The 57671-nt window shown below is 35.8% G+C and carries 51 protein-coding genes, 1 other RNA gene and 9 pseudogenes (2 of these 61 only partly in view); 35 read left to right on the forward strand and 26 right to left on the reverse strand.

The features are described from left to right. Both AC01GB_RS12445 and ppdD read right to left on the reverse strand, forming a co-directional pair. Window positions 1-462 (reverse strand): annotated as a pseudogene (locus tag AC01GB_RS12445) (ATPase, T2SS/T4P/T4SS family) (it extends 977 nt beyond the left edge of the window). 23 nt (window positions 463-485) lie between these two features. Beyond that, the gene (ppdD, locus tag AC01GB_RS12450; protein WP_474452060.1) at window positions 486-902 is read right to left on the reverse strand and encodes a prepilin peptidase-dependent pilin; all 417 of its coding nucleotides are present in this window, start codon (window positions 900-902) and stop codon (window positions 486-488) included. A gap of 488 nt (window positions 903-1390) precedes the next feature. Here ppdD and nadC point away from each other — a divergent pair, with 488 nt between their 5' ends. The 9 genes and pseudogenes from nadC to AC01GB_RS12495 all read left to right on the forward strand — a co-directional run bounded on the left by nadC (window position 1391) and on the right by AC01GB_RS12495 (window position 15815). Next, on the forward strand, window positions 1391-2284 hold the full coding sequence (nadC, locus tag AC01GB_RS12455) for a carboxylating nicotinate-nucleotide diphosphorylase (RefSeq protein WP_474452061.1): 894 nt from the start codon (window positions 1391-1393) through the stop codon (window positions 2282-2284). 508 nt (window positions 2285-2792) lie between these two features. Next, window positions 2793-3563, forward strand: a complete 771-nt coding sequence (pdhR, locus tag AC01GB_RS12460; RefSeq protein WP_290606867.1) for a pyruvate dehydrogenase complex transcriptional repressor PdhR — start codon at window positions 2793-2795, stop codon at window positions 3561-3563. A gap of 166 nt (window positions 3564-3729) precedes the next feature. Continuing rightward, window positions 3730-6393 carry a pyruvate dehydrogenase (acetyl-transferring), homodimeric type gene (gene aceE, locus AC01GB_RS12465; protein WP_474452062.1) on the forward strand — a complete coding sequence of 888 codons (2664 nt, stop codon included), beginning with the start codon at window positions 3730-3732 and terminating at the stop codon, window positions 6391-6393. 12 nt (window positions 6394-6405) lie between these two features. Beyond that, window positions 6406-8025 carry a pyruvate dehydrogenase complex dihydrolipoyllysine-residue acetyltransferase gene (gene aceF / locus AC01GB_RS12470; protein WP_474452063.1) on the forward strand — a complete coding sequence of 540 codons (1620 nt, stop codon included), beginning with the start codon at window positions 6406-6408 and terminating at the stop codon, window positions 8023-8025. Window positions 8026-8228: 203 nt separating this feature from the next. Continuing rightward, window positions 8229-9653: a dihydrolipoyl dehydrogenase gene (lpdA, locus tag AC01GB_RS12475; RefSeq protein WP_474452064.1), complete on the forward strand. Its 1425-nt coding sequence runs from the start codon at window positions 8229-8231 to the stop codon at window positions 9651-9653. A 455-nt stretch (window positions 9654-10108) separates the two neighbouring features. Further along, window positions 10109-12618 (forward strand): annotated as a pseudogene (locus AC01GB_RS12480) (bifunctional aconitate hydratase 2/2-methylisocitrate dehydratase). Between the two features lie 877 nt (window positions 12619-13495). After that, a pseudogene (locus AC01GB_RS12485) lies at window positions 13496-13869 on the forward strand (YacL family protein). Between the two features lie 103 nt (window positions 13870-13972). Next, window positions 13973-14824, forward strand: a complete 852-nt coding sequence (mscS, locus tag AC01GB_RS12490; RefSeq protein ID WP_474452065.1) for a small-conductance mechanosensitive channel MscS — start codon at window positions 13973-13975, stop codon at window positions 14822-14824. Between the two features lie 217 nt (window positions 14825-15041). Further along, window positions 15042-15815, forward strand: a pseudogene (locus AC01GB_RS12495) (SIMPL domain-containing protein). Here AC01GB_RS12495 and AC01GB_RS12500 read toward each other — a convergent pair. Then, window positions 15812-16732, reverse strand: coding sequence for a LysR family transcriptional regulator ArgP (locus tag AC01GB_RS12500; protein WP_474452401.1), 921 nt, complete (start codon window positions 16730-16732; stop codon window positions 15812-15814). The pseudogene AC01GB_RS12495 and the gene AC01GB_RS12500 overlap by 4 nt on opposite strands. Before the next feature lie 143 nt (window positions 16733-16875). Between AC01GB_RS12500 and rpiA the strand changes: the two genes are divergently transcribed. From rpiA to AC01GB_RS12520, 4 genes are all read left to right on the forward strand, one after another. Continuing rightward, window positions 16876-17541, forward strand: a complete 666-nt coding sequence (gene rpiA / locus AC01GB_RS12505; protein ID WP_474452066.1) for a ribose-5-phosphate isomerase RpiA — start codon at window positions 16876-16878, stop codon at window positions 17539-17541. A 290-nt stretch (window positions 17542-17831) separates the two neighbouring features. After that, complete coding sequence (gene serA, locus AC01GB_RS12510; protein WP_474452067.1) at window positions 17832-19073, forward strand: phosphoglycerate dehydrogenase; 1242 nt, start codon at window positions 17832-17834, stop codon at window positions 19071-19073. A gap of 457 nt (window positions 19074-19530) precedes the next feature. Further along, a complete protein-coding gene (locus tag AC01GB_RS12515) occupies window positions 19531-20226 on the forward strand; it encodes a hypothetical protein (RefSeq protein WP_474452068.1) in 696 nt (231 codons plus the stop codon). Window positions 20227-20248: 22 nt separating this feature from the next. Further along, window positions 20249-20470: a hypothetical protein gene (locus AC01GB_RS12520; RefSeq protein ID WP_474452069.1), complete on the forward strand. Its 222-nt coding sequence runs from the start codon at window positions 20249-20251 to the stop codon at window positions 20468-20470. Between the two features lie 325 nt (window positions 20471-20795). On the opposite strand, the gene AC01GB_RS12525 is transcribed toward AC01GB_RS12520, so the two are convergent. The 3 genes from AC01GB_RS12525 to zapA form a co-directional block, all read right to left on the reverse strand. Continuing rightward, window positions 20796-21386, reverse strand: a complete 591-nt coding sequence (locus tag AC01GB_RS12525; protein WP_474452070.1) for a 5-formyltetrahydrofolate cyclo-ligase — start codon at window positions 21384-21386, stop codon at window positions 20796-20798. Window positions 21387-21517: 131 nt separating this feature from the next. Beyond that, window positions 21518-21719, reverse strand: a non-coding RNA gene (gene ssrS / locus AC01GB_RS12530) — 6S RNA. Between the two features lie 96 nt (window positions 21720-21815). Then, the gene (zapA, locus tag AC01GB_RS12535) at window positions 21816-22145 is read right to left on the reverse strand and encodes a cell division protein ZapA (RefSeq protein ID WP_474452071.1); all 330 of its coding nucleotides are present in this window, start codon (window positions 22143-22145) and stop codon (window positions 21816-21818) included. A 183-nt stretch (window positions 22146-22328) separates the two neighbouring features. Between zapA and AC01GB_RS12540 the strand changes: the two are divergent. The 10 genes and pseudogenes from AC01GB_RS12540 to AC01GB_RS12585 all read left to right on the forward strand — a co-directional run bounded on the left by AC01GB_RS12540 (window position 22329) and on the right by AC01GB_RS12585 (window position 30500). Beyond that, window positions 22329-22903 (forward strand): annotated as a pseudogene (locus AC01GB_RS12540) (YecA/YgfB family protein). A 51-nt stretch (window positions 22904-22954) separates the two neighbouring features. Beyond that, a complete protein-coding gene (gene pepP / locus AC01GB_RS12545; protein WP_474452072.1) occupies window positions 22955-24265 on the forward strand; it encodes a Xaa-Pro aminopeptidase in 1311 nt (436 codons plus the stop codon). 17 nt (window positions 24266-24282) lie between these two features. Then, on the forward strand, window positions 24283-25461 hold the full coding sequence (gene ubiH, locus AC01GB_RS12550) for a 2-octaprenyl-6-methoxyphenyl hydroxylase (RefSeq protein ID WP_474452073.1): 1179 nt from the start codon (window positions 24283-24285) through the stop codon (window positions 25459-25461). Window positions 25462-25486: 25 nt separating this feature from the next. Then, complete coding sequence (gene ubiI, locus AC01GB_RS12555; protein ID WP_474452074.1) at window positions 25487-26722, forward strand: FAD-dependent 2-octaprenylphenol hydroxylase; 1236 nt, start codon at window positions 25487-25489, stop codon at window positions 26720-26722. Between the two features lie 241 nt (window positions 26723-26963). Next, a pseudogene (gcvT, locus tag AC01GB_RS12560) lies at window positions 26964-28012 on the forward strand (glycine cleavage system aminomethyltransferase GcvT). 270 nt (window positions 28013-28282) lie between these two features. Beyond that, the gene (locus AC01GB_RS12565; RefSeq protein ID WP_474452075.1) at window positions 28283-28495 is read left to right on the forward strand and encodes a hypothetical protein; all 213 of its coding nucleotides are present in this window, start codon (window positions 28283-28285) and stop codon (window positions 28493-28495) included. After that, a complete protein-coding gene (locus tag AC01GB_RS12570) occupies window positions 28489-28857 on the forward strand; it encodes a hypothetical protein (protein WP_474452076.1) in 369 nt (122 codons plus the stop codon). Before AC01GB_RS12565 ends, AC01GB_RS12570 begins: the two co-directional genes overlap by 7 nt. A 549-nt stretch (window positions 28858-29406) precedes the next feature. Next, complete coding sequence (locus AC01GB_RS12575; protein WP_474452077.1) at window positions 29407-29787, forward strand: hypothetical protein; 381 nt, start codon at window positions 29407-29409, stop codon at window positions 29785-29787. Between the two features lie 247 nt (window positions 29788-30034). Next, window positions 30035-30352 carry a hypothetical protein gene (locus AC01GB_RS12580; RefSeq protein ID WP_474452078.1) on the forward strand — a complete coding sequence of 106 codons (318 nt, stop codon included), beginning with the start codon at window positions 30035-30037 and terminating at the stop codon, window positions 30350-30352. Next, window positions 30339-30500, forward strand: coding sequence for a hypothetical protein (locus tag AC01GB_RS12585; protein ID WP_474452079.1), 162 nt, complete (start codon window positions 30339-30341; stop codon window positions 30498-30500). Before AC01GB_RS12580 ends, AC01GB_RS12585 begins: the two co-directional genes overlap by 14 nt. Before the next feature lie 218 nt (window positions 30501-30718). Here AC01GB_RS12585 and ygfZ read toward each other — a convergent pair whose 3' ends face one another. Then, window positions 30719-31705, reverse strand: coding sequence for a tRNA-modifying protein YgfZ (gene ygfZ, locus AC01GB_RS12590; protein ID WP_474452080.1), 987 nt, complete (start codon window positions 31703-31705; stop codon window positions 30719-30721). 258 nt (window positions 31706-31963) lie between these two features. Here ygfZ and sdhE point away from each other — a divergent pair, with 258 nt between their 5' ends. Further along, entirely contained in the window at window positions 31964-32230 is a 267-nt protein-coding gene (gene sdhE / locus AC01GB_RS12595; RefSeq protein ID WP_032115279.1) for an FAD assembly factor SdhE, read from the forward strand. Window positions 32231-32276: 46 nt separating this feature from the next. Next, entirely contained in the window at window positions 32277-32390 is a 114-nt protein-coding gene (locus AC01GB_RS12600; protein ID WP_474452402.1) for a hypothetical protein, read from the forward strand. 196 nt (window positions 32391-32586) lie between these two features. Here AC01GB_RS12600 and fldB read toward each other — a convergent pair whose 3' ends face one another. The 6 genes from fldB to AC01GB_RS12630 all read right to left on the reverse strand — a co-directional run bounded on the left by fldB (window position 32587) and on the right by AC01GB_RS12630 (window position 37162). Further along, window positions 32587-33114 carry a flavodoxin FldB gene (gene fldB, locus AC01GB_RS12605; protein WP_474452081.1) on the reverse strand — a complete coding sequence of 176 codons (528 nt, stop codon included), beginning with the start codon at window positions 33112-33114 and terminating at the stop codon, window positions 32587-32589. A 562-nt stretch (window positions 33115-33676) separates the two neighbouring features. Further along, window positions 33677-33982 carry a S8 family serine peptidase gene (locus AC01GB_RS12610; protein ID WP_474452082.1) on the reverse strand — a complete coding sequence of 102 codons (306 nt, stop codon included), beginning with the start codon at window positions 33980-33982 and terminating at the stop codon, window positions 33677-33679. Then, the gene (locus tag AC01GB_RS12615) at window positions 33975-34775 is read right to left on the reverse strand and encodes a S8 family serine peptidase (protein ID WP_474452083.1); all 801 of its coding nucleotides are present in this window, start codon (window positions 34773-34775) and stop codon (window positions 33975-33977) included. The genes AC01GB_RS12610 and AC01GB_RS12615 overlap by 8 nt, the downstream gene beginning before the upstream one ends. Before the next feature lie 689 nt (window positions 34776-35464). Continuing rightward, window positions 35465-35698, reverse strand: a complete 234-nt coding sequence (locus tag AC01GB_RS12620; protein ID WP_474452084.1) for a hypothetical protein — start codon at window positions 35696-35698, stop codon at window positions 35465-35467. Window positions 35699-35758: 60 nt separating this feature from the next. Continuing rightward, entirely contained in the window at window positions 35759-36685 is a 927-nt protein-coding gene (locus AC01GB_RS12625) for a GH39 family glycosyl hydrolase (protein WP_474452085.1), read from the reverse strand. Window positions 36686-37018: 333 nt separating this feature from the next. After that, window positions 37019-37162, reverse strand: coding sequence for a hypothetical protein (locus AC01GB_RS12630; RefSeq protein WP_474452086.1), 144 nt, complete (start codon window positions 37160-37162; stop codon window positions 37019-37021). 543 nt (window positions 37163-37705) lie between these two features. On the opposite strand from AC01GB_RS12630, the gene xerD reads away from it, so the two are divergent. The 5 genes from xerD (at window position 37706) to lysS (ending at window position 43992) form a co-directional block, all read left to right on the forward strand. Beyond that, a complete protein-coding gene (gene xerD / locus AC01GB_RS12635) occupies window positions 37706-38617 on the forward strand; it encodes a site-specific tyrosine recombinase XerD (protein WP_474452087.1) in 912 nt (303 codons plus the stop codon). A gap of 22 nt (window positions 38618-38639) precedes the next feature. Beyond that, the gene (gene dsbC / locus AC01GB_RS12640; protein ID WP_474452088.1) at window positions 38640-39350 is read left to right on the forward strand and encodes a bifunctional protein-disulfide isomerase/oxidoreductase DsbC; all 711 of its coding nucleotides are present in this window, start codon (window positions 38640-38642) and stop codon (window positions 39348-39350) included. Between the two features lie 10 nt (window positions 39351-39360). Continuing rightward, the gene (gene recJ, locus AC01GB_RS12645; RefSeq protein ID WP_474452403.1) at window positions 39361-41097 is read left to right on the forward strand and encodes a single-stranded-DNA-specific exonuclease RecJ; all 1737 of its coding nucleotides are present in this window, start codon (window positions 39361-39363) and stop codon (window positions 41095-41097) included. A 275-nt stretch (window positions 41098-41372) separates the two neighbouring features. Beyond that, a protein-coding gene (prfB, locus tag AC01GB_RS12650) for a peptide chain release factor 2 (RefSeq protein WP_474452089.1) occupies window positions 41373-42471 on the forward strand; the annotation gives its coding sequence in 2 pieces (ribosomal slippage) (window positions 41373-41447 and window positions 41449-42471; 1098 coding nt in all). A gap of 9 nt (window positions 42472-42480) precedes the next feature. After that, window positions 42481-43992, forward strand: a complete 1512-nt coding sequence (lysS, locus tag AC01GB_RS12655) for a lysine--tRNA ligase (protein ID WP_474452090.1) — start codon at window positions 42481-42483, stop codon at window positions 43990-43992. Between the two features lie 100 nt (window positions 43993-44092). Here lysS and AC01GB_RS12660 read toward each other — a convergent pair whose 3' ends face one another. Further along, window positions 44093-44752, reverse strand: coding sequence for an epoxyqueuosine reductase QueH (locus AC01GB_RS12660; protein WP_474452091.1), 660 nt, complete (start codon window positions 44750-44752; stop codon window positions 44093-44095). A 1116-nt stretch (window positions 44753-45868) separates the two neighbouring features. Between AC01GB_RS12660 and AC01GB_RS12665 the strand changes: the two genes are divergently transcribed. Both AC01GB_RS12665 and AC01GB_RS12670 read left to right on the forward strand, forming a co-directional pair. Beyond that, window positions 45869-46837: a hypothetical protein gene (locus AC01GB_RS12665; protein WP_474452092.1), complete on the forward strand. Its 969-nt coding sequence runs from the start codon at window positions 45869-45871 to the stop codon at window positions 46835-46837. Window positions 46838-47076: 239 nt separating this feature from the next. Next, on the forward strand, window positions 47077-47265 hold the full coding sequence (locus tag AC01GB_RS12670; protein WP_474452093.1) for a hypothetical protein: 189 nt from the start codon (window positions 47077-47079) through the stop codon (window positions 47263-47265). A gap of 149 nt (window positions 47266-47414) precedes the next feature. On the opposite strand, the gene AC01GB_RS12675 is transcribed toward AC01GB_RS12670, so the two are convergent. Continuing rightward, complete coding sequence (locus AC01GB_RS12675; RefSeq protein WP_474452094.1) at window positions 47415-47645, reverse strand: hypothetical protein; 231 nt, start codon at window positions 47643-47645, stop codon at window positions 47415-47417. Window positions 47646-48285: 640 nt separating this feature from the next. Here AC01GB_RS12675 and AC01GB_RS12680 point away from each other — a divergent pair. Further along, window positions 48286-49719, forward strand: coding sequence for an SH3 domain-containing protein (locus AC01GB_RS12680; protein ID WP_474452404.1), 1434 nt, complete (start codon window positions 48286-48288; stop codon window positions 49717-49719). A 742-nt stretch (window positions 49720-50461) separates the two neighbouring features. Here the strand turns inward: AC01GB_RS12680 and AC01GB_RS12685 are convergent. The 5 genes and pseudogenes from AC01GB_RS12685 to AC01GB_RS12705 form a co-directional block, all read right to left on the reverse strand. Beyond that, window positions 50462-51120 (reverse strand): annotated as a pseudogene (locus AC01GB_RS12685) (ketose-bisphosphate aldolase); the annotation flags it as partial. A 9-nt stretch (window positions 51121-51129) separates the two neighbouring features. Beyond that, entirely contained in the window at window positions 51130-51255 is a 126-nt protein-coding gene (locus AC01GB_RS12690; RefSeq protein ID WP_474452095.1) for a hypothetical protein, read from the reverse strand. Then, window positions 51225-51596 carry a PTS galactosamine/N-acetylgalactosamine transporter subunit IIA gene (gene agaF / locus AC01GB_RS12695; protein ID WP_474452096.1) on the reverse strand — a complete coding sequence of 124 codons (372 nt, stop codon included), beginning with the start codon at window positions 51594-51596 and terminating at the stop codon, window positions 51225-51227. The genes AC01GB_RS12690 and agaF overlap by 31 nt, the downstream gene beginning before the upstream one ends. Before the next feature lie 9 nt (window positions 51597-51605). Then, window positions 51606-52463, reverse strand: a pseudogene (locus AC01GB_RS12700) (PTS system mannose/fructose/sorbose family transporter subunit IID). Continuing rightward, window positions 52452-52636 (reverse strand): annotated as a pseudogene (locus AC01GB_RS12705) (DeoR family transcriptional regulator); the annotation flags it as partial. The pseudogenes AC01GB_RS12700 and AC01GB_RS12705, both read right to left, overlap by 12 nt. 980 nt (window positions 52637-53616) lie before the next feature. On the opposite strand from AC01GB_RS12705, the gene AC01GB_RS12710 reads away from it, so the two are divergent. Further along, window positions 53617-53781 (forward strand): SDR family NAD(P)-dependent oxidoreductase, encoded by a 165-nt coding sequence (locus AC01GB_RS12710; RefSeq protein ID WP_474452097.1) that lies wholly within the window; start codon window positions 53617-53619, stop codon window positions 53779-53781. Then, entirely contained in the window at window positions 53750-54361 is a 612-nt protein-coding gene (locus AC01GB_RS12715) for an SDR family oxidoreductase (RefSeq protein WP_474452098.1), read from the forward strand. Before AC01GB_RS12710 ends, AC01GB_RS12715 begins: the two co-directional genes overlap by 32 nt. A 95-nt stretch (window positions 54362-54456) precedes the next feature. Here AC01GB_RS12715 and AC01GB_RS12720 read toward each other — a convergent pair whose 3' ends face one another. The 6 genes from AC01GB_RS12720 to sctI all read right to left on the reverse strand — a co-directional run. Then, window positions 54457-55209 carry a DUF481 domain-containing protein gene (locus tag AC01GB_RS12720; RefSeq protein ID WP_474452099.1) on the reverse strand — a complete coding sequence of 251 codons (753 nt, stop codon included), beginning with the start codon at window positions 55207-55209 and terminating at the stop codon, window positions 54457-54459. Between the two features lie 399 nt (window positions 55210-55608). After that, a complete protein-coding gene (locus AC01GB_RS12725; RefSeq protein WP_474452405.1) occupies window positions 55609-55743 on the reverse strand; it encodes a FliH/SctL family protein in 135 nt (44 codons plus the stop codon). Between the two features lie 87 nt (window positions 55744-55830). After that, window positions 55831-56214 carry a hypothetical protein gene (locus AC01GB_RS12730; protein WP_474452100.1) on the reverse strand — a complete coding sequence of 128 codons (384 nt, stop codon included), beginning with the start codon at window positions 56212-56214 and terminating at the stop codon, window positions 55831-55833. Next, window positions 56214-56810, reverse strand: a complete 597-nt coding sequence (locus AC01GB_RS12735; RefSeq protein ID WP_474452101.1) for a SctK family type III secretion system sorting platform protein — start codon at window positions 56808-56810, stop codon at window positions 56214-56216. Before AC01GB_RS12735 ends, AC01GB_RS12730 begins: the two co-directional genes overlap by 1 nt. Before the next feature lie 6 nt (window positions 56811-56816). Then, complete coding sequence (sctJ, locus tag AC01GB_RS12740) at window positions 56817-57539, reverse strand: type III secretion system inner membrane ring lipoprotein SctJ (protein WP_474452102.1); 723 nt, start codon at window positions 57537-57539, stop codon at window positions 56817-56819. Continuing rightward, window positions 57536-57671: the final stretch of a type III secretion system inner rod subunit SctI gene (gene sctI / locus AC01GB_RS12745; RefSeq protein ID WP_474452103.1), read on the reverse strand. 284 nt of this gene lie beyond the right edge of the window; only the last 136 of its 420 coding nucleotides appear in the window; the start codon falls outside the window, past its right edge; the stop codon is at window positions 57536-57538. Before sctI ends, sctJ begins: the two co-directional genes overlap by 4 nt.

Here is a 57671-nt window from a genome sequence, read left to right on the forward strand (position 1 = left end):
ACAATTTTCGACTGGCGGCGAAGGAACATAAAATAATTTACCATCAACTCTGATTCGAATTTTGGTACCGGTCTTAAATGCCTCAATATGAATGTCTGATGCCCGTTTTTCAATAGCAGATCCAATAAGATAATCGACATAATTTACTGCTGGTGAATTAGGTTTTTCTTCATTGTTAATTGAAGGATCATAACGTATAGGTTCTTCTTGTATTTCAACTTCATGATTACAGCGATTAAAATAATGCTCAATTTTTTCTTTTGGCCAGATATCATAACAAACAGGAACACTAGAAATAAAACGTAATGCTTTTAACAATTCGTCATTAGGTTTTCTATAATTCGCAATGGAAAGTTTTTTTGAATTGAACTCGATCATTACAATATCATGACGATAACAAAGTTCTTTTAATTCATCTTCGATAACATTAAAGTCTTTGGGAATAGCTGTTATGAAAGTCATAATAGAATCCTATTATTTAGAATTTAAAGGTGTCTGCACAATGTTTTTTTAATCCGGAATCTGTACTCATAAGAAACTTTCCAGCTCACTGGATTATCTGTTGTAGATAATGTCGGTTCTAATGTTATTGTTAAATCTTTCAGTGATTTTGTACCAACAACTTTAATTATTCCATCTTTCACATCGATATTACTGACATATTTTCCTGTCTTACTTGTCGGAATTGAAGATATGCCATTGTGGCAACCTGTAAAATACCCATTTTCAAATCCACACAGCTCGGTATGCATTTTATAAGGAACAATAAATTGCAACATGTCAGTCAGAGATGCTTTTTGCATATAACTTTTGTAGCTTGGAATACTAATTGCACTAAGAACAGCAATAATTGCAATTGCAACCATTATTTCCATTAGAGATAATCCTTGTTGTTTCATCATATTTTCCATTATCGATTGAAGATAAAATGATGATGCACAATGGTAAAAAAATAACAATGAGAAAATAAAATATTAGAATATTGTTCTAAATATTATTTTTTATATTGAAAATAAAAAAATAAATTCGAGCAATTTCACAAATAATTAATTTGGCTGTTTTTTATTGAAATAAATTTTTTAATATTAGTCATCATTTGTAAGTTTGCTGACAGTAAAAATAAATAACTATTTATAATAGCTCATTGGAAATGTATACATTTGTCATATCTTTCATGAAATGTATTATTTATTCGGTTTTAAGATAAAGAATTTTTATTATAGTAAGTCTCCACATTAATTATGCAGAAAAAATCTCTATTTAGATTTTATAGGTTGTAGTAACGTGTTGGATTGATGTAAGTTAATGAAAGAATTACTAGAGATATTTATGCAATACAGTGGAGTAAAAGTTTAAAATAATTTATTACTGTAAATATTAAGGAGTTGTAATGGTGTGTATCACTCATGATGTTGAGCGACGTAAGGAACAATTATTAGAACGTTTACATCAAGATATTCCAGCTAATGTTACTTTCGCATTACAGGAGGATTTAGGTGGAAATATAAATATAGACAGTGATATTAGTGGACAATTGCTGACAAAAAATCAGTTGGCTATTGCTAAAATAATTACCCGGGAAGATGGTATATTTTGTGGAATGCGTTGGGTAGAGCAGATATTTCAGCAACTTGATCAATCTGTTCAGCTTAAATGGCAGGTCCGTGATGGCGACAAAATTAAATCTGGCCAGATTCTTTCTACTATCGAAGGTGATGCTCATATACTGTTGCTTGCTGAAAGGGTTGCACTTAATTTTCTACAAACTTTATCTGGTGTTGCTACCAAAACAGCTCATTATGTTGACATATTACAAGGCACAGAAGTAAAGTTATTAGATACGCGTAAGACCATTCCTGGTTTAAGGAGCGCGCTAAAATATGCAGTACTTTGTGGAGGTGGTTTTAATCACAGGCTAGGGTTATTTGATGCTTATTTAATTAAAGAAAACCATATCATTGCAGCAGGGAATATTACTTCAGCAATTAAGAAAGCGCGTTTAGCGCATACAAATGTTCCTATCGAGGTTGAAGTTGAAAATATAAATGAATTGATTGAAGCAATTGAAGCAAAAGCAGATATTGTTATGTTAGATAATTTTACTATCTCTATGATGCAAGAAGCCGTAATGATTGCTCAGGGAAAAGTAGCTCTCGAAGTATCGGGCAATATTACACTTAAAACATTAAAAGAGTATGCAAAGACAGGGGTAGATTATATTTCTGTTGGTCCATTAACTAAAAATATTACAGCAATAGATCTTTCTATGAGATTTCATGAATAGTTGAATAATATTACTAAATATTCTAACTGTTTATGAAATCAATATATTGATATAAAAGAAACTTTATTAATTAAATTTTTTTAATTATTTTAGCTATTTTAAAAAATTAAGGATATTTTTAATATCAATTCTATCAATCGTTTTCACTGAAAACCATTAATGTTATTTATAACAAAATTGTTATGTTCCTAACTGCTGGATTGAATATTAATTCGTTTATATTGATTAATAATTTAATTAAAGGCAAATAGTAACGTGTCAGTTGATTAATTATATGTATACAAAAATTAACATCGTTGCTAAAAAAAAAATTAAAATTATCATTTTTTTTAATTTTTAAAAATCCTTATCAAAAAACGCGACTTTCTTAAGGTTAAATATAAGCTCTTATGGACAGTTGGTGAATACTTTGTTACTTTATGTACATCTAGGATAAATTGGTATTACCAATTGACTTTGGTAGTGTTAAATAAGTATTTACGCAGAATATAAGTGGCCTATTGTAAATATGGTTTATAGCAAAATTCGCCAACCTAAATTATCTGATGTTATTGAACAGCGCCTTGAGCATTTAATCCTTGAAGGAATATTGCGCCCCGGAGAAAAATTGCTACCTGAACGTGAGTTGGCTAAGCAATTTGATGTTTCTCGTCCCTCTTTGCGTGAGGCGATTCAGAGGCTTGAAGCAAAAGGTTTTCTTCTTCGCCGACAAGGAGGGGGGACGTTCGTCCAAACAAATCTATGGCAAAGCTTTAGTGATCCGCTTACCCAGTTATTATCTGGGCATATGGAATCACAATTTGATCTTTTAGAAACACGTCACGCACTTGAAGGTATTGCTGCTTATTATGCTGCTTTAAGAGGAACCGATGAGGATCTGGCTCGAATTAAGATCAGTCATTTACAAATTCAGGATATTGAAGAGCGTGGGGATGTTAATGCTGAAGTTGAGGCTGTTTTGCAATATCAGCTGGTTGTTACCGAAGCGGCTCATAATGTGGTATTACTTCATATACTTCGTTGTATGGTTCCATTGTTAGAGCAGAATATTAGACAAAATTTTGAGTGCTTATATACCCGTAAAGAAATGCACGCAGCAGTAAGTAAACATAGAACTCAAATTTTTGAAGCTATTATCGCACGTGAACCTGAAAAAGCACAGGAAGCTTCACATCGTCATTTAGCATTTATTGAGGAGATTTTGCTGGACATCAGTCGTGAGCATACACGTCGCGAGCGTTCTTTACGTCGAATACAACAATATCAAAATTTAATTTAGTAGTGCAGATTTTTTTGTTGCTGCGTCTGCATTACCGCTCTGATTTATTAGAGACAAAGTTGCGGCAATAGTGACTATCTTTTGTTCTTCTTTCTGGTTTAATAAATATGTTCAAAAGATGGCTCAGTAACTACATTAGAAACAGATAATAGATAAGGAATAGACCATGTCAGATATGTCGAAGAATGACGTGGATCCGATCGAAACTCGCGACTGGTTACAGGCGATCGAATCGGTCATCCGTGAAGAAGGTGTTGATCGTGCTCAGTATCTTATTGATCAAGTATTACAACAAGCACGCAAGGGCGGCGTTAATATCGCAACTGGTTCTGGAAACTGTGATTATATCAACACTATTTCCGTAGAGGATGAGCCTGATTATCCAGGCAACATGGATTTAGAGCGTCGTATTCGCTCTGCGATTCGTTGGAATGCTGTAATGGCAGTTTTACGAGCTTCTAAAAAAGATCTGGAGTTAGGTGGTCATATGGCATCTTTCCAGTCTTCTGCAGCTTTATATGAAGTCTGTTTTAATCACTTCTTCCAGGCAAAAAACAATAAAAATGGTGGAGATTTAGTTTATTTCCAAGGACATATTTCGCCTGGTATTTATGCACGCGCATTTTTGGAAGGTCGTCTCACTGAAGAGCAAATGGACAATTTCCGGCAAGAAATTGGTGGCAAAGGTCTTTCCTCTTATCCTCATCCTAAATTGATGCCTGAATTTTGGCAATTTCCTACGGTGTCGATGGGATTAGGTCCAATAGGTGCTATTTATCAAGCAAAATTCTTAAAATACTTACAACACCGAGGTTTAAAGGATACCGCAGATCAGACAGTTTATGCTTTCCTTGGTGACGGTGAAATGGATGAACCTGAATCTAAAGGTTCTATCACGATTGCGACTCGTGAAAAGTTAGATAACCTGGTTTTTGTGATCAACTGTAACTTACAACGCCTTGATGGGCCAGTTACTGGTAATGGTAAGATTGTTAATGAATTAGAAGGTATCTTTAGCGGTGCTGGATGGCAGGTCATTAAAGTCCTGTGGGGTGGCCTATGGGATGAATTATTGCGTAAGGATACTTCAGGTAAACTAATTCAGTTGATGAATGAAACTTTGGATGGTGATTATCAAACATTTAAGTCTAAAGATGGCGCTTATGTTCGTGAACACTTCTTCAATCGTTACCCTGAGACAAGTGCACTAGTCAAGGATATGACCGATGATGAAATCTGGTCGTTAAACCGTGGTGGTCATGATCCGAAAAAAGTTTATGCCGCTTTTAAAAAAGCGCAAGACACTAAAGGCAAGCCAACAGTCATTTTAGCCCAAACAGTTAAAGGCTACGGCATGGGCGATACTGCTGAAGGTAAAAATATTGCCCACCAGGTGAAAAAAATGAACCTGGAAGGGGTTCGTTATTTCCGTGATCGCTTTAATGTGCCGGTAGCGGATGCTCAAGTAGAAAAATTACCTTTTATTACTTTTAAAGAAGATTCAGCTGAATATCAATATCTGCATGAGCGTCGTCAGGCATTAGGTGGATATTTACCTGCACGAAATCCTACATTTGATGAAAAATTGGATATTCCTAGCCTAGAAGATTTTGGCCAATTATTAGCAGAGCAAAATAAAGAGATCTCTACTACGATCGCATTTGTACGTGCTTTGAATGTAATGTTAAAAAATAACTCAATTAAAGATCGTCTAGTGCCAATTATTGCTGATGAAGCGCGTACTTTTGGTATGGAAGGTTTATTCCGTCAAATTGGGATCTATAGTCCAAATGGACAACAGTACACCCCTCAAGATCGTGAACAAGTTGCTTACTACAAAGAAGACGAAAAAGGTCAAATTCTTCAAGAAGGTATCAATGAATTGGGTGCCGGCGCTTCTTGGTTAGCTGCTGCTACATCGTATAGCACAAATAATCTGCCGATGATCCCATTTTATATTTATTACTCCATGTTCGGCTTTCAGCGTATTGGTGATCTGTTATGGGCAGCTGGAGACCAGCAAGCGTGTGGCTTCCTAATTGGTGGAACCTCAGGACGTACCACATTGAATGGTGAAGGCTTGCAACATGAAGATGGCCATAGCCATATCCAGTCACTAACCATACCTAACTGTATCTCTTATGATCCAGCTTATGCTTATGAAGTTGCTGTTATTATGCATGATGGTTTAGTTCGTATGTATGGTGAGAAACAAGAAAAAGTTTACTACTATATTACTACCTTGAACGAAAATTATCATATGCCAGCGATGCCTACTGGTGTTGAGGAAGGTATTCGTAAAGGTATCTATAAACTGGAGTCACTAAAAGGCGAAAAAGGAAAAATTCAATTGTTGGGATCGGGTTCAATGATGCGTCATGTTCGCGAAGCTGCAAAAATTTTGTCTAGTGAGTATGGTATTGCTTCCGATGTTTATAGTGTAACGTCATTTACCGAATTAGCTCGTGAAGGACAGGATTGTGAGCGTTGGAATATGTTACATCCATCTGATAAACCTCGTGTTCCTTATGTTGCTCAAAGCATGAATGATGCTCCTGCAGTTGCATCAACAGATTATATGAAATTATTTGCAGAACAAATTCGTTCCTACATTCCTGCAAGTGATTATCGTGTTTTGGGTACTGATGGTTTTGGTCGTTCAGATAGCCGTGAAAACCTCCGTCATCATTTTGAGGTTGATACTTCCTATGTGGTAGTAGCAGCGTTGGGTGAATTAGCGAAACGTGGTGAAATGGATGTAAAATTGGTGAATGAAGCCATCAAAAAATACAACATCAACTCAGAAAAAATTAACCCGCGTTTGGCATAAGAGGTAAAATCAATGTCTATTGAAATTAACGTTCCTAATATTGGTGCAGATGAAGTTGAAGTTACCGAAATTATGGTAAAAGTGGGCGACAAAATTGATGTTGAGCAGTCGTTAATTACCGTAGAAGGTGAAAAGGCGTCAATGCAAGTTCCGTCACCACAGGCTGGAGTTGTGAAAGAAATTAAAGTCGCAGTTGGTGACAAAGTCGCAACCGGTAAGTTGATTATGGTTTTTGATACAGCGGAGAAAGTAACAGAAGCTAGCGCTAAAACAACCTCTGATGCAAAAACGGATAAAGCAGATAGCAAAGATGTGGGTCAAGCAAAAAGTGAATTAACGGAAGTTATTGTACCGGATATTGGTAATGATGAAGTTGAAGTTACGGATATAATGGTTAACGTTGGTGATAAAATCTCCGTTGAGCAATCGCTAATTACTGTAGAAGGTGAAAAGGCATCGATGGAAGTGCCAGCGCCTTTTGCCGGCGAAGTTAAAGAGATCAAAATTGCTAAAGGCGATAAAGTTAAAACCGGTTCACTAATTATGATTTTTGCGGTTGATGCCACCGCAGCTTCGCCAGCTGCCAGTGCGGAAACTAGCAGCGCTGAAATAGCGAAAAAATCAGAGGCCTCGCCTTCTGAACCCCATCAAGTCTCATCTACAGCACAGGCAAGTAATGTTTCTGAGACTAAAAATGAATTTATTGAAAATGATGCGTATGTGCATGCAACACCGCTTATTCGCCGTTTAGCGCGTGAATTTGGTGTTAATTTGGATAAGGTAAACGGAACAGGGCGTAAAGGTCGCATTCTGCGTGAGGACGTTCAGACTTATGTCAAAGAGGCGGTAAAACGTTCTGAAGCTGGAGCGACTACTGCGGGTGGTTTGCCAGGCATGCTACCATGGCCAAAAGTTGATTTTAGTAAATTTGGTGAAGTTGAAGAAGTTGAACTTGGCCGCATTCAAAAGATATCTAGCGCTAATTTGAGTCGTAACTGGGTAATGATCCCGCATGTGACTGTCATGGAAGATGCTGATATTACCGAAGTAGAAGCTTTTCGTAAGCAGCAAAATAAAGAGATGGAAAAGTTGCAAACGGGAGTAAAAATTACACCATTAGTTTTTGTCATGAAAGCGGTTGCTCGAGCATTAGAAGAAATGCCTCGTTTCAATAGTTCAATTTCTGCCGATGCTCAGCGATTAATATTGAAAAAATATGTTCATATTGGTATCGCCGTTGATACCCCAAATGGTTTGGTTGTGCCTGTTATTCGCGATGTTAATAAGAAAGGTATTATCGAGCTTTCCAAAGAATTGATGGAAGTATCGAAGAAAGCACATGCCGGCAAGTTGACCGCGTCTGATATGCAAGGTGGCAGCTTTACTATTTCTAGCTTAGGCGGTATCGGTACAACGAGTTTTACACCAATTATTAATGCGCCAGAAGTGGCTATTATGGGGCTATCTCGCTCATCAATGAAGCCAGTATGGAATGGCAGTGAATTTATTTCACGTCTGGTATTACCTATGTCACTCTCCTTTGATCATCGTGTCATCGATGGTGCAGACGGCGCTCGTTTTGTCACTCGTATTGAACAGTTAATGAGTGATATTCGCCGTTTGGTTATGTAATTTATAGACCGACTGAATGTCGGTCTGTTTTATTATTAGTAATTACAGAATTTTTTCTAATTCGTCCTATAGGTTGAGAGTTATGTCACGTTAGAGCACTTTCAAGGATGTTAACAATTCTGTAAACTGCCTATAGTACACACGTCTCGGTGGTTATAAATTTTTTCGTCTGACCCGCCGGACAATAAAAGTAAGAGGTCATGATGAGTACTGCAATTAAAACCCAAGTAGTGGTTCTAGGAGCGGGACCTGCGGGCTATTCAGCAGCTTTTCGCTGTGCAAATCTTGGTTTAGAAACGGTTTTAGTCGAGCGTTATGAGACATTAGGCGGCGTTTGCCTTAATGTCGGTTGTATTCCTTCCAAAGCATTATTGCATGTTGCAAAAGTTATTGAAGAAGCAAAGGCATTGGCGGCACATGGGATCGTATTTGGCGAACCGAAAACAGATATTGATAAAGTTCGGCTGTGGAAAGAAAAGGTTATTGGCCAATTAACAACTGGTTTGGCCGGGATGGCAAAAGGTCGTAAAGTTAAAGTTGTTAATGGATTAGGTAAATTTACCGGTGCTAATACATTGGTTGTTGAAGGTAAAAAAGAAACAACAACCATAAACTTTGACAATGCTATTATTGCTGCAGGTTCACGTCCGATCCAGCTTCCATTTGTTCCTCATGGCGACCTGCGAGTATGGGATTCTACTGATGCTTTGCAACTAACAAAAGTACCCAAGCGTATGTTAGTGATGGGCGGCGGTATAATCGGTTTAGAAATGGGTACTGTTTATCATGCATTAGGATCGGAAATTGATGTGGTTGAAATGTTCGATCAGGTTATTCCTGCAGCAGATAAGGACATTGTTAAGCTTTTTACTAAACAGATAAGTAAGAAGTTTAATTTAATGCTCGAGACGAAAGTGACTGCGGTGGAAGCCAAAAAAGATGGTATCTATGTAACGATGGAAGGCAAGAAGGCACCGGCCAAACCACAATGTTATGATGCTGTTTTAGTGGCAATTGGTCGTGTACCGAATGGCAAATTAATTGATGCGGGTAAAGCTGGAGTAGAAGTGGATGAGCGAGGTTTTATCCACACAGATAAACAAATGCGTACCAATGTGCCCCATATTTATGCGATTGGTGACATTGTCGGTCAGCCAATGCTGGCTCATAAAGGTGTTCATGAAGGCCATGTGGCGGCTGAAGTGATTTCTGGTTTGAAACACTATTTTGATCCAAAAGTCATTCCTTCAATTGCTTATACTGAGCCTGAAGTTGCTTGGGTTGGTTTGACGGAAAAAGAAGCTAAAGAAAAAGGTATCAGTTATGAAGTAGCCACTTTCCCATGGGCTGCTTCTGGTCGTGCTATTGCATCTGATTGTTCAGAGGGTATGACTAAGCTTATTTTTGATAAGGAAACCCACCACGTTATTGGCGGGGCGGTTGTCGGTGTTAATGGTGGAGAATTACTAGGTGAAATTGGCTTAGCAATTGAAATGGGGTGTGATGCAGAAGACATTGTATTGACTATTCATGCTCACCCGACATTATACGAGTCAATCGGTATGGCAGCTGAAGTATTTGAAGGAAGTATTACTGATTTGCCTAATCCAAAAGCAAAGAAAAAGTAATTTATTTTATTTTCGTAAAATAAATTTGTTTTAAGCATTATTCGACTTGTTACTAGCTCCTTTATTTGATTTAAATAAAGGAGCTATTTTTTGCTTGAAGAGTAAGAAAAATATTTTATTCAATCGAAATGTTTATTATTCAATAAAATTAAATAGTTATTGCAATTTTTTATAAAAAACAAACCATTTTTGCTACCAATGGGTAAAATTTTTACCTACAATAGGAATACATGAGATCAAAAAACCGCAGCAATATTTATTGACTCTGATGAATGTAGGAGGTATGTAAATAAATTAACAGTATAATTAAATTCTGTTATTCTGGATGTTCCATACTGGGCATAATTAATAGAAGTAAAATTATGTTAAGCCAATTCCTCTGACCAGGCCCTTCATTTTCTATTTGAGATGTAGACAGCCAGGTATATAAATTAAAATCAATTGAGGGGAACGTCGTGCTAAAAGAGTACCGTGAGCATGTAGCTGAACGTTCAGCACAAGGAATAATACCCGAGCCACTAAATGCTACCCAAGTTGCTAAATTAGTTGAACTAATAAAAACCCCACCTGAAACTGAAAAAAATTTCCTATTAGATCTGTTAAGTAATCGTATTCCTCCTGGTGTTGATGAAGCTGCTTACATGAAAGCTGATTTCTTAGCTGCTATTACTAAAGGAAAAACATATTCCCCCTTACTTACACCAGAGAAAGCGACAGAGTTATTAGGAACTATGCAGGGTGGCTATAATATCTCTTGATGCGCTGGATGATGAACAATTGGTACCAATAGCAGCCAAAGCATTGTCCCATACTTTGTTAATGTTTGATAACTTCTATGACGTAGAAGAAAAAGCAAATATGGGTAACCAATATGCGCGCCAATTTATAGATTCATGGGCAAATGCCGAATGGTTTTTTGATAAACCCGCATTAGCAGAGAAACTGACTGTAACGGTCTTTAAGGTAACGGGGGAAACTAATACTGATGATTTATCACCGGCACCTGATGCCTGGTCACGACCAGATATTCCGTTACATGCACAGGCAATGCTTAAAAATACCCGTGATGGAATTGTACCCGATGAGCTTGGTTCATTGGGTCTATCAAACAGATTGAAACATTGTGTAAAAAGGGGTTTCCATTAGCTTATGTTGGTGATGTTGTCGGTACAGGCTCTTCGCGAAAATCAGCAGCCAACTCAGTAATATGGTTTATGGGCAAAGATATTCCTTTTGTACCAAATAAACGTAATGGCGGCGTTGTTTTGGGTGGAAAAATTGCACCAATATTTTTTATACGATGCAAGATGCGGGCGCCCTGCCGATTGAAGTTGATGTGACTTTACTGAATATGGGAGATGTGATTGATATTTATCCCTATAAAGGAGAAATCCGCTGTCATGCCACTAATGCCTTATTAACAACCTTTGCATTAAAAACCGACGTTTTACTTGATGAAGTTCGAGCCGGCCGGCGGATTGCGCTGATTATAGGCCGTGGACTGACAGCATGAGCGCGGGAGTCTTTGGGCTTGCCTACGATTGAAGTATTTCGCCAGGTAAAATCAGTTATACAAAGTGACCGAGGTTTTACCCTGGCACAAAAAATGGTTGATCGTGCTTGTAATAAGTTTGGAATTCGTCCTGGTGAATATTGTGAGCCGAAGATGACGTCGGTTGGTTCGCAGGACACTACAGGACCAATGACCCGAGATGAGCTTAAGGATTTAGCTTGTTTAGGTTTTTCAGCCGATTTGGTTATGGATCGTGGTGGTGTTTCTTTGCGTCCCGGTGATGGTATTATTCATTCTTGGTTAAACAGGATGTTGTTGCCGGATACAGTTGGAACGGGTGATGATTCACACACACGTTTTCCTATCGGTATTTCATTTCCTGCTGGTTCCGGATTATTTGCTTTTGCTGCGGCGACCGGTGTTATGCCTTTAGATATGCCTGAATCGGTGTTAGTCCGCTTTAAAGGTCAAATGCAGCCAGGTATTACTTTATGTGATTTAGTTCATGCTATTCCTTACTATGCGATTCAACAGGGTTTATTGACGGTCGAAAAGCGAGGTAAGAAAAATATTTTCTCAGGTCGAATATTAGAAATTGAAGGCTTACCTAAATTAAAAGTTGAACAAGCGTTTGAATTAGCGGATGCCTTAGCAGAACGCTCAGCTGCGGGTTGTACTATCAAGTTAGATAAAGAACACATGATCGAATATCTACAATCTAACATTGTATTATTGAAATGGATGATTGCGAATGGATATGGTGATCGCCGTACTCTCGAACGTCGCATTAGTTCAATGAATAAATGGTTGGTTGATCCGCAACTATTAACGGCAGATGCTGATGCAGATTATGCAGCAGTTATTGAAATTAATTTAAATGAAATAATCGAGCCCATTTTATGTGCACCAAATGATCCAGATGATGCACGTTTATTATCTTCCGTGGTGAATGAAAAAATTGATGAAGTTTTCATTGGCTCATGTATGACTAATATTGGTCATTTCCGTGCGGCAGGTGAGCTTCTAGAGCAATATAAAGGACAAATCCCCACTCGTTTATTGGTTGCTCCGCCGACTAAAATGGATGCTGCCAAATTAATCGAAGAAGGTTATTATAATATTTTTGGTAAAAGTGGGGCACGGATTGAAATTCCTGGCTGCTCACTATGTATGGGTAATCAGGCTCGTGTTATGGATGGAACAACCGTGGTTTCGACCTCTACCCGCAATTTCCCTAATCGACTAGGAACTGGCGCAAGGGTTTTTCTTGCTTCAGCAGAGTTGGCAGCAGTTGCTTCATTATTGGGATACTTACCAACGGTAAAAGAGTATCTGCAATTGATTAATGGCATGGGAAGTAAGAGTCAAAATATTTACCAATACTTAAATTTTGACTTACTAGTTCAATATACAAAAAAAGCAGAAACAATAATTTTCCAGTCAGCTGTTTAAAACAATAATTTTTCATATACCCTATTTCTTGCTGTAATTAATCAGAGATAGGGTATCGCGCTTAGATTCACCTATCTGCTATCTGAAAAATTTATGCTTCTTTAAGATTTGTATTTATTATTTAGAAAATTTATTATTTACCAGACAACTTCAGATTAGATCTGTTAAAGGGAATTAAAAAAGCGATCAAAATTTGCTTTTATATAAGTAAGTTGTGCATTAAATGCTGTTTTAACTAGATTTTTTTGACTGCTATTAAGGTTTTCTTTTTTCAATTTTAAAAAAGAAGCTTGCATTAATTGAACCGTTAAATCGCATGATTTCTGCAATGCTGTTATAGAATTATTTTTATCAGTATTAGCCGCTTCTATTACCAGTTTTTCAAAAACAAGATCGGCTATGCCACGAATATTCTGGATTTCTTCATTATTAATTTTTCCATCCTTATAGGCTTGGTTTATATATATTTCATTTATAACTTTATATAATTTATCATTAATTTCTTTTGTATTTATAAATTAAATCCTTTATTAAAAAAATATAATCCATATTTAAAGAATAACAATTATTCAGCTATATCAAGAAAAAAATAGTTTTTGAACAGACTTAACTAAAGCTTACACATTTAGAAGTATAGCTACAACAGTGTAAGGCTATAAACCCTCTTAAAAATGGCATTGTTACATAAAACTAGCTAAGTCGGGCCTCTCTAGTGGCTGAAACGATATTGCTTATTAATCGCCAATTTTTAAATAGCCACTTCTATATGTAATAGGGTATTTATATTATTGCTGAAATAAAGTATTTTTATGGTAATGATAATATTTGGGCTGATATAAATAAAAAATACATTCGAGGAACAGGACGGAGATCAGGTATGGATTATGAATTTCAACAGGATGTCACTGGCCATATCATTGCTCGATTTTCAATGGATCATGAAGCAATTGGTTATTGGTTGAATGAGGAAATTAAAGGTGATTTATGTCAGTTAGAGCAGATTCAGACAGGTTATCACTCTATTAAAGGCAGCGGGCGTCAATGGAAAAAAAAATCGGACGTGAATTTACATTGTTCATGGATGATAAAGAGATCATGATACGAGCTAACCAGTTACATTTTCAAACAGAAGATTTAGAAGAAGGGATGTGTTATTACGATAACGAAAGTATTGCATTTTGTGGTTTAGATGATTTTATTAAAATGCTGGAAAACTGTCGTAACTTTATTTTATTAAACATTATCGATTAAAAGATAACAAAATCGCTGTTTTATTTTGTCAATGTTATATCTAAGATTATACAGTTTCGGATATATGATTAGTAATTGATGTATTTTCTCGAGGGGGATTGAGATGGATGAAAATGGTGTGGTAGAAACAATTAATCAGGCAAAGAGTTGGCTTATTAATCATCAGGATCTGTTAATTCAGTATGCGGTAAATATCGTTTTTGCATTAGTTATTTTATTTACTGGTTTGATTGTTGCTAAATGGATCAGTCACATCACTAATCGATTAATGTCATTACGCGGTATAGATAAGACGGTCAGAGATTTTTTATCAGCAATTGTTCGTTATGGCATTATTGCATTTACCTTAATAGCAGTATTAAGTAAGTTAGGTGTGCAAACTGCCTCTGTTATTGCTGTTTTAGGTGCTGCCGGTTTGGCGATTGGTTTAGCTTTACAGGGTTCTTTATCTAATTTTGCTGCTGGTGTGTTATTGGTTATTTTTAGGCCATTGCGGGCTGGAGAATATGTGATTTTAGGTGCAGTGGAAGGAACCGTTGAGCATGTCCAGATTTTTTCAACTTCATTACGTACGGCTGATGATCGCATTGTTGTTATACCCAATAGCAAAGTGATTAACGACAATATTATAAACACTTCTCGTGAACCTAATCGGCGTACTCAAATTATGGTGGGTGTCGCTTATAATGCGGATATTGATAAGGTTAAAAAAGTGTTAGGTGATGTTATTGCGGCAGATGAGCGTATTCAGCATGATAAAGGTGTTACTATTCGTTTACATGAAATGGCGCCTTCTTCTCTTAATTTTGTCGTACGTGTTTGGACGACTAATGCTGATGGATGGAATGTCTATTGGGACTTGATGGAAAATTTTAAAAAACAGTTAGATGCACATAATATTGGCATCCCTTTTCCACAAATGGATGTTCATTTATATCAAACCAAAAATAGCTAACCAATTATTTTGGTGTGGATTAGCTTTCACACCAATATTTTTTTATCGGTTAGTAAAATCTTGCTATTTACACTTGCATTAGTTAGCGTTGATTAAAATTATTCATTATGATTAATCTTCCCATTATGCTTTTTAATATTCTATTATGTTAAGAATAAACGATTATTGGCTAGCAAATAGTCTATCTAGAGTTGATTAATTATGTGCAGGAGGTCTCGTGAAGCTTAGTTCGATTATATTTTTAGCGATGATGTCAGTCAGTTCTTACCATTACTTGCTCAATCTAACTCCTTACCTAATGGGCCACATATCGTGACATCAGGTAATGCAACGATTAAAGCCACACCAGATATGGTCACTTTACTAATTAATGTTGCTGTAACTGAAAAAAAATGCTGCCTCAGCTAAAACGGCGGTTGATGCACGTGTTAAGCAATATTTTGACTTTCTCAAGGATAAAGGGATAGAACGTAGCGATATCAATGCGGCAAATATCACGACTCAACCGAAATATGAATATGATAAAAGCGCCAAAAAATCTAAAATAGTTGGTTATACTGTAGAACGTTCAGTAGAAGTTAAACTATATAAACTATATAAACTATATAAACTATATAAACTATATAAACTATATAAACTAGATCAATTGAATACTTTATTGGATGGTGCGCTAGCAGCTGGTTTAAATGAAATTAATTCGGTGCAATTTGGTGTTAAGGATCCTAAACACTATCGTGATGAAGCTCGTAATAAAGCAATTGACAATGCTAAAGCGCAAGCAGAAGCGTTAGCAGCAGGATTTAATGTTAAATTAGGCAAAGTTTATAGTATTAATTATCGAGCACCTGATGCAACCCCTTATCCAATGCCAAGAATGAAGGCTATGAACAAAATGGTGGCTGCTGCTGCCAGTGATAGCAATCAAACTTATGAACAACAGAGCATTGATTTTACCGATCAAGTTGATGTTGTTTTTGAATTGAAACGTTAATTGTTATTTGCCACATTATCATTATCTGCTTGTTTTAATATCTGACGTCCAGTTTTTACCAGGGCGTCAGTTACCTTTCTCATTGTCCTACTTTCAGGCGAAAAGCGGTGCCAGTATAGCATTATACGCTGACATAGTCCGGGCGTGAGGTCGACTAGTTCACCTGAATTTAATTCATTAATAATTTGTAAATGTGGGATCATACAACAGGTTGAGCCTTGCTTAGCAAGTTGAACAAATGCCTCTGATGAATTCACAATATGGCAAGGAACACTACCCGGAGATAGGTTAAAATTCTGTTGCACAAAAGCTTGATGCATATCATCTAGATGATCAAAAGCGACAGCAGGTGCTCTTAACAATGAGGCTTTTGTTACCCCGGTAGGGAAATAACGCTCAGCAAAAGTCGGTGAGGATACGAATAAATAATCCAGTGCACCCAGTTTATCTACCAGGCAGCCAGGTAAAGGCTTTGGTTGAATACTAATCGCGCCAGCGACCTCTCCTCTACGTAGCAGCTCTTGAGTCCGGGTTTCATCTTCGACTTGAATATTAAGGCGAATAGGGCTGTCATGTAGTACTGGATTAAGAGCTGGCAGGAACCAGGTTGCTAAACTATCAGCATTGACTGCCACTGATAGTAACAACGGGGTTGTGCCATTACTTTCGTCACCAAGCCATTGCTCTTCTAGTAATTCCACTTGATGTAATAGCGCGAGTAGTTTTTGTCCTTGCTCAGTCGGTTGAGGAGGGATAGTCCTCACTAATAATGGTTGACCAAATAGGTTCTCAAGCTGCTTAATTCGTTGGGAAACGGCAGATTGAGTGATACATAACTTTTGCGCAGCGCGCTCAAAGCCGCGTTCACGGATCACAGTATCCAATGCTTGTAGTGTTCGATAGTCAGGGCGTTTAATCACGAAAAAATCTCTTTAAAATTCAATTCAGATGTTATTCTATATCTTACTATGCAATATTTTTCCAATCGATAGCCGGGGAAATTTCGTTATACTAATTAATTAGTAGGTTTTAGCAATAAAAAATAATAAGGCAACTAATTATGACACAGGATGAATTAAAAAAAATGGTCGGTTGGGCTGCTTTGGAATATATCAAACCAGATATGGTGGTTGGTGTTGGAACAGGCTCTACCGTTGCGCATTTTATTGATGGCTTAGCGACACAAAAGCATTTAATTAAAGGTGCAGTCTCAAGTTCGGTTGCTTCTACAGACAGATTAACCGCGTTAGCCATTCCTATTCTTGATAGTAATGATGTGGATGGTGTTGATATTTATATTGATGGTGCTGATGAATTTAATCCAGATCTAATGATGATCAAAGGGGGTGGCGCTGCCTTGGCGCGTGAAAAAGTCATCGCTGCGATGGCTAAGCAATTTATCGCTATAGCTGATAAATCTAAGCAAGTTGATATTTTAGGTAAATTTCCATTACCTGTTGAAGTGATTCCGATGGCGCGCGCTTATGTCGCTCGTCGATTGGTAAGGTTAGGAGGCATGCCAGAATATCGGCAAAATGTGGTTACTGATAATGGCAATGTCATTCTTGATGTTCACAATTTAGAGATCCTCGATCCGATAGAGCTTGAAAATAAAATTAATGCGATTGCCGGCGTAGTAACGGTAGGGTTATTTGCCAATCGCCCAGCAGATATTATTTTGCTGGCAACACCAGTTGGAGTAAAAAAATTAACGGCTAAAAGCTAATTATTTGGTGGTTTTAAAGTGCTGATCGGCTATTAAGGTAGTACTTATTGCCTAGATTAAATTTATATTTTTTTTACTCTCAAATTTAGTGATTTATATCATAATAATTGATTTAGTATGATATAAATCTTATTTTTTCCTCTTTAATTTCCTTTTTGTTCGTTATAGCGTTTTAGTTGAGATTTATTTCGTTGCTTGGGTAAATGATAGTATTGCTACTGGGAAAATTTTTGTTATGTTTGTATGACAAAATAGGTGATAGCCGTAATCTTAATGATAGGATGGGGTAAATGGTTAATGTATCTTTACAAAAACAGAAAATTAAATTTTTGCTTTTAGAGGGTGTGCATCAAAGTGCAATTAATAATCTGCGGGCAGCAGGCTATGACAATATTGAATATCATGAAGGTGCATTATCAACAGAAGAATTAATCGCAGTGATCCCTGATGTCCACTTTATCGGTATTCGTTCCCGTACCTATCTTAGCGAACAGGTTTTAGCCGTGGCTGAAAAATTGATTGCAGTCGGTTGCTTTTGCATTGGCACCAATCAAGCTGATATTCAAGCTGCGGCTAAGCGGGCCATTCCAGTTTTTAATGCGCCATTTTCGAATACACGCTCTGTGGCAGAAATGGTACTTGGCGAATTACTATTGCTTTTACGTCGTATTCCAGAAGCGAGCATGAAAGCCCATCGTGGAATATGGAATAAACAAGCCAAAGGAAGCTATGAAGCACGAGGTAAGAAATTAGGTATCATTGGTTATGGTCATATTGGTACTCAATTAGGTATCTTAGCTGAAAATATTGGAATGAATGTTTATTTCTATGATATTGAAAATAAGTTACCGCTAGGTAATGCTTGCCAAGTTCCTACTATGACCGAATTACTCAATATGAGTGATGTTGTTAGCTTACATGTTCCTGAAACAGCGAGTACTAGGAATATGTTTGGCAAAGAACAACTAACCTTGATGAAACCCGGCGCGATTTTGATCAATGCCTCACGTGGTAGAATAGTTGATATCTCGGCCTTAGCTGAGGCTTTGAAAAGTCAGCATATCTCAGGTGCTGCAATTGATGTATTTCCTAAAGAACCAGCCAGTAATGGTGATCCTTTCAGCTCACTGTTAATAGGTTTTGATAATGTTATTTTAACCCCTCATATTGGAGGCTCAACGCAAGAAGCACAGGAAAATATTGGTTCTGAAGTGGCTAATAAGTTAGCAAAATATTCTGATAATGGTTCTACTTTATCGGCGGTCAATTTCCCTGAAGTTTCATTACCTATTCATACTGACGATACTAATCGTTTATTGCATATTCATGAAAATCGCCCGGGGATGTTAAATCGTATTAATCAGATCTTTATGGAAGACGAGATTAATATAGCGGCACAATATTTGCAAACCACCGGCAATATTGGTTATGTTGTGATTGATATTACATCGCAAACGGCAACGACGGCAAAAAGTTTATTACAAAAATTAAAATCTTTACCTGGTACGATCCGGACACGCCTTCTTTATTAAATTAATAAATTTTACTAATTTACTTTTTTCAATAGATTGCCCGTTAAGGCGGGCTGATTTTATTTATTGTGTATTAACATGTCTATTTTATAAAAAAAAGCACTTATTATTGATTTTATTGTAATTTAAATTCATTTAAGGTTTTATTTAGTTAACTAGGCAACCGATACCGTAAGGAAGTTATTATGTCAATTAATGGAATGAAAAGGGCAGATATTATTTTTTGTCAAACTAAACATATTTTTGAGGATTTTAATCAAAATATAGCACTCTTAAAAAAAAGTATTTTAAATTAGATTTAACCGATAAGCGCTTTCAAATTGATGAAGGAATATGTTACGGCTTGTCTTTAATGTACATGTGCCAGTTTGCTTAGGGTGGCTACGCGCAAGGTGATAAATTCTTAGAATCAATTAAAGAATTAAATCAATTCAGCAATTTAGAAATAACTAGTAATATGGATGATTACGAAAAAATCATTATTGAAGCTAAAAAACGGCATGCTAATGCCAAAATTAATGATTTACTGAATGAAGCAATTTATTTACATAATTTTATTAATAAATATGCTCTACTTTATGCAACAAATTTAGTTAAGTTAAGGCAAGTTATTAATGAAAATAATAAAGATATTATGCAGGTATGCAGAGGTAATAAGCATTTTGTTGAGAGAAAAGATGTTAATTATTTTATTGATAAATTTTATGCGGAAAGTATTAATCAAAATATTGAGTTGATTCAATTGAAATGGCATAGAGATATTTATGTAGAATGGAAACTTATTTGTACAGAAGAAAATATTTTTTCTATACAAGATATTTTGATCAAATTTAATCAGGCAAAAGCAAATATCATCAATTCATATTCAAAGGATATTGAATTTTTTCTTTCTAATTATAATATTGGCTATGAAAGTATAATTGGAATAGAACGTTATTGTTTGCTAGAGACTTCTTCTCAATCTTTTGTTGATATATTGAATAGATTCCGACCTAATTGTGATAGTATTTATTTAAATATTGGCTTAAATACTCATTCAGTGATGCTAACAATTGAGAATGATAAGGATCATAAGCCAGTTTTTACTGTATTCGATTCAAATGTAGGAGTTTATCATTTTACCGATAAACAAAAATTAATGGAGTTTTTTTAATCAACTTGCTGCTATCTATGCGGTGGAAAAACAAGCAGATGGAAACTTCACTTTTGCCATGGGAAGTTTTATTAAAAAGAGCCGGATTACTCATCATCAAAATGAGCAGAAAGAAAAACAGTTAAATCGTTTTTTGGTTAATGATAATGAAATTTCGATTATTGCATTAGCTAAGCTGACTAATAGTCAACAAAAAATAAAAATTGATGAGAAAATATTCATTAAAATTTATTACCATGGATGAAAAAACACAAACAACTCAGTTAGAAATTATTAACCATAAAAAAACTTTAATAAAAAAATTAAATTAACTATCGATAGCCTATCTGCGGATGAAATAAAGCATTTTATTCAACAACATAAACAGGATTTAGATAAATATCAGGGTAAACGAATATATTTAAATAAACGCAACGGCCATTATGATGTTTATCGTAATTCTTATCAGCATAATATTGCTATGCTGCAACAAAATATTGTTAAGGGAAAGAAACAATTAATAACAACTATTTGACCATAAGATCAATTGCTGATTTTAATATAACTCTGGTTAATCCCGGTTAAATTGTTTACCAACGCCATCTTTTTGATGGTGTAATTATTTCTGGTAATGGGATATCCCATGGTTCGGTAGGAATTTTATTAACCAATTGGCAGTCATGCGCCAATCCAATCGGATAAAAGTGTTTTTTAGGCCAATTGGCAAGCAACCTATCATAAAATCCGCCGCCCATACCTAATCGTTGTCCTTGTTTATCAAATGTGACTAGTGGTACGAACAGAATATCTAACTGTGCTATTGGCATAACATCCATAACATTAAGTGCTGGTTCAGCGATATGAAAGCGATTTTTTATCAGTTGAGTATCAGGGCGGTAGTGTAAAAACAGCAGTTGATGGCGATTGAAGGGATGCAAAACAGGTAGATAAACTTTTTTGTTTTGTGTCCAAAGTTTTTTAATTAATGGATGAGTATTGATTTCACCATCAAATGAAAGAAATAACGCCAAATGGGGGGCAGATCGGATAAGCTCGTGTTCTAACACCAGGTGAGTTATTTTATCTGCTGCGCTATTTTGTTGTTCGCATGTTAATTGTCGACGATATTGGCGAACTATTTGCCGGATAATTTTTTGTCGTTTGACTAGATTATTAGACATAAAATTGGGAATTATTAATTTTGCAGCAATAAAATAATACGGTTCTTTATAATTGTATCATTAAGTTTTTATTGACTGAAGCATAGTATATTTGAATGGTAACATTGTGAGTATAACAGTATAGCTCATTGAGGACCTCCAAGATGCCATTGCGGGCTGTAACCCTTGAACCCGGGGTTCAAGGTGAACATAGCATCGTTAACTTTAGGCTTCCTGGTGGCTAGGCTTTCCCTAGCTGACCAGGTATGCACACCATAAACAGATAGCCACATTCTAAGTGATTTGAAATATCGGCTCAGGGGAATGACCCGCTGACGAGCATCTCAGAGAATTTTAAACTATATCTTAGTATCTATTGTATGAAAGTAAATACAGAAAGCAACCTATTCTTACTCTATTTTGGTACCAATGTTGTTTTATTCATCGGTTTTATTCTAACGGAGTAATTGTTCGTCCAGTAATGCGCGCTTGCTCTTGCAATGCCTGTTCGATCGTATGTTGCAATACACGGATTTTTTGTTCCATATTATCAGTGTAGTCCTGAGTTTTGATTTTTTCTTGCGCAAGTTCATGACAAATGTTTAAAGCGGCGATAAAAATAAGTTGTTCGGTATTTGTGACACCAGTTCGATTTTTTAGATCTTTTAGCCGTTGCTCAAGCTCAGCCGCAGATGATTTTAAGGCATTTTGTTGTTCTTTGGGGCAATTAACCCTTAATGTTCGTCCTAAAATTTGAATATCAACAGGTTGTGTAGACATTATACCTTCCTGATTATGTGGGGAGACGAAATAGACTAGTAATATTTCGCTGCCCATAATTCTATTGATGCTATCAGAATAATTATGAGTAATATATGTGCAATTTGTGCATTTATCTAGTATAGCGACCGTCCTTGATGGTAGCATATTACATATCAATATTATTAATGTAACTGAGCAGACATGCCAATACAGAAATCTTTACCTAATTATCAAACTCTTGAGCTACTATTGCAACAACAGAATGTTGCTTTAACAGCCGCAGAAATGCACGGCTTAATTACGGGCCTAATTTGTGGCGGTAATCACGATTATAACTGGAAAAAGTCAATTTATGAACTAACTAATGACGGATTAGCTTTTTCACAGATATTAACTAATCCACTCCGTGAGCTTTATGACTTTACATTTGCATCTTTAGATAATAATGATTTCATTTTTAATTTGTTGTTACCTGAAAATGATAAGGTGTCTGAGCGAGCTGATGCCTTAGCCGGTTGGGTAAACCATTTTTTATTAGGCTTGGGTGTTACGCAATCTAAGTTGATGGAAAAAAAGAATTAAAAGAAATTGTTATGGATTTACGCAATATTGGTATGTTGGGTTATGACAAAAATGACGATCAAAATGAGTTAGAACAGGCTTTGGAAGAGATCATTGAGTATGTTAAGGTCGCAGGTCAGCTCTGTTTTATTGCCTTTATGGAGGTAAAAGATCGGCGAATGAAAGCAAAAAACGATAAACCAACATTACATTGATAGGCATAATATTCTAACCTATTTTGTTGTTAATCGCTTGCGGGAGAAGGCATGACTCAACAACCATTTATATCTCGTCGCCATAAGTTATTAAAAAAAATGGCACCTGCCAGCGCGGCTATTTTTTTTGCCGCTCCATCTGCTTTGCGAAATGCAGATTGTGAATATCCCTATCGGCAACACAGTGATTTTCTCTATTTAACTGGTTTTAGTGAACCTGAAGCAGCGTTAGTTATCATTAAATATAATGAAACCTCTAGTGAGAGCATACTATTTAATCGTGAGCGTGATCAAGTGATGGAAACCTGGTTTGGTCGTCGTTTAGGCCAGCAAGCCGCGATTGCAAAACTGGGTGTGGATCGGGCATTACCGTTTGCTGAAATTGATCAACAACTTTATCAATTATTAAATGGTTTAGCCGTTATTTATCATGCGCAAGGTGAATTTGCTTATGCGGATCAGATTGTTGGTGCATCACTTAATCGGTTAAGGCAAGGTAGTCGGCAAAAATTAAAAGCTCCATCTACTCAAATTGATTGGCGGCCAATGCTGCACGAAATGCGATTATTTAAATCACCTGAAGAACTTACTCTAATGCGTGAAGCTAGCAAGATTTCTGCTGATGCACACCTTAGAACAATGCAAACCTGCCAGCCTGATATGTATGAATATCAGCTGGCTGCAGAAATTGAACATCAGTTTGCCAGTCAAGGCGCAAAATCGGCTGCTTATACTACCATTGTAGGCAGTGGGCAAAATGCCTGTATTTTGCATTACACCGAAAATGATGCCGTGATGAAGGCAGGGGATTTAGTTTTGGTTGATGCCGGTGCAGAATATCAAGGTTATGCCAGTGATATTACGCGTACCTTTCCAGTCAATGGTAAATTCAGCCCACCGCAGCGTGAAATTTATGACATTGTATTGACGGCACTAAATAGCGCTTTAAACTTATATCGACCTGGGGTCACTATTCATCAAGTGATGGCGGCGGTGATAAAGATTAAGATCGAAGGTTTAATTAAGTTGGGTCTTTTGCAAAGTGAGCTAGATAAACTGATCGAAAGTAAAGCTCACTTGCCTTTTTTTATGCATGGTTTAAGTCACTGGTTAGGGCTTGATGTCCATGATGTTGGTGACTATGGAAACAATCGCGATCGTCCGTTAGAGCCGGGTATGGTATTGACCGTTGAACCGGGGCTTTATATTGCACCGGATGCTAATGTGCCTGAAGCTTATCGAGGAATTGGTATCCGTATTGAAGATGATATTGTGATCACTGAAGAGGGTAATGAAAACCTGACAGCGGCTGTTATTAAAGATCCTGATGAGATAGAAGCACTGATGGCAGCAGCAAAGTAGGCAGGAGATTAGAAACTATGAAAGTAATTATTGTTGGCGGTGGTATGACAGGTGCGTCATTAGCGCTTGCTATTTCGGCCTTCAGTCAGGGAAAGGTTCAAGTTTCATTAATTGAAGCAAGGTTACCTAATAAGGCACATCCTGGTTTTGATGTCAGAACAATTGCATTGTCTTATGGCACTTGCCAACAGTTTAATCAAATTGGTGTCTGGCACGGATTAAAAAAGTATGTGACGCCAATTATTAATATTCATGTTTCTGACTATGGCCATACTGGCGCGGTAAATATGTATGCCAAAGATTATTCCCTTCCTGCACTTGGTTATGTTGTTGAATTGCAGGATGCAGGAAATTACTTATTTGAGCAGCTTAAAAAAGCGCCGGGTGTTGAATTATATTGTCCTGATGAAGTTATTGTTGTTGAGCGCACAATTGAGCATGTATCAGTCAAATTAACGAGTGGTAAAGTATTAACCGGGCAATTATTAGTTGCTGCTGATGGCAGCGATTCCATGATAGGTAAAATCAGTCAAATTGAATGGAAACGCGCGTCATACCAACAATGTGCAATTATTGCTAATATTTTAACTAGCCAAGTACCACAGGGTCAAGCCTTCGAGCGTTTTACCCAATATGGTCCGTTGGCAATGTTACCTATGTCTAAAGGGCGTAGTTCATTAGTTTGGTGTCACCCATTGGAAAACCAGCAGTCTATTATGCAGTGGAGTGATGACCAATTTATGACAGAATTACAAAAATGGTTTGGCTGGCGGTTAGGTGAAATTAAGGCCGTTAGTGAGCGTTACTGTTTTCCATTGTTACTTTCGCAAGCGAAAAGATTGATTAGCCATCGATTGGTTTTAGTTGGCAATGCAGCACAAACTTTACATCCTATTGCTGGTCAGGGGTTTAATCTCGGTATGCGTGATGTCATGATCCTTGCCAATATAATTAGTGAAGTTGCCAATCATGGTGGTGATATGGGAGCTTACTCGGTTCTTATGCAGTATCAAATGCAGCGTCATGATGATCGTCAAAGCACCATAAAGTTAACCAATCACTTGGTTTATTTATTTTCCAATAATCATCTAATTTTTGCTATCGGCCGTAATGTTGGATTAATGGCAATGGAAACACTACCACTTATGCGTGACATTTTAGCCCACCAAGCAATGGGACGATCGTTTCATCTCTAGCTATTTAAGAAGGAATATTTTCACTATGCAATCGTTTGATGTGGTTATTGTGGGTGGTGGTATGGTTGGCCTCGCTATGGCCTGTGGATTACGGGGGTGCGGGATGAGGATTGCTGTTATTGAAAATTCTCCTGTGCAACATCAATTTGATCCGCAACAAGCGCCTTCACTCAGAGTGTCTGCTATCAATGCAGCAAGTCAAAAATTACTCGATTATTTAGGTGTTTGGCAAACCATCGTGCAGAAACGAGTTGGTAGTTATCAGCAAATGGAGGTTTGGCAGCAGGATAGTTTTGGTCATATTCACTTTGATGCCAAGCAGCATTATTTACCTGGTCTCGGATATATCATTGAAAATTCGATTATTCGTGGATCATTATGGCAACAGGCTCAATCAAGCAAAGATATTACTTTATTAACAGGCAATAGATTGCAAAAAGTTATTTGGGGCGAGAATGAAGTATTTATGACTTTTGATAATGAGCAAATGTTGACGGCAAGGTTGGTGGTTGGTGCCGATGGTGCTAAATCATGGTTAAGGGAAAAAGCGGATATTCCGCTTAGCTTTTGGGATTATGAACATACGGCATTGGTAGCCACCATTCGAGCTGAGATGCCCCATATGTTAACTGCTCGTCAATCTTTTCATAATGATAGCATTTTAGCTTTTTTACCGCTACAGGATCCTCATCTTTGCTCAATTGTTTGGTCATTGCCGGCAATGCAAGCGAATAGACGCTTGAGTTTAGAGGTTTCTGCATTTGAAAAAGAATTAAGTGTAGCTTTAGATATGCGCCTCGGTTTTTGTCAGTTAATTAGTGAACTTCAGATTTTTCCACTTATTGGTCAGTATGCGCGAAATTTTGCCGGTCAACGTATTGCTTTATTAGGTGATGCTGCTCACACGATACATCCTTTAGCAGGTCAAGGGGTAAATTTAGGCTTTATGGATGTCGCAGAGTTGATTGGACAATTATGGCGTTTGAATAGCGCAGGTAAAGATATTGGGCAGTATTTTTACTTACAAAGTTATGAACGTAAACGTAAACATAGTGCTGTACTGATGTTGGCTAGTATGCAGGGGCTCCGGCAATTATTTGATGGCAATAATCCAGTCAAAAAAATGGTTCGTGGTGTTGGATTACTGTTGGCTAATACACTACCAGGGATAAAACCAAAATTGTTAAGCTATGCGTTAGGAGCACATGATATGCCTGAATGGTTAGCAAAAGTCACGACAAATTCCTCAGAAATAGCGTAACTTATCGGTGCATTACTTTTAATCTATCGTTTTACAGGGAATAACACTGCTGGTTTGAAATAGTTGTTTCAATTAATTTAATTTAGCAATTTGGTTTATTATTTTTACTACTGTAGTTACTCTACTAATAGGTACTTTGATTTAACAATTTAATTTGTCTATACCTATTAATGAGGAAAATAGAACAATGACGATAAAATAGACTTCATTATATCAGGAGCATTTAGCATGTAATGCAACCATGATCGATTTTCATGGCTGGCTGATGCCATTGCATTACGGTTCTCAAATTGATGAACACCATGCTGTTCGCACAGCATCTGGCGTGTTTGATATTTCTTATTTAACAATTATTTATCTGCATGGTGAACTGTGCCGAGATTTTTTACGTTATTTATTAGCCAATGATGTAGCAAAACTGAAGGAGCCTGGTGAAGCGCTCTATACGGGTATGTTAAATGCATCGGGAGGCGTGATCGATGATTTAGTTGTCTACTATTTTGATGATGATTACTATCGCTTAATTGCTAATTTTGCCACTCGACAGAAAGATTTAGCTTGCATCAATCAACATATAGAAAATTACCTAATTGATGTGCAGGTACGTGATGATCTAGCATTCATTGCTATACAGGGCCCAGATGCACAACTCAAAGTACAATCTCTGCTTAATGAACAGCAGAAAACTGCGGTTATGGATATGCCACTCTTCTATGGTAAACAAATTGATGACTGGTTTATTACTACTGTAGGTTATACCGGCGAATTAGGTTATGAGATAGCACTGCCGAAAGAGCAGGCTGTCAAACTTTGGCAAAAATTAATTGATTTAGATATTAAGCCGGCGGGATTGGCGGCACACGTGATACCCTTCGTCTGGAAGCAGGAATGAATTTTTATGGACAAGAAATGAGTGAGCTGGTGTCACCATTAGCGGCTAATATGGAATGGACAATAGCCTGGCAGCCGGAAGAGCGCTATTTTATCGGACGAGATGCGCTAGAGAGACAACGGCAGGTAGGCACAGAAAAATTAGTTGGTTTAGTGATGCGTGATAGGGGAATATTGCAAACTGATTTGCCGGTTCGTTTTACTGATACAGCAGGTAAGTTATGTGAAGGGATCATTACCAGTGGCACATTTTCGCCTACGTTGGGGTTAAGTATAGCTTTAGCACGAGTACCATTGAATATTGGCATGCAGGCGGTTGTACAAATAAAAAAACATGAAATGCCAGTTCAGGTTGTAAAACCCAGCTTTGTGCGTTATGGCAAAACATTAATTAACTAAAGTTATTTTATTGTATTTTTACGTTTGTTTTATTAAAAATAATAAAATAGCAACCAACGTAATTGACTAAATATTATTGATATTAAGTTTTTCATTATTAAATATGGAGTGTTTATGAATGAAATAAATATGGAAGAGCAATATAAAAAACTAATTGATTGGATTAAATCATTAAGACCAGCACCGGTATTATTAAATCAAGTTTATGATAGTGTCTGAAAACTTACACTATCCACAGGAGATATCATTGGCGCTTATAAAGATAAAGATTTGGTGGTTGCTCAACAACTTAATGAAATGAATAGAGTCGGAAAGTCAACGGATATTACGGCTGAAAAATTAGCAGAATCGCCAGCCAATGGTCTTGCTATTATAAGTACCATAGCGATGGGTGGCATTGGCTATGATCCGCAAAAACCTAGCATGTCAGGTAATGCTGAGGCATATATGGCTTATGCGGAGGAAATGAAAAAAATGTGCTAATGATGGTGGAGGAAGATAAGTTAATTGATCTTAGTTATCGAGAAGAGAACTATAATGATCTCATTGATAAGATTGTAAATATATATGATAGTATCACTGGTGTTGATAAGAATAAAATTAAAAATTCTGTTACTCAGTTAGCTAAAGCCGCATTATCGGATTCTGAACAAAAAAATACCAGTATATTATTTTCCCAAGGTGTTATCGCATCAGCAAGTAAAGATGATGTGAAATTTTATATAAACTCTTCGCATATTTTATTTGAAAGACAAACTGGTAATACTAAAAGTCAGCCTACCGATAAATATGTTTCCCGCATACAAATAAAAAATAAAAAAATAAAGTATGAACTATTGTTTTGACGAGAAATGATAACTATTACCTATTATTATTTTATTTATTGTTTAAGAATAAAAATTAATTATTATTGAGTATCTACATTAAAATATAAAAGGATATTTTATGGGAATATTTAAAGATAAAAATTTATATTCAATTTTGAATGGATCATATAATTCTATTGTTAATAAATATATAGTTAAAGATGAAAATTTAAAATAAGATTTAGTTACTAGTGGAGCAACAGTCATTGGTAATAATGTTGAAAATTATTAGAACAAGAGTCTTTATTAAAAGAGATGCATAGTAATAATGAAATAGAAAAATTATTACCAATGCTTTTTGACTATCCGCAGAATTTTGTAACATCTTTCCTATCTTTTATTAAAGAAATTTGTGATTGGAGTCCCCTTGATCCAAAGAAAGAGAATAATGATGAAAATTATCGTAAATATCTTTCAATACTTTTATCTAGCCCCCTGTTTCTGTCGAAACTTCGTCTACCCATAAAATTTATTATGATAATAATAATTATAAAGATTTATTAGCAAAAATATTACAGCAATATCAAAATGTATCAGAGCAAGAAAAAATATATCAATTTATCATTGAAGACACTGATTAGACATTCTGTTGCCAATATTACTAATAAAAATAGCGGTATATTATTTACTCATACTGTATTAAATTCAGAATCTGATGTTGTTAGATTATATTTATATTCAGCCGAAATAAAAATATCTTATGATGAAGAGAACAAAAAATATAAGCCTACTGAGGAATCAGCAGAGAAAATTGAGATATCTAGAACAGGGCTTAAATTTTTAAATTCATCAGGATCTGCTGACGATATGAAACTTATTATTGGTCTTAGATTTATTGTTCTTTCCGATTGGGTAGCACAAAATAATATGTTGCCGCAAAAAATGAATCGTAAATTATGTATTGATTAAGCATAGTTATTAAAAAAGAGTAATTAATAAAGTTATGATTAGAAAATAATCATTAATAAATTACTGTAAGTTAATTAATAGAAATAACATTGGATTTCAGTTTAAAATTATCTATGAAAGCGATTTATTATTTTTTATTGTTATGAAATATATTATTAGAATGATATTCATTGTTATGTTTTTTTATTGTAATACTACTTTTATGTATAAGAGCTATGTTGTTATTTAACCAAGGAAAGGATAAAAAATGGAAAATACAACCACTTCTAAAATTAATAATGACAAAACATTAGAAACATCGCTAGATGAATTGTATCAATCATATTCACAAATTGAAGCATCAATAACAGATTGTGGTTTTGGTGGTCAATTTGATAAATTTTCATTAAAGGAGATAAATGAGTTAGAACTACAAATGGCAGATAGTATAGTTAAAATAGCTAATATTCTGACTGATGCTATAGTTACTTTTCCTGTTGCAAAAGGAACTGTGGTAACAATAATGGATAATATTAATCAGCTAGATCCTATTAGTTCCCTGGCAGCTGCTATTGCTCAACATTAATGATCAATTAACAGTAATAACCGATATTTTTATTGATAAAAGATTTGCTCAAGTTGAGCAAATTGAAATTAATGTTGCTACCAATGATACGGGTGAGGGCGCTATACCTTCTATAATAGAGGTAGGTAACAGCATTGCATCTGATTGAAGCATGGCCTATCAGCGCGTTATTGACAGCCAGACTGATGGATTACGCCATAACTCTAAACTTGCTGACTGGGATCCAACAGTATTTTTTACCAATAAAATGAATAAGGTTACATTAATTAGGTATTAATTTTATAACAGGGATATTTTCAGGATCCCTGTTTTGCTATATGAAAACGGCTTATCTGAATACCTTTTTATTAGCAATCGACGGATATGTTATTCCTCTTCCGACAATGAGTAAGGCAAAGGCTGAATGGTGAGCTGACTATTGGTTTCGCCAATCAGCCGAAAAATACTCTCTTTAAGCATATCATTATTCATGACAACTTGCAAACTAATAAAACCTTTTGTCATGGTAACAGCAGCTAATACTGTTCCAGTGCGCCGCCAGTTATCACCTATTTTCCACTCGATAGCATCTCCAGTTTTTGGCAGCGTATTTGCTGTCCCGGTTAACCAAAACATGGCACGCTTATTGGCGCCGCGATATTTTGCACGAGCGACCGTTTCCTGCCCACTATAGCAGCCTTTCTGAAAACTAATACTTGCGGGTAATGCTTGTAGATTAACGGCTTGAGGAATAAATTGCTCACTATTCTCAACATCAATATTAGCAATTCCAGCAGCAATATCGAAAGCTAACCATTGCTGACTATCACCATGTTGCGGGAAATGTTTTGTCAGTTCAGCGGCAGTTGCGCTATCAGTAACAATTAAAAAACGTTCAAACGGTAAACTAAAGTGCAGTAAAGTCGTCTGTCCTAGATGAATAACGGGCTTTTCCTTATCGGGTAATAGAGAAAAGTGGCGGCTCAATGCGTCACGAACTCCTTGGCCGGCAGCACCTAACAGCACAGTATTGTGCTGCTGGCTGAGTGTTATTTGCGAGAAAACCGCGTATTTTTTCAGTTCAATAAGTTGTTTTGCTGCCACACTAGTGCGTAAAATATAGCCAAAGCCTTGGTTATAATGAAATAAACGTAGTGTGCTCCACATTTTTCCTTTGGCATCACAGTGGGCGGTGAATATATGTTGTTGTGCAGTTAATGTAGCAATATCCGCGGTTAATTGACCCTGTAGATATTTTTCAGCATCTACCCCTGTTGCTGTGATGAAACTCCAATCATTAAGTGACATTAACGTTAAGGGTAATTGATGGTCTATTTCACAAGTTGCTGGTGTAAATTTATTTAGGCTTGTCATGTGTTCATCCGCTAGTAACCTGGATAAGAGTAGTCATAATGGTAAGATAGCTAACAGACAAAGCAAGTAATATTATCAAAATTAACTAACAAAATTAATGTCGAAGAATTTATCTATATAAGTTTTTAGTTAGTGGTTAGTTGTGGTTTTTACAAGAATGTTACTTAAATCATTTCGATATTGATGAGAATTTGCTACGCTAAATTCTGATATGGAATCAAAAATTATTCACAAAAGTTTTTAAGGTTATTTTATCGTATGGATATCAATAATAAACCTAGGATCCACTGGGCTTGTCGCAGAGGAATGCGTGAGTTGGACATCGCCATTATGCCTTTTTTTGAGTATGAATATGATTCACTCACAGAGGATGAGAAATGTCTGTTTGTTCGTTTACTAGAGTGTGCAGATCCTGATTTGTTCAACTGGTTGATGAATCATGGACGTCCTGATGATGATGGTCTTTATCATATGATTCAATTGATACAGAGTAGAAATAAACAACGTGGTTCTTTGGAAATTTAATATCAATGTTTCGTGGCTGACACAGCTTTTTTCAACGGGTGTTCATGTGGGAATTGGCTTGTTAGTTTTCTTTTCATCTTGGCCGCCAAATAATCTGGTCACTTGGTTGATAGCGACCTTATTAATTGTGACAAGTTGGGTAAGGAGTCAAAAAATATAAGTCGTTGTAAAGGTAGTTTAGCTTTACTTAAATGGTAATAAGATACACTGGAAGAAAAGTGAATGGCTGATTGTTAAAAAACCTTGGTTTTGCTTATTGGTATAAAACTTACTCTTCGTTCATTGCAATGTAATAAGCAGATTCGGTTATGGATTGCTTCGGATAGTATGCCAGAAGGGGAGTGGCGCAATTTAAATCAATTGTTGTTGCAGTACCCTGATATTTCATTTAATATTTGCATACACCACTGTTTTATTCGTTCATCCGGTTGTTCGAATTGGTTGGTTTCCTCGAGCGCTAGTCCGACAAACTGGCTATCATCAGTGGTTAATGGTTTAAGGCTACTAAAGGTATATCCTGTTGTAGGCCAAAAGCCGACAAATTTTACATGCATCCGTAATAGCTGCTCATAAAGCATACTTAGTGCGTCAAGAAACCAGTCGCTATAATCGATTTGATCGCCTAAACCATATAGGGATACAATTTTGCCGGCTAAATTTAACGAACAGAGTTCATCCCAAATTGCTTGCCAGTCTTCTTGTAGTTCGCCGAAATCCCAGGTGGGAATACCTAAAATCAGAATTTGGTAATTTTCTATTAATTGCGGCGAAATATCTTTAAGATTATGTAAATCAACTAATTCTTCACCTAGATTATACTGGATTTTTTCTGCAACCATTTCGGTGTAGCAGGTACTGGAACCATAAAAAAGACCGATTTTCATTTTGCAACTTGTTGTCATTTTGCGAGTAATAATAGAATATTATAGCAGAAAAAAATTAAAAAAATATTATAATTCAGTTAATTAAGGTTAATTTATAGGTTGAACTATAAACCATATTATTTCATTAACGCTAATGTAAGATGGCTGTTTTTTTGATATGCTTCATATTATCATCAATAAAGATAGAAAATAATTATTTTTAACCTATCCTCTAATTAGTCCTTGCAATTTCTACACCTTATTTGTTCATTCTATTCTCGTTAGATAGAGACTTTCCCTGGTGTTGTGTTTGATATGTTTGCCAGTTAAAACTGGTTTTTTTATGCTATTTTCTATTTTTATAATATTTAATCTTATTTTTTTCAGATAATGGGATAAAAAACCAGATCTTAATCAGTCTAAAAGATAAATGTCGCGATCTGGTGTTAAGTTAATTTGCTAAAAAATTACCACATGGCAAGATATTATATTATTAGTGATCATGTTTAGCGCTTATTTATTGTAAAGGCCTTTGTAGTGTACTAATTGCTCGGCGTACATTAGGTAATGGACCAATATTTATTCATTTATTGCTAGTTTGATGGTATCCTTGCGGTGTGCCTGTTTCGATTAATAGTGAACGCATGTCTTTTGGTTTAATAACCTCTCCAATATTCTGTTTACACCATGATTGGATCGCCACAACAGCGGAAGCAACAATCGGCGTAGCAGATGATGTCCCCGAAAGAGTATGGGTATAATTATTATGCTCACCGGTATTGTAGAGATCGTTATAGCCGTTTGTGACAACATTCAGCCCCCATTCTTGCACATGTATCATGCTGCCATAACTGGTGGAATCAGTGGGGATCAAGTATTTTTTATTCATCTGCACCAACACGAATTGCACCGTTATCACCATCGTCATTACGATTTCTATATTCACTGTATATAATTTTATGATCTAAATCTTCAGTGCCATTGCCAGCCACCATAATGACAATAATGCCGGCATCAGTGGCTTCTTTTGTGATATCCCAAACCGCTTTTTGGTAATCGGCTGGGACATATTTATTACGTGGCCCCATGGATTGTAATTCATAGATAAATACGTCTCCCGCCCTTAAGTATTTTAATGCTTTAGCAATTCCATTAACTCGTCCTGCTGGCGCTTCTGAAACACCATAAAAAGTATCTGCTCCATGCACTAATCCTTTTATACCCAATCCCATATCTTTGGCATACATTATTCCAGCAACTGCGGTGCCATGTTCATTTTTAAGTGGATATTTAGGTGATAGATTTATAAAACTTTTTCTTTGTAAATTAACATGCTCAAAATCAAATCCACCTTCTATATCGGCGCAGCGGATCCCTTGACCAACTATACGAAGTGACCAGGCATATTCGATATCAATACCAATATGATTTGACGTTGTCCCACCTTGATAGCCCTGGAGAGGGTTAAAATTAGGGGTATTATAAATTTGCTCCGTCTTATTATCTAATAATTGTCTGAATGGCGGGGGTGTATCGGTATGTTCAATATAGGCATATTTAACAAAATCATAACTATTTATTTTATCCACTAAACGTTGTAGTTCATCTAATGGCAAATTGTCAGCTTCTTCAACGTAGCAAATACCAGTAAGGTTTTGGCAATTAATCAGCTGGTTTTTCATTGTTAGTAAATCATCATCAACAATAGAATAGTAATTAAAATTATTTAGAAACCCATCTTTTAATATTGTAGGTTTTAAAATTAATTTATTATTATCTTTTCTTTCATGGATAACAGATTTATTAAATTTTATAATAAATTTATGTTTTTGTATTGTTTAGCTCCATATTGTTAAAGATGATTATCATAATTATTTCGCTTATTTAGCGAAGAAAAAATTTAGCATAATAAATTTAATTTAAGATAATTAAATTTGATGAAGATTTTTTTATTTAATTTAGTCATGAAAATTAATTTATTTTCATTCTATTAATAGTTTAATTAAATCAGTTTTTTATAACTGATAAGCAGGGAAAAATAGTTTTCAATTTAACATTTATATATGCTTAAAGTGTATAAGATAGTTTTTATTATTATAAGAATAAAATTTTAGCTTATTACTAACGACATAATTTCTGATCATTACCTGAATAATAAAATATATGAAGAAAAAACCTATTATTTGAATTGATAGTAATATCTAATCACTAAAAATATTATTTAGTTCACCATTAGTAACAAATTCTTATTTTTATAATATGTTTGAAATTTTTTCAAATGACGCATAATAACTATTGAGCTAGTATAATTCGATCGTTATTAAAACTAATGTATTATTTCCTGCTGTGCTAGGATCATCATCTTTAATAATTATCTCTCGGGATTGAGAGATAATACATAGGGTTCATAAATAAAAGTTTCTCCATTATTAAGTGTTTGACGTTGTCCGCCATTAAATACTTTATGTAAAATAATCGTGTAGTGATTAAAATTAGCAGGAATATCTGTTAAGGTAACAATATATCCTTTACTCGATTGCTGATAGTTGGCATCGTCGTATTTTAATTGGTCATTTTGGTTGGGCGAATTTGCGCCATTTGGCACTGGTTTACCATTATATAACACTTTATTTCTATTACGTGGTGGGATATTATTGCTGCCATATCAACGCTCATTATCGATTAAAGTAGCAGGGATCGCGGTATCAATATAATATTGTGATTGCAGTTTGACTCCTGTGGGTAGCTTTGTTTGACCGTTTTCGCCCAAATTAGTGGGATCGGCTGTATAATTGGCCACGAGAATGTTTATTTGATTGTTGGCATTAATTGCGCCGGTTGTTGTTATGCCAGTTTTGGAGGTGTCTGTTAATTTGATAATTGATGAATCACACTGAGAGGCAAATTGATTATATAGCCAAAATGCCTGGGCAGCATAGGTAGCATAATCACTATTATCAAACAGACCAAACTCTGCTCCATCAGCTCGATATAGATAGGCTTTATCTACGCCAGCCTGTTCTGCGTGGATCAAAAAAGAGAGCAAATAGGCAGCAGCAACATGACTTTGCAGCTTAGTATTATTAATTTTACTGGCGTTAGCCGTTAAGGCCCATTCAGTTATGTAGCATTTAACTTGTTGGAAGCCATATTTATTTAATGTACTGCGAACATACTCTTGGATTTCATAAATGTTTTTTTGGATTGGCAGTATCGATCGCGTAATAGTGATATGAGTAAAAATCAAAAGGAACATGATATTTTTTATATAGGCAATAAAGTTATCGACAAAATTTTCATTTTTAAAAACAAATGCTGTTCCACAACTACCAATTTTTACCCAGGGGGCAGTTGCTCTAATTGTATTGGCAACGGCACGATAAAAATCATAAAATTCGACAACTGCGCGCTGATTATTTTCGGATGTTGCCCAGAAAAAACCAAGCTCGGGTTCATTCCAAATTTCGTATTCAGAAATTGCATAAGCCAAACCTATCAAATGATAGTTAATACTATATCTTTGTACTAATTTTTTTACTAATTGACAATATTTTTCAATATTGGTGGGTTTTTGTTTACCACCATTAAGCATTCTTCCTATTCTAAATAATATATTCGGCTTTTGTTCGCCTTGATAATATTTATTAGATAAAGAGTTTTTAAGATAGGTATCGGTTGGTTGCCAATTGAACTGTGGTTCTTCTTCAGCAGAAAAATATTGTGGAGTATTTAAGCAAATAGTTCTTCGATTAAAAAAATCATCCGCGTAATTATTTTATTTGTTTTTTAACATTGTCTGGCGCATTATTTGTTATCTGATCAAGGTAATTAATATGTGTTGTATCAAAGCAACTATCAATATGACAAACACCGTACCAATCATGAGTACGAAGATCAACGATCCCCATTTCAGCAAATTGTTGTTCTAAATCTCGGGTAAGCCTGGTGCTAATGAAATAGGTGTACCATTAGCTTGGTTTAGAAAAATAGACTTGCCAATTGCTCTTTTCTCTACGCCATGTGATTTTTCAGTTGTTGGAGTGGCAGAATAGACAATATTTACTGGCATATTTATTATCCTTTTTAATTATAAATTTGATTGTTATTAAAAAATTTATATTTGTTATGCAATAAACAACTTAATAATTTGTCATGTTAACCATCTGTTTATATTGATTGGATTATTTTTTTTATTTTGTATAGCGTTTTTTTTGGGATGATATATTATTAAAATATCAATTGGTTATAGCGGAATTAATCAAACAATAGGGTGTCTTATTTGTTTTTTTAATTTATTTTTATATTTTCAAATGGAATGTTTATAATAATATCATCATGATTTTTATTTTTTACAAATTTAAATATCGATAATAAGTAATCACTTATAAAAAACTAATGAGAGTCGATAGTTTTTTATTCATAATTGACAATATTTAATACTATAATTAATCAGTTGATATTGATTTAAATTATTAATTTAATTAATTATATGCAATTATCATTCTAATTTAATTAATAAAGAAACAATATTCATAAATGTTAAGATGACATTCTGGCAGAAAGCATTTTTTGAGGCATAATATGGTGCAATTAATTTACTAGGAGTGCTGTTGTGTCAACTGAAAAAAATAGAGACAGTCATCCGTTGATAGAACAATTTCTCGATACTATTTGGCTTGAGCACAATTTAGCCGCTAATACGCTTTCTTCTTACCGTACTGATTTACAAGCATTAGTTAATTGGTTATCGCGCCATGGTCATGATCTGCTTACGGTGGAGATCATGGATTTACAATTTTTTCTGGCAGAACGGGTAGAGGGCGGTTATAAAGCCACCAGTTCTGCTCGTTTACTGAGTGCCATGCGACGCTTATTCCAGTATTTCTATCGTGAGAAACTGCGCACCGATGATCCGACGGCACAATTGTCGGCACCTAAATTGCCGAAACGGCTTCCTAAAGATCTCAATGAGAAACAAGTTGAAGATTTACTGCATGCACCTATCACTAATGATCCAATTGAATTAAGAGATAAAACGATGATTGAGGTGCTTTATGCATGTGGGCTACGTGTTTCTGAACTGGTTGGGCTAACATTAACAGATATTAGTTTACGTCAGGGTGTTATTCGGGTAGTGGGAAAAGGTAATAAAGAACGATTGGTACCCTTGGGTGAAGAGGCTATTTATTGGTTGGAAACTTATTTAACCGAAAGTCGTCCAATCTTACTTAATGGATTGACTAATGATGTATTATTTCCGAGTAAAAGAGGTACGCAAATGACACGTCAGACTTTTTGGCATCGGATTAAACATTATTCAGCAATTGCTGGAATTGATAGTGAAAAACTTTCTCCTCACGTATTAAGACATGCTTTTGCCACCCATTTGCTGAATCATGGCGCAGATCTCCGTGTAGTACAAATGTTACTTGGACATAGTGATCTTTCCACCACCCAGATCTATACCCATGTTGCCACAGAGCGTTTAAGGCAATTGCATCAACAACATCATCCTCGAGGTTGATTGAGGATCAAGGAAATTCTAAATGAAAAAAAATATCGTATGGTTAATTGGTCTTCTGGCCGCAATGTCACATTCTGCATTAGCTGATGATGTGGCTATTAAAAGAACATTGAGTAAAATGGGCATAGAAACTGAGAATATCCATCCGTCACCTATTGTAGGTTTAAGTACAGTAATTACTAGCCAAGGTCTGGTTTATGTGACTGAAGACGGTAAGTATTTATTAGAAGGACCGATTTATGATTTAAGTGGTCAAATGCCGGTTAATGTTACAAATCAGATCTTGACAAAGAAAATAGAAGCAATGAGTGACCAGATGATCATATTTAAAGAACCAGAGGAAAAATATGTTGTCACCGTGTTTACCGATGTTACCTGTGGTTATTGCAAGAAATTTCATCAAGATATAGCAGAATATAATAAAAAGGGTATCACCATACGTTATTTGGCATTCCCTCGTAATGGCCTTCACCACGAATCAGCTAAAACAATGACATCTATCTGGTGTAGTGCTGATCGACAAAAAGCATTAACAGACGCTTTTAAAGGCGAAACGATTTCTCCAATTGAAAAATGCAAAACAGTCGATATTGCCGCTCAATTTAATATCGGTCATATGCTTGGTATCAATGGGACACCCGCTATGGTGTTAGAAGACGGCACAGTAATACCTGGTTATATGACTGCAGATGATTTAGTTAAAGGGGTAGAAAAACTTAAGAAAAAATCATAATGTGTTAACAATAAATATGAAAATACAGCTTCGTCGCCGACCGAAAGCAGATGATAGCCACCTTCCTGCTCATTTGTCTCCGGTATTACGCCGTTTGTACGCTATGAGAGGTGTGTTATCAGAAAATGAGTTAGAAACAGGTGCAAAAGGATTGCTTAATTACCAATCACTTAATGGTATTGAAACAGCGGTTCAGTTATTAATCACTGCTCTGAATGAACATTGGCGAATTATAGTGGTCGGTGATTTCGATGCCGATGGTGCAACCAGTACAGCATTGACACTGCGAGCGCTGGGCGCGATGGGATATCGTCATTTTGATTATTTGGTTCCTAACCGATTTGAAGATGGCTATGGGCTTAGCCCGCAGGTTGTTGATCAAGTAATTAAAAGAAAAGCGCAACTTATTATTACCGTTGATAATGGTATATCTTCCTATGAAGGCGTTGCTGTTGCTCAACGACACGGTATAAAAGTGATTATTACCGACCACCATTTACCTGGAGAAACCCTGCCTTGTGCAGAAGCAATCATTAATCCTAATTTAGCTGATTGCGACTTTCCATCAAAAGCATTAGCGGGGGTTGGTGTCAGTTTTTATTTGATGTCAGCATTACGTGCTGCGTTGCGCCAGACTGGTTGGTTTGAGCAACAAGCACGTAAGATGCCTAATCTGGCTGAATTATTAGATTTGGTTGCATTAGGTACGGTGGCCGATGTTGTTCCCTTGGATAGTAATAATCGTATTTTAGTCTATCAAGGTTTAAACCGTATTCGGGCGGGACGAAGCTGTGTCGGGATAAAAGCCTTGATTGAAGTTTCCAAACGTGATGTTAGTCGTCTGGTTGCTAATGATTTAGGTTTCTCAATTGGGCCACGGCTTAATGCAGCTGGAAGATTAGATGATATGTCAATCGGTGTAGAACTATTATTGACTGATGATATCGTTCACGCTAGAAAATTGGCTAATGAATTAGATAGTTTAAATCGTACCCGCCGCGAAATTGAACAGGATATGCAGCAAGAGGCTTGGCAGATTTTTGAGCAAATAGAAAAAAAACGTCATCAAATACCCAATGGTCTTGCACTTTATCATCCTGAATGGCATCAGGGAGTAGTAGGAATATTGGCTTCTCGGATCAAAGAACGATTTCATCGTCCGGTTATTGCTTTCGCGCCGGCTGGTGAAGGGATTTTGAAGGGGTCAGGGCGTTCCATCTATGGTTTGCATTTACGGGATGCCCTTGAACGCTTAGATTCGCTTAATCCGGGATTAATTTTAAAGTTTGGAGGCCATGCTATGGCGGCAGGATTAACGCTGGAGGAGCAGAAGTTTACTCAGTTTCAAGAGAACTTTGCTAACCTGATGGCAGAACTACTGGATAACGATATGCTTGAAGGGGTTATTTGGAGTGATGGTGAACTAAATAATGAAGAGTTGTCATTGGATATTGCTGAACTAATTAGAAATGGCGGGCCATGGGGACAAGCTTTTCCTGAACCAATTTTTGATGGAAAATTTCGCCTACTGCAACAACGTCTTGTCGGTGATTGTCATCTAAAAGTGATGTTAGAACCACTGGCTGGCGGTCCGATGATAGATGGCATCGCCTTTAATATTGATACCGCTTATTGGCCTGACAATAGTATTAAAATGGTCGAATTGGTTTATAAACTAGATGTGAATGAGTATCGTGGTAATCGTAACATCCAGTTACTCATTCAGCATTTGTGGTCTTGCGAATAGTATTTAGCCTATTTTGACCATCAACAGTGGTAGGTATAGTTATGATTTCCCTTATTATAATCACTATTTTTCTGCCACTAATTGCAACTAGTTAGATTTAAAGCATTATTCTTATAGTGGCATTTACTGACTAAAATAGGCTATTTGGTTGGTAAAATGAGGTATCATGAAGCATATTGACTGAAAAACTATAATCCAGCAATCAGATCCGCTACACTAGGCGGTTTATATTTTTATGACTTTTAATGAAAATAACATAAATAAGATATAAGGGTATGTTTGAAATTAATTCAATAAAAAATCAAATTCAGGATCTGTCTGAGCGGACGAAGATCTTGAGGGGGTATCTTTGACTATGATGCCAAGAAAGAACGTTTGGAAGAAATAAATGCAGAACTTGAGCAGCCTGATGTGTGGAACGAACCAGAGCGAGCCCAAGCGTTGGGTAAGGAGCGTTCTTCTCTTGAAGCAATAGTAGAAACTATTGATGCCTTGATACAAGGTTTAGACGATGTATCTGGTTTGCTCGATTTGGCAATTGAAGCTGATGATGAAGAAACTTTTCATGAGGCGGTCGCGGAGTTAACGCAGCTGGAAGGAAAACTGGGACAATTAGAGTTTCGTCGTATGTTTTCAGGGCAGTATGACAGTGCTAATTGTTATCTTGATTTACAGGCAGGCTCAGGGGGAACTGAGGCGCAAGATTGGGCTAGCATGTTGATGCGCATGTATCTTCGTTGGGCGGAGTCAAAAGGTTTTAAAACAGAAATTATTGAAGCGTCAGATGGTGATGTTGCAGGCTTAAAATCTGCCACGATAAAGATTATTGGTGAGTATGCTTTTGGTTGGTTACGGACTGAAACCGGTGTTCATCGATTAGTGCGTAAAAGTCCTTTTGATTCCGGTGGTCGCCGCCATACCTCATTTAGCTCAGCATTTATTTATCCTGAAGTGGATGATGATATAGATATTGAAATCAATCCGGCGGATTTACGCATTGATGTTTATCGGGCGTCAGGGGCTGGTGGCCAACATGTTAATAAAACAGAGTCAGCAGTACGTATAACCCATATTCCAACTGGCATTGTTACCCAATGTCAGAATGACCGTTCTCAACATAAGAATAAAGATCAGGCATTGAAGCAACTAAAAGCAAAATTATATGAACTAGAGATGCAAAAGAAAAATGCCGATAAACAAGCATTAGAAGAAAATAAATCTGATATTGGCTGGGGTAGCCAAATTCGTTCTTATGTGCTGGATGATTCTCGAATTAAAGATCTACGAACCGGTGTTGAAAATCGCAATACCCAAGCTGTGCTGGATGGTGATCTGGACAAATTCATTGAAGCAAGCTTAAAAGCTGACCTATGAGGAGAAAAGATGTCTCAACAACAACAGGGTACTGAGCGGTCCCTTGATTTAAATAATGAATTAAAAACTCGGCGTGAAAAACTGGCCGGATTGCGTGGTAATGGCATTGCTTTTCCTAATGATTTTCGCCGTGAGTATTTATCTGGCGATTTGCATGGTAAATATGATGAGAACCATGCGGAAGAACTTACTGCACTGAATATTGACGTCTCTGTTGCCGGCCGAATGATCACACGCCGTATCATGGGTAAAGCCTCTTTTGCTACTTTACAAGATATGAGCGGTCGGATTCAGATTTATGTTTCTCGCGATGACTTACCAGAAGGTATTTATAACGAACAGTTTAAGAAATGGGATCTGGGCGATATTCTTGGTGTTAAGGGTAAATTATTTAAGACCCAAACAGGTGAGTTAACCATCCATGCGCATGAAGTCTATTTATTAACCAAAGCATTACGACCTCTGCCAGATAAATTCCATGGGCTGGCAGATCAGGAAACGCGTTATCGCCAACGTTACCTCGATCTTATTGCTAATGAACAATCGCGCCAGACTTTTATTACGCGTTCACGTGTGTTGTCGGCTTTACGTAACTTCATGGTTAGTAAAGATTTCATGGAAGTCGAAACACCCATGATGCAGGTTATACCGGGTGGTGCAGCGGCACGTCCATTTATTACTCATCATAATGCGTTAGATATTGATATGTATCTGCGTATTGCGCCAGAACTTTATTTGAAACGTTTAGTTGTTGGCGGATTCGAGCGAGTTTTTGAAATTAATCGTAATTTTCGTAATGAAGGCATTTCGCCGCGGCATAATCCAGAGTTTACCATGATGGAACTGTATATGGCTTATGCTGATTATAAAGATCTTATTGTGTTAACCGAAGAGTTATTTAAAACGGTAACGCAAGAAGTATTAGGCACAACCCAGGTAACATATGGTGAGCATTCATTTGATTTCGGGCAGCCTTTTAGCAAAATGACGATGAAAGAAGCGATAGTCAAATATCGGGCCGAAACTGATCCGGCTGATTTGGATGATCTGGCTAAAGCGACAATCATCGCAAAATCACTCAATATTGAGGTAGAAAAAGGCTGGGGATTAGGCCGTCTGCAGTGTGAGATTTTTGAGGCAGTGGCGGAAAGCCATTTGATCCAACCGACATTTATTACTGAATATCCGGCAGAAGTTTCTCCGTTGGCTCGTCGTAATGATAATAATCCATTTATTACCGATCGATTTGAATTCTTTATTGGTGGTCGTGAAATTGGTAATGGTTTTTCTGAGCTTAATGATGCAGAAGATCAAGCTGAACGCTTTGCTGAGCAGGTTCGTCACAAAGATGAGGGTGATGATGCCATGTTTTATGATGAGGATTATATCACTGCACTGGAGCATGGATTGCCACCAACGGCTGGTTTAGGTATTGGTATTGATCGGATGATCATGCTATTAACCAATAGTCATACAATTCGTGATGTTATTCTGTTTCCAGCATTACGGCCTGGTAAATAGTTTAGCAAATTGGATAAATAGTGCTTGGCTGAAGCCTGGCATTGCTATTTTTTGTTCGATCTATTATTTGTCGCCAATATAGTATTTAACGCTTGCCTAATTAGGGCTGTTTGTCGTCAGTATAATATTTAACGCCGATGCGGATAATCTCCCGCCCTTGTGAGCGCCGATGTTTATTGGTATCACGCAGAGAATAGATACAACCGCAGTATTCTTGTTGATAAAATTGTTCGCGCTTACTAATTTCCACCATTCTTGCGGAACCACCTTGTTTACGCCAGTTATAGTCCCAATAAGTTAGGCCATCGTAATGGCTGGCGGCACGCTTACCGCAATCATTGATCTGTTGCATATTCTTCCAGCGAGAAATACCTAATGAACTGGAGATAATGCTAAAATCATGCTCGGCAGCATAAAGAGCGGTACGCTCAAATCGCATATCAAAACACATAGTGCAACGAATTCCACGCTCAGGTTCTTGCTCCATCCCCTTGGCACGTGCAAACCAGTTATCACTATCATAATCAGCATCAACAAACGGCACATTATGCTGCTCGGCAAAACGAATATTTTCGTTTTTGCGGATCTCATATTCTCGTTGTGGGTGAATATTTGGATTATAGAAAAAAATAGTATAATCAATACCTGAAGCACTTAGTGCCTCCATTACTTCACCTGAGCAAGGAGCGCAACAAGAATGCAGTAATAATTTATTTGTGCCATTAGGCAGCGTTAGTTTAGGACGGGTAAATTTATCCATGGTTGCAAATTTTTATAGTAATCGGTAATAGGGCTAATAATAACAGCAAGCGAGAGATATATAATAGTCTTTTTATTTTTTTGGTCAAATTTGTTTGCGATAGACGCCGAGAAGGTTTATGGCCGCTTATAATCGATAAAAACACCCACTATATTTTACTTAAAGTAATTTTACATTGACTTAGATTGATATAAAAATTTATTTTATTAGATATTAATATAATATTGGATAATTTTTCATTGTGGTATTAACTAATATAAATAGTTAGTTAAAGTAAAACTTTTTTATATAAAATATTGCAATAAGATAATATTTCAACCAATAAAATATATAGCAGAAAATATGGTAAATAAAATTTAGCAACTGTTATTTAGTATAAAAACTTCTACTAAACAACAGTGTTATCTAGTCGTAAATAAATAGAGAAATTTTATGAAGAAATTGAATATTATAAATTAAGTTTTAAGCTGGAGAAAATATTGAAGCATTTGTTAAATATTTTAATAATAGAATTTTTGGTTAAGAAATTCACCTTTTATCTGTTTTTATATAACTAAATGATGCTTTAGTTGCTTACTGTTAGTCATATAAACCAACAACTGCCAACCAGTTCACACTTTCTTGATATGGTTTTTGCTGTAATAAGCCATGTTACATGCTTTAGGACTTGATTTTTGCAAAATAAAATAATTAAGCAGTCAATAGGAGTTTATTGCATGAGAGCATTGAGCGTTATTATATTGAGTATATTTATGTCATTATGTTTAGTAAAATCTTTACAGACAAAAGAGTATCAACTGACGGGTAAAATATAAATATTCTGTTATCCGATAATAAGAAAGGTATATTACTTTGGTTTAAAAATAACAAAAATAATGATGCAATTAAAACTGATAATTTATTTGAAATTAATTTTAATTCAGGAAAAAATTAACCGAAAAAGATTTTAACCTGCAAGATATTAAGCGGGATAAAAATACCATCACAATAAATTATATTAGAGATACTATCAGAATCACAACCATACTGTCTTTATGTGACCGGGCCAATTTTGGTCGTTATGAAATCCAAATCAGCGCTGAAAATAATCCCCTAAACATGAGTATGGTGCCATTAATGCCTTTTAAGACGCAGGTGCCTTTTGTTTATGGTTCGGTTGTCAGTTCTCCAATTATTAGTGATTCATTTTTTGTCATTCCAGAAAATCCGTTAACCAATACGATAGCTTATGAAGGGGGAGTAACACAAAAAATAGCCCAGGCCATTCCTTTACAGCAAGACCATACACTTAGTTACAAAACTTATATCGGCATTTATGCAGCTGGCCAATTACGGCGTAATGTCAATCAGTTTTTAAATTTTGTTCGTGCTCGTCCTTATCATCCCTATTTACACTATAATTCTTGGCTTGATATTGGTTTTTTAAATCCTTATACCGAAAAGCAAGCATTATTACGTATTAAACAGTATGGCGAACAGTTGGTCAAAAAGCGCGGTGTCAAATTAAATGGCTATTTATTTGATGATGGTTGGGATAATTTAACCGGTAACTGGGGATTTGGTGCTAATTTCCCCAATGAGTTTAATAAATTAAAAATAGCAGCCGAAAAATATCATGAGGCATTAGGTATTTGGTTATCACTCAGGGGAGGATATAATAATAAACCACGCGATATTCGCGTTTCCCATGCCGCAGAATTTGGTTATGAAATAATGGATGGTAAATTGGCCCTATCATGTGCCAATTATTATGCCAATTCTCATCAACGTATTTTACAGTTAATCGAACAACAAAATATTACTATGTTTAAATTGGATGGTACTGGCAATGCCGATAAGGTGATTGCTGGTAGCCGCTTTACTAGTGACTTTGATGCGGCAATCCATATGATCAGTGATATGCGAAAAGCAAATAATAATTTTTATATTAACCTGACCACAGGTACTCAAGCGAGCCCATCCTGGCTTTTTTACGCTGATTCGATTTGGCGTGGGGGTGATGATGTTAACTATTATGGCCGGGCACTAAAGTACAACAATGCCTTACTTATCGCGATGAAGAAACTTATCGTTCAATTGTTATGAAAGGACCCTTATTTCCGCTTAATTCGTTGATGCTGCATGGTATTATTTATGCTAAACAAGCCAAATACCTTGCTAGTCAATGCGGCAAATTGAGCGTATGAAAATCAAGCTATTTTATTTGATAGTTTTGGATAGGTAGTGATCCAACCAAATTAGCGATCTATGGTTGGGCTGCCTGGGGTAGAAATAAATCGATTATCAGCTTAAGAAATCCATCGGATAAACCCCAGGTTTATTATTTGTATTTACAGCGTGATTTAGAATTACCCGCTGGCACGTCACAAAGTTATCAAGTTAGCCTGAATTATATTAGCCAAGCGGGTAGTAAAAAACTGGCTAACATTAATCAATCGGCATTAGTGACGTTATCGCCTTTTGAAACCCTGGTTATGTCATTAGTGCCTGATAGTGGCAAACTGAATCGATAAAATAGTGACTAAGATTTTCGCTTAAAATAGAATAAACCAGTTAATTAGTATCGAGAGACAAATACCTCCTTGCCACTGTTGGCATGGAGGAAATTAAAAGTTGATGTTTTTAATTTAATTTGCAATCTTACAATTATCAACTCCGATTTCTACATCATTTGCTTTTTTGCTTTTTTCATTGCATCTTCTAGATTACTAGTATTAAAGTAGAAAAATTTATCCCACTCGCCCATATCTTTATTTTCTTTATCTTTGATGGTTCCGGTACAATAATATTTTTGTTGTTGCTCTAATGAAGCGATAGCGGTTGCGAAAAAGAAGAGTTGCAGTATAGAAGTTATTGATAATATTAATAACCTATATTTTGTGTAAAGAGCCATATTAATCTCCTGTCATTGACATAATATTTCATTTATTTTTTGTGGATGATTGTTCAAACAATAACCAGATAAAGGTAATTAATTTGTTAAAATTTTTTCTAATTATATTTATTTATTAAATAAAAGAGGTTAAAGTATAAAATAATTTTATTTAATAAGAGTGAGAAATATTGCTATTCAACTTTCAGGTGCTACTTTATCTATTGGTTTTTTATTTTATCCATTGTATCAACTTTCTGAATATCAAATAGTAGAATTAAAGTCTATTATAATATGATGATAATTTAGTCTGAAATTAATAAATTATTTCTATGTTCAATATTAAGTTATAAAAATAGATAAATATTTATTTTTATCCTTATCAATAATAGGGTATTAAGAATCAGTTAATTTTGCTATTTTTTTATGATTAATAATAAAGATACAAATTATTATTGATAACAGATTAACCATAATTAATATATTATTGCTTATCAGTCAGCAGCTAAATGTTAAAAATTAATGGCTTATATGTTGCTATTATTAATAGTAAATGGTGTAATATAAATTAAGATTTTAATTAAGCTTAATATTTTAAAATTAAATAGTTCGCATGATATGGATATAGTGAAAAGTAGTAAATCTAGAGGAGCTGGCGTTGATGAAACAAATTATTGGCTTTAGCATTCTGTTATTACTGATTGGTTGTAGCAATAAAACACCTCATTCATTATCATTATTTAATGATAAGCAAGATATTAACGTTATTGACCAAACGAAAAAACTTTTTCCGATTGCTAATTATCCACAAAATAGCGCTCGCTGGATCCCACCTAATGAGCCTGGTTACCGACAACCCTTTTTAACTGAACTACAACAAAAAAAAACTTTTAATACCCTGTTAGCACACTATTTTGGTGAGCAATCTCCCTGGAATGGTGATTATATTCAGTCAGTTTTGCAGGATGCAGAAGGTGCGAAAAGAAATTTATCACATTTTGCTGAAAAATTTACTGCGGCTAAAGTCAGTCACTATGGCGAAAATTTTCGTTTATTAGATGCTAGCTGGAAAGCAAAAATGCAACATCGGGTATCCGTGTCAATCGCCGATCGATACACGCCTACTGCCCGGGGGATCACTTTACGTGAAACCGCGGTAAGATTCCTACCAACTGCTTATCCTGCTTTTGAAGATCCGCGTGAGGCAGGTCAAGGTTATCCTTTTGATATGTTACAAAATACCACTCTGCATCCTGCTGAAGCGGTTTACATTGTGGCAGTAACCGCTGATAGATCCTGGAGTTTTATAATATCGCCTACTGAAATGGGCTGGGTAGATAGTTCACATATTGCCAAAGTGAATGATCATTTTGTCCAACAATGGACAACCATGGCGAAAAAAAAGCTTGGGGCAGTTATTAATGATAATGCCAGTTTCACTGATAAACAGGGCGTATTTAGATTTACCGCCCGTACCGGTACATTATTGCCATTAAAATCGATTAACGGTAAAACAACCATCGCATTACCGGCCTACGATGATAAGGGCTATGCTGTTATTCGTTATGCGCCACATTCTGAACAGATGATGCGTCAGACACCTATTTCACCAACAGCAGAAAATATGGCGCATATCATTCAATATATGCAAGGTAAAGATTATGGCTGGGCAAGTCTTTATGGTTTTAATGACTGCTCTGCGGAAGTAAGAAATCTTATGCTGCCTTTTGGTATTTTTCTACCCAGAAATTCACTACCTCAATCGTTAAGTGGTAAGCGAATTGATTTAAGCCATTATTCAACTGATGAACGGCTTGCTTATTTGATCAAATATGGCCAACCATTTAAAACATTAGTCTATATAAAAGGGCATATTATGCTGTATGTCGGTAATGCAGAATGGCAGGGTCGTACTGTGCCGATAATCTACCATAATGTGTGGGGATTAAGACCAGCAGCGCCGCAGAGTCGCAGCATTATTGGTCAGTCAGTTTTTATGCCCTTATTGGCGCAATATTCTGATGCTCCAGAGCTTGAATCACTGGCAAGCAAGCCACTATTTATCATTACCTATCTCGATCAAGCGGAAGGCTGATTATTTGATCGGCTTTTATTCAGTTATTTGCCAATGCTTTCCATTTTCTAGTAATGATTTTATGCAATATTTGATGCAGTTAACATTTCTAAATTATTAATAAAATGAATGATTTATTAAATTTAAGTAAATTAATGAATTTTTTTTAACAATTGTCTTGTATTAGGATGGCGACACTATGGCTTTATCACCTGCTTTAATGGCTCTAATCGCTGGATGGTATGATTGGGTATCACAACCAAATATCGATCCATCGGAAAGGAGATAGACTGCACTAAATAGAGTTTTTACCTGTATTGCTGAAGAAAATTCATCTCTTAATTTATCTGGACTAAATTTAACTTCGTTGCCTAATTTACCAGAATGGATAATAAAATTAGATGTCAGTGATAATCAATTAACGGCATTGCCCAATAATCTGCCTAACGATTTGACCACCCTTAATGTGAGTAAAAATCAACTGTTCGCACTACCTGACCATTTTCCGGCCAAATTAGAGGATCTTAAAATTGATCATAATAAATTATTTTATTTACCAGACAATTTAGTTTTCCTTAATGTTTCATACAATAAATTGGAGGCTATTATTTTTATAACCAGCAAGAACATTATCTGTATTTTCAGAAGGATAATGGTTTATCGGGTAGTCAGGCACAATTAGTTGCTACTAATATAAAATCACTATTTCCCATTAATAATAAATTCTTTAGTCTGCTAGATAATCAGGGTAGAAATGTCTTACTTGGCGTATCATCTCTTCAGATATGCCTGATGCGCCATGTAAAACTAATGGAATATCTACCTGCTGCTGGATCTCCGCCAGGCGTTCAAAGTCAAGATGAGGTTCATCATGGTAGAGTCCGTGAGCAGAGTCAATGGCAACTGCTAGCGAATCTATACCAGTTTGCGCAACATATTTTTTAGCAGCAATCGGATCGGTATAAAAACTCTCTTTACTATCAACAACTAATTCATCTTCTTGCCCCCCAGGCGACCTAATTCAGCTTCGACACTCACATCGTAACGTTGGCAAAATTGCACAACATTAGCCACGATCTCGATGTTTTCTGCAAATGGTAGATGGGAGGCATCGATCATTACCGAGCGAATACCGGCTTTGACTTTATTGCAGATATCGCTCAATCCTTCATGATGATCTAGATGGAGAGCAAGGGGTAATTTATTCAATGAAGTGGCTTGGGTACAAATAGATACCATGTATTCAAGGCCAGCGTAGGTAAAGGTACTCGGTGTACCAGCCAGAATGACCGGTGAAGCCATTTTGGCCGCAGTTTCCACAACGACTTGGATAGTTTCTAAATTGTGAACATTAAACGCGGGTATCGCATATTGCCCTCGTTGGGCATTTTTTAGCATTTCGCGGGTAGATATTAAATACATGGTAACTCCTTAAATACCATCACTATTATGAGATCGTTTATTCTGCTGTTGCTGTTGCTGTTGCTGTTGCTGTTGCTGTTGCTGTTGCTGATGCCATAAACGGGTTAATCCTTGGTGGCCACAATCCAGCGCCATATCACGAAATTTTCTGCATCGATCGCTTGTCGTTCTAACATCATTTCGACCGCGATTTGCATATTCGTTCCCGTTAGGACTTGCCATTGTGGATGTGCCAATGTTAACTGCGAGGTTTGTGAAAATGGTGTGCCGCCAAGTAAATCAGTAAGAAATACTAAGTCGTCACCGATATCACAAATTTTACTGGCTTGATTTAATGCTTGATGTAAATCTTCTGTTGTCATGCCTTCAGTAAAATCAATGGCAGTACACTGCTCTTGTTTATCAACAATTTGCTCCATTGCTTGCATTAAAACACTAGCAAAACTTCCATGGCCAGTAATGACAATGCCTAACATATTTACTCCTTATAAGAATCCAGCTAATTTACCTGCCAGCCCAAATAGGATGGTAATTCCGATCATTTTTACGGCTGGAAACCCCCCGTTTTAAAAAACCATAAACGATTAGTGTGAAAGCCAGCGGTAATAAATTGGGCATTAATTTATCCAACACATCGGTTTGTAATGCCACCTTGGCCTCACCGGCCTTTAGTATTAACGGCGTAGAGAGATGAACATATGAAGCTACCAGTGCCCCGATTACCGTCATACCGACAATAGAGGCAGCATGAGAAATGTTTCTGGTGTGAGTTTTTAGTATCGCAATCGCCTTAGTTCCTGCTTGATAACCGTCATGGGCTAGACCAAATCGTAAGGCAAAATGAACAATATTAAATAACAGCAAGAAAACGATCGGGCCAAAAATACTACCCTGCAAGGCAAGTGAAGCACCGATACCGGCACATATTGGTAATAGAGTGAGCCAAAATAAGGCATCACCAATCCCGCCTAATAGCCCCATCAAGGCGCGCGGATAGTAGAAATTTTTTCTTTACCGCGCTCCATAGCTAATACCAGGCCGGATAAAAAAGTGACATCAAAAGGGTGAACATTAATAAATTCCATATGCATTTTCATGGAATTGGCGAGATCTTGTGGATTGTTATGAATTTTACGCAAAGCGGGAATAAGCGTATATAACCATCCACGAGCTTGCATACGTTCATAGTTAAAAGAAGCTTGCAAAAGGAGCGAACGTAGCGCCATGACATTAATATCATAGGAGTTTAGTGCTTTACCCGGCGTGGTATTAATATAGTCATCACTTTCTACCTGGCTGGTGGCAAGGGCTTGTGCCATGCGTTGTTCGCTTTTATTTGCCATTGCGCCACCATACGAGCGTAATGCACAGCCTTTTTTTCTAAATAACGTAAATCATTACGAATGGTAACCAGAGAGATATTAAAATGCCGGCTAAGAGTGGTAACTTTTACACTACCATCATTGTATAGCATGTCGATAATAGTTTCTCGGCGTTTTATTGTATCAGTACTCATTTTAACTCCTGTTACGTTATTAAATCGTGGTGGTAAACAATAGAAACTAAAGTTAATTGCACAAACAACGCATTAATAATTAGAATAAAAGAAAGTAAACGAAACTGTGATCATGATTAAAGTTCATTTTTATAGAATAATGGGTTTATATTACTTTCGATTTATAAAATATCGAAAGTAATAATATTGTGATGATTTTTTTATTTAGTCACAGAATCATCGCTTATACAGTAGGGGTAGTGATAAGGATCACAAAATAAAAAATAGTTGCACAATGGGTAAAGTATTTATTAACATCTTTAGTGGGAGGAAAATAAAATAATTATTTACAATATTATTAAAATACAATATTTGTTATTTTATTGATCATAATTAATAGCATTATAGATTCAATTAAGTTATTTATAAGATTATTATTGTGTTTAACAAAATAACTTATCTTAATATTAAAAATTTATCTGTTATTGCTGTGAAAACAATATCAACTTTTTTAATTAATTTTTTTTATATAATTAAAAATAATAAGGTTTTTGTTTTTGTGAAAAATAAAATATTAATCTTATTTTATACGTTCGATAGAATACTCTTTTAGGCTAAAAATAGCTCAAATGGTTGCAATAATGGATTAGTGTTTTTATTCTCTGTATCAAAGATCCTTGGCCTATTTTTGACTATAGTTAAAATTATCTATTGTTCATTAGCGGCTATCTTTTATCTAGCTAGTAAGATTAGCTTTGATGACAAAATTTTCTTCGCTGTGAGTAGAGGGAAATATGGTTATTGAACAGTAAACATCTTAACTCATTAAGGACATTGATTATTTTTATCTGCGCTATTTATCTCAGTTGGATAAGCGATCTGAAGATATAGTAAGAGTTAGATGGCTTGCAATAAGCTTTTTTCAGCAGGTAAAATTAAAAAATGTCAATTTATTAGACAAATATGCTGATGAATAGTATATAGCCAAAAGGATAATGATTATGGCACTAGGAATTGCAAATAAAGTTATTGTCGTTGTCGGTGCAAGTAGTGGGTTAGGTGAAGAACTAGCTCGCCATTTAGTTAAAGATGGTGTCAAGCTGGTTTTAGGCGCGCGTCGTATTGTATTGATTATTGCAATTATTAGCCGAAGAATTAAATCTTGATAAAGAGGCGGTTGTCGCCACCGATGTTACAAAACCTGAGCAACTACAGGCATTAGTTGATAGAGAAATTGCATTGTATAATCGAATTGATGTGATAGTTAATAATGCCGGTATTATGGCGCAATCACTGTTAGAAGATGGTCATATTGATGAATGGAATGAGATGATCGACATTAATTTAAAGGGCGTGCTTTATGGGATAGCAGCAGCGCTTCCCTATATGAAAAAACAGATGAGTGGCCATATTATTAATACATCGTCAGTCGCAGGACATAAGGTAAAGCCAGGCAGTGCAGTTTATTCAGCGACCAAAACGGCGGTAAGAGTGATCTCGGAAGGTTTACGGCAAGAAATGATACCTTATCATATTAGAACAACAGTAATTTCGCCGGGGGCAATCACTAGTGAGTTGCTGGATAGTATTACTGATCCAGGTATCGCTGCCAGAATGCGATCTTTTTATAACGATTATGCCATTCCGGCAGATTCCTATGCTCGAGCGGTAATTTTTGCTATAAAACAACCAGAAAATGTTGATATTAATGAAATTCTGTTTCGTCCAACCCGGCAAGAATTTTAATAATATTTTCAATAGACCTAATTAGATAGGTCTATTGATTTTATTAATTACTAATAAACTTGTTTATTAGTAAACTAATATTAATAATCGATTTATCAGAAAGCATAACCTAATTGGATGGATGTTTTGGTGCTGATCCGTTTTGGTGCCGAGAGCGGAGGATTATCATTCCAGTTAACGTTGTAGATCAAATTGAGTGACAGGCGTTCACTCATGGCAACTTGTAAGGCAGTTTCTGAGATAGCGGAAGAGTCATTGCTGAGTCGGGTAAAAAATGATATACCTTGTTTAAATGACGTATTATCAGTAATTTTCCATTCATAGTTTGCACCAATGTAGCCTAAACCTGTTATTTCATGGCCACCACTAGTAAAATGTTCATATCTGACACTTGGGCCAGCTTCAACCTTTAGTGAATGAATGGGACCATCAAATATTTGTCGGCCATAACCAGCAGCAAATACATCTTTAGAATCAAAGCCATTATATCTATCGGTTAGCCAGATAGCTTGGCTGAATAGATAATCATATTTAGTTAAATTGTATCGAGTTCTGGCGCCTAACTGATAGGTTTCCGATGATCTTTTATCGTTGGATGAGTTGTTGATAGCATTTCCCCAAAAGCTATAAGCTAAGTTTGAAGAATAGAGTGTTAGTGCTGATTTTGCTGTTAAGTTTGAACTCTTTGAGTTTCCTGTTTGTACTTGATAACCACCTGAGATTGACATTTCAATATCTTTTTTTGCCGTTGCAGGGTCATCCACTACGGTAAATAGGTTATCATTAGCTATCGCAAGAGGACTAATAAAAAATGTCATCCATAAAACTTTTTTATCAAAGGTGATCATGCGTTCTCCTATCATTACTTGGATATTATCTAAATTAACCTAATAATGTAGTTTAATAATCCTTCACTATAGATAAAATTGTGCTTTTATGCCAGCAATGTTTGGTTATTGTCATTTTATTAAACTAAATACTGAAATATATTTTAATCAGTATTTTATTGATCAATTTGAAGCCTAAATGGTCATTTAATCTATTAAAATCTATAATAAAAAATTAATTCACTATTTAGTGATCGATTTATTTCAATTATTTAGAAAATCAAAAAAATAGGAATTTTCTTATAAAAGGTTCACTATAAATCTGAAAGCTAGTTATCATTGCCGGGTGAGGAAAATGAATTAGGGCAGGAAAATACTATTATTTAATTTTTTATCTATTGGTATTAATTAAAACAATGCTTATTTTCCTAGTAAGGCTTGCTTTATTGCATTTAATTGGCTCTCAATAGTGGCATTTAACATACCGACTTCAGTTTCTAAAATACAATCTTTCTCTTCTAATTTCGGATCTTCAACAATGTCGATATACTCAATTTATTGTTGTATTTTACGTAGTTAGGTTAATTTACTTTGCAAAAAATTAATTTGCTTAGGTGAAATGCGTAAGATAACTTTTTTATGTTAATGAACAAGCGCAAGATTTTGGCTGATATTTTTATATAAAAGTTCATCAAGCTCATAATTTTCAATAATTTTTCGCATCGCTTCTATAGTAATATTAACTAATTGGCTTTCAACTTGTTGATAAAAAATTTGGCAATTGATTAAAGTTTGATGAATAATTTCTGCTCGTTGTTGGGCTGATTGTGCCAAACCTTCTTGCCAGCCGGCGGTATAACGCTCTTGATAAATACTATCTGCATCATTTTCAATTTTTCTGGCATGCTGTTTGGCAATATCGATAAATTCTTGGCCATTAAGATAGGATTGATAATCGGTTTTTTTTAAAATTTTTATTTCATCGTTAATGACAATCTGATCATCTATTTGAGTAAATGGTAACATTATAAATTTACTTCTTTGGTTATCTTTTGACATAATATCTCTGCAACAGGTTTATACTTATCGGTTATGATAATATTTTTTTCTATCTTTTTTTTCGGTAAGCGTAATTTTAAGCGTTTAATTAAATCGACATTATTCTGGTTGATAGTCTCTAACCAGAAATTAAGCCCGGTTTGGCAAAAATAGTTTATATGCATTTCAAGTGGTAATTTTTGTTGCCAGCCTTCCGACCAATTACCAATAATAAAATTTGCGTTGGCTAAACAAAAGCGATATTTCTCTTTACCAATCTCATTAATAATAAAGCCTATTTGCTTACTATTAATGCAATGAGAAAGCGATTTGATGTGTAACATTATACCTAATAAAGCTAAAATTTGATTAAATTCATATTGTGGGAAAAGGGCAATATTTTCATTTTTCTCAATTTTTATCATATTGTTATTTAATTTATAATGTTTAAAAATAATTTTATTTATATTTTTTGAGTGGCGCCAATTAGGTAATTTTTGTAGTGTTTTTTGCCATAGATTAGGTAAATTTTCAATATTAATATAAAGTGCCGGGAAATATTGTAATTCGAAAAGTCTCAGCATATTTTATTACGATTTTCTTTTATTAAGGAAATATTGCAGTAGATTAGTACTAATAAGTAAAAAAATAAGTAAAGATATAAGAATAATAAATTTATTATAAGTATGTTCATTAATATCGATACCCAAAAAATGTTTTTCTTGACTATATGTATTGCTAGGTAATATTTCCGAGCCAGGTATTAATGCTACGCTAATTCTATCAAAATCTAACCCAGCAATGCTGTTGTGAATTAATCGCTTTATTTGTGGAGTATAGTTATCTAGTTGGACATTAGGCGCATATTTTATAAAGACAGATACGGAAGAGAAGCTATTTTTATCATTATTATTAGGCATAACCACATGCACCCGAGCATTAAGGACACCATCTATTTGTGATATTGTTTTTGCCAGCGCTTGTTCTTTAACAAAGTTAAGCCGCGCTTGCTCTTCAACAGGAGAAGAAATCAAACTATCTTTTGAAAAAATGTCTTTTAACGAAGAGAAAACTTCTCTTGGATAACCATGTTGTTTTAATATTTCAGTTGTCTGGGCGATGTCTGATTCATCAATCAGCAATTTGACGGTATTTTCTTTGTCGACTTCGTTGTGGATGGAAACTCCTTCATTTCTGAGTAATGCATACATCTCATTAGCCTCTTTTTGCGACAGGCCAGTATAGAGATCAGTTTTACAGCCATTTATTAGTATGGATAATAACAACGGTAAGGTAATCAGCACTATTTTCATCTGGTTATTGTGCCTTTAATAAGGTTTCCATACTTTTGGGTAACTTTACCGGCAGTTTTAGCAATTAATTCTTCCTGTAAGGTAATTCTCATCAACGACCACTGTACTTGCATTAATTTTTGCGGTGATAAC

The organism is Candidatus Arsenophonus phytopathogenicus (assembly GCF_056113345.1).

Excerpts from the sequence above, each read along its gene's own strand:
- AC01GB_RS12730 (WP_474452100.1), bottom strand. The coding sequence starts at position 56,214 with ATGTTACCATTTACTCAAATAGATGATCAGATTGTCATTAACGATGAA.
- zapA (WP_474452071.1), bottom strand. The coding sequence starts at position 22,145 with ATGTCTACACAACCTGTTGATATTCAAATTTTAGGACGAACATTAAGG.
- agaF (WP_474452096.1), bottom strand. The coding sequence starts at position 51,596 with ATGTTAGGCATTGTCATTACTGGCCATGGAAGTTTTGCTAGTGTTTTA.
- ubiH (WP_474452073.1), top strand. The coding sequence starts at position 24,283 with ATGAAAGTAATTATTGTTGGCGGTGGTATGACAGGTGCGTCATTAGCG.
- AC01GB_RS12660 (WP_474452091.1), bottom strand. The coding sequence starts at position 44,752 with ATGGATAAATTTACCCGTCCTAAACTAACGCTGCCTAATGGCACAAAT.
- rpiA (WP_474452066.1), top strand. The coding sequence starts at position 16,876 with ATGACACAGGATGAATTAAAAAAAATGGTCGGTTGGGCTGCTTTGGAA.
- ygfZ (WP_474452080.1), bottom strand. The coding sequence starts at position 31,705 with ATGACAAGCCTAAATAAATTTACACCAGCAACTTGTGAAATAGACCAT.
- AC01GB_RS12515 (WP_474452068.1), top strand. The coding sequence starts at position 19,531 with ATGGATGATTACGAAAAAATCATTATTGAAGCTAAAAAACGGCATGCT.
- AC01GB_RS12575 (WP_474452077.1), top strand. The coding sequence starts at position 29,407 with ATGTATCAGAGCAAGAAAAAATATATCAATTTATCATTGAAGACACTG.
- lpdA (WP_474452064.1), top strand. The coding sequence starts at position 8,229 with ATGAGTACTGCAATTAAAACCCAAGTAGTGGTTCTAGGAGCGGGACCT.
- AC01GB_RS12735 (WP_474452101.1), bottom strand. The coding sequence starts at position 56,810 with ATGCTGAGACTTTTCGAATTACAATATTTCCCGGCACTTTATATTAAT.
- AC01GB_RS12720 (WP_474452099.1), bottom strand. The coding sequence starts at position 55,209 with ATGATCACCTTTGATAAAAAAGTTTTATGGATGACATTTTTTATTAGT.
- AC01GB_RS12615 (WP_474452083.1), bottom strand. The coding sequence starts at position 34,775 with ATGAAAAACCAGCTGATTAATTGCCAAAACCTTACTGGTATTTGCTAC.
- AC01GB_RS12710 (WP_474452097.1), top strand. The coding sequence starts at position 53,617 with ATGGCACTAGGAATTGCAAATAAAGTTATTGTCGTTGTCGGTGCAAGT.
- mscS (WP_474452065.1), top strand. The coding sequence starts at position 13,973 with ATGGATGAAAATGGTGTGGTAGAAACAATTAATCAGGCAAAGAGTTGG.
- ubiI (WP_474452074.1), top strand. The coding sequence starts at position 25,487 with ATGCAATCGTTTGATGTGGTTATTGTGGGTGGTGGTATGGTTGGCCTC.
- aceE (WP_474452062.1), top strand. The coding sequence starts at position 3,730 with ATGTCAGATATGTCGAAGAATGACGTGGATCCGATCGAAACTCGCGAC.
- serA (WP_474452067.1), top strand. The coding sequence starts at position 17,832 with ATGGTTAATGTATCTTTACAAAAACAGAAAATTAAATTTTTGCTTTTA.
- pepP (WP_474452072.1), top strand. The coding sequence starts at position 22,955 with ATGACTCAACAACCATTTATATCTCGTCGCCATAAGTTATTAAAAAAA.
- AC01GB_RS12525 (WP_474452070.1), bottom strand. The coding sequence starts at position 21,386 with ATGTCTAATAATCTAGTCAAACGACAAAAAATTATCCGGCAAATAGTT.
- aceF (WP_474452063.1), top strand. The coding sequence starts at position 6,406 with ATGTCTATTGAAATTAACGTTCCTAATATTGGTGCAGATGAAGTTGAA.
- AC01GB_RS12625 (WP_474452085.1), bottom strand. The coding sequence starts at position 36,685 with ATGCTTAATGGTGGTAAACAAAAACCCACCAATATTGAAAAATATTGT.
- AC01GB_RS12675 (WP_474452094.1), bottom strand. The coding sequence starts at position 47,645 with ATGGCTCTTTACACAAAATATAGGTTATTAATATTATCAATAACTTCT.
- lysS (WP_474452090.1), top strand. The coding sequence starts at position 42,481 with ATGTCTCAACAACAACAGGGTACTGAGCGGTCCCTTGATTTAAATAAT.
- AC01GB_RS12665 (WP_474452092.1), top strand. The coding sequence starts at position 45,869 with ATGCCTTTTAAGACGCAGGTGCCTTTTGTTTATGGTTCGGTTGTCAGT.
- sctJ (WP_474452102.1), bottom strand. The coding sequence starts at position 57,539 with ATGAAAATAGTGCTGATTACCTTACCGTTGTTATTATCCATACTAATA.
- ppdD (WP_474452060.1), bottom strand. The coding sequence starts at position 902 with ATGATGAAACAACAAGGATTATCTCTAATGGAAATAATGGTTGCAATT.
- sdhE (WP_032115279.1), top strand. The coding sequence starts at position 31,964 with ATGGATATCAATAATAAACCTAGGATCCACTGGGCTTGTCGCAGAGGA.
- AC01GB_RS12610 (WP_474452082.1), bottom strand. The coding sequence starts at position 33,982 with ATGAATAAAAAATACTTGATCCCCACTGATTCCACCAGTTATGGCAGC.
- nadC (WP_474452061.1), top strand. The coding sequence starts at position 1,391 with ATGGTGTGTATCACTCATGATGTTGAGCGACGTAAGGAACAATTATTA.
- fldB (WP_474452081.1), bottom strand. The coding sequence starts at position 33,114 with ATGAAAATCGGTCTTTTTTATGGTTCCAGTACCTGCTACACCGAAATG.
- AC01GB_RS12630 (WP_474452086.1), bottom strand. The coding sequence starts at position 37,162 with ATGCCAGTAAATATTGTCTATTCTGCCACTCCAACAACTGAAAAATCA.
- AC01GB_RS12580 (WP_474452078.1), top strand. The coding sequence starts at position 30,035 with ATGGAAAATACAACCACTTCTAAAATTAATAATGACAAAACATTAGAA.
- pdhR (WP_290606867.1), top strand. The coding sequence starts at position 2,793 with ATGGTTTATAGCAAAATTCGCCAACCTAAATTATCTGATGTTATTGAA.
- dsbC (WP_474452088.1), top strand. The coding sequence starts at position 38,640 with ATGAAAAAAAATATCGTATGGTTAATTGGTCTTCTGGCCGCAATGTCA.
- AC01GB_RS12690 (WP_474452095.1), bottom strand. The coding sequence starts at position 51,255 with ATGGCGCTGGATTGTGGCCACCAAGGATTAACCCGTTTATGGCATCAG.
- AC01GB_RS12680 (WP_474452404.1), top strand. The coding sequence starts at position 48,286 with ATGAAACAAATTATTGGCTTTAGCATTCTGTTATTACTGATTGGTTGT.